Here is a 56,481-nt window from a genome sequence, read left to right as displayed (position 1 = left end):
CGCAGGGCCGCCCGGATCCGGGAGACGCAGACCTGCACCTGGGTCCGGGCGCTGGCCGGTGGCCCGTCGGCCCAGAGCGCCGCCACGACCTGCCCGAACGGCACCAGCCGGTCGGCGTTGAGGAGCAGCAGCGCGAGCACCGCGCGGTGCTGGGGGCGGTCGATGGGAAGGACCCGCCCTCCGGCGGTCACCTGGACGGGGCCGAGGAGGGACCACCGCATGGCTTTCCTCGTGGGTAGTGGTCGGACGACGTCAGTCTATGGACGGCGCGGCCGGCACGACCGGCGCCAAGCCGTCGGATAGCGGACGACAAGCGGCCCGGCTCAGGCTCTTCCCAGGTCGCCGGCCCAGTGGTTCGGCGGGAGGCGGGCCGGCACGTCGCCGGCCGAGGTGGACAGGGAGAGCGACATGCGAGTAACCAAGGGGCGCGGCGCGCTGGCGACCGTCGTGTCGACGGTCGCCGTGGTGGCCGGCGTGGGCTGGGCGGCGCCGGCCTCGGCGACGCCGGCGGGACTGGAGACGGTCACCCAGTCGGCGGCCGAGAGCAGCGCGGACAAGTCGGCGCTCGCGTCCTGCCCGGCGGGCAAGGTGGTCACCGGGGGCGGCGGGTTCCTCCCCGCCGGCTCGTCGGCCGCCGGGCGGGTCGCGCTGGACCGGTTGGAGCCGCTGGCGAACGGCACCGGGTTCGTCGCGACGATGCGGGAGGTGGGCCCGGTCAACTTCGCCGGCGACTGGGGGTTGCAGGCCCTCGCCCAGTGCGCCACCTCGCCGGCCGGCTACCAGGTGGTGGCGACGACCGGGGCGGTGGGGACGGAGTTCGTGACGGCGAGCTGCGGGACCAAGAAGGTCATCGGGATGGGCGGGCGGATCAACAGCGGCCTGGGCGACGTCGTGCTCGACCAGGTGGTGCCGTCGTTCGACCTGACGTCGGTGACCGTCCGGGCGGTCGCCGTGCAGGGCACCTCGCCGGCCGGTTGGAGCGCCACCTCGATCGCGGTCTGCGCCACCGCGCCCGCCGGGCTGGAGCGGGTCGCCACCATCGGGACGAGCGCGAGCAACCCGTCCGACAGCGGCCTCCGGGCGTGCCCGGCCGGCAAGGGCCTCTACAGCGCGGGCGCGGACATCAACGCCGGTAACGGTCAGGTGCTGCTGACCGGGGTCAACATCACCGGGGGGAACACCGCGCGGGTGCGCGCGGACGAGGACGCCGACGGGTTCGCCGGCTCGTGGAGCCTCAACGGATACGGCATCTGCGGGAGCTGATCCGCGGCCGGGGGTGGTCGGAGGGGCCGGTGCCTCCGACCACCTCGACGGCTGTCGGCGGTTCCGGCCGCGTCAGCCGCGTCCGCGCACCAGGGGGAGGAACACCTCGTCCACGATGTCGACCAGCACCTCGTCCGGGACCGAGGGGATGCCGCGCATGGCGTACTCGGCGCGGAGCAGCATCATCGGCGTCGTCGCCACCCGGTGGTGGACGGCCGCCCCCGGCGCCTCGCCCCGGGTCGCGGCCCGTTCGAGCATCGTGATCCAGGCCCGGTCCATGGTGTCGGCGCCGGAGCGTTCGCGCATGAGGGTGAGCAGGTCCGGGTCGTCGGCAGCGGCGGCGAGCAGGCCGCGCAGGATCGCCCCGTGCGGCGACGACCACGTCTCGTTGGCCTGCCGGAGCATCTCGAGCGCGTCGCCGCGCAGGGTGCCGGTGTCCGGGTCGGGCATGGCGGCGTCGGAGAGGTGGCGGTACGCCGCGATGCCCAGCGCCGCGCGGTGCGGCCACCGCCGGTAGATGGCGTTCTTGTTGGTGCCGGCGCGGGCGGCGACCCGATCCATCGTCATCCCGGCGTATCCGGACTCGCGCAGTTCCGCCGCGGCGGCGTGCAGGATCGCCCGTTCCAGTTCCTCGCCCCGCCGCCTCGTGCCCATGTCTTGCAGGGTACGCCACGTACCTTATAAGGTACGTGGCGTACCTTACGATGAGCGGGAGTTCCTGATGCGTGTCTTCGGCATGAACTACGACACCGGCTTCGTCAGCGCCGGGTCCACCACCCACGAGCCGTTCGACCCCGACGTCGTCCGGGCCGACCTGCGGGTCATCCGCGACGAGCTGCACTGCGACGCGGTGCGGATCACCGGCGGCGTGCAGGATCGGCTGGAGCTGACCGCGCGGCTCGCCGCCGAGGTGGGGCTGGAGGTGTGGTACTGCCCGTTCACCAACGGCCTGGATCGCGCCGGGCTGATGGCGTTCCTGCTCGACGGCGCCGAGCGGGCCGAGCGGCTGCGACGCGACGGCGCCTCGGTCGTCTACCTCACCGGGTCCGAGATCTCCATGTTCACCGACGGCTTCCTGCCCGGCCGCGACCTGACCGAGCGCATGGCGTTGTTCACCGACCCGATGCGGATGCGGGAGGCGGTCCCGGCCGCCCGGGCCGCGGTGCGTGACTTCCTCGCCGAGGCGGTGCCCGCCGTGCGCGAGCGCTTCGGCGGACCCGTCGGCTACGCGTCGATCCCGCTGGAGGACGTCGAATGGGCGCTGTTCGACATCATCGCCAGCGACGCCGGCTACCGCGACGCGACGAACGCGGCGGCGTTCCCGCAGAGCCTGGCGGCGGCGGTGGGGCAGGGCAAGCCGTACGCCGCGACCGAGTTCGGCTGCTGCACCTACCGCGGCGCGGCCGACGTGGCCGGCGCGACCGAGCCGGTGACCTACGACGAGCACGGCCGGGCGGCGAAGCTCACCGCGGAGCTGGAGCGCGACGAGCAGGGGCAGGCCCGCTACCTGCTCGACCTGCTGCGCGACTACGAGGCCGGCGGGGTCGAGGCGGCGTTCGTCTACACGTTCGCCAACCGGCACCTGCCCACCACCGGCGACCCGGAGCACGACTACGACCTGGCCGCCCGCGGGATCGTGCGGGTGCTGCCGGACGGCACCTGGACACCGAAGGTCGCCTTCCACGCCCTCGCCGAGTACGGCCGCGCCCGGATGTCGAACCGGTCCGCCGGCCCTCACCGCTCGGTGGTCCGTGCGCACGTCATCGACGGGTAGGCACGCGACGGGCCCCAGGGGCGACCCCGCCACCCGGAGCGCCGGGGCGTCACGCCCGGCTCAGGCCGAGTGCCTCGTCCACCCGGTCCAGCACCGTCACGTCGTCGTGGCCGACCCCGCGCAGCAGGTCGATCGCGGTCGCCCGGATCTGCCCGACGATCATGGTGACCGGCAACGGCGGATCGGTCCGCAGCAGGCCCGCGGCGACCCGGACGGCCTCCAGGGCCGCCGCGTCGGCCTCCTGCGCGTGCCGGTCGGCGTCGGCGCCGCTGAGGTCGTGGACAAGCGCCTCACCGGCCGACCGTACGGCGGCGGTCAGCGCGCCGATCGCGGCGGCCAGCTCCGGTGGCGTGGCGGTGTGCCGGCGGGTCAGGGTCACGCCGGCGCGGGCCAGCACCCGGATGTTGCGGGCGGCGTAGTCGAGCTGGCGCAGTGTCGCCTCCACCTCGACCAGCTTGCCCAGGTGCCGGCGACGCAGCCCCAGCCGCAGCGTCTCACCGGTGGCGAGCACGGCGGCCTGCATCTGGGCGACGCAGTCGTCCACCTGGCGGGCCTGGTCCAGCGCCGCGCGGGCGGCATCCTCGTCGCAGCCCCGCAGCGCCGCGTTCACCTCGTCGAGCAGGTCGGCCAGGTCGGCGTAGCTGCGCCGGGCCTGCGCCACCAGCGGCGCCAGCGGGTCGCGGGCGGCCATCAACTGGGTGGCGGCCAGCGCCACCGCGCCGCCGATGAGCGCGTCGACGAAGCGGAACGGCATCAGCGTCCCGTGTGGCGCGGCGACCACGACCAGGTACATCGCCGAGACGGTGGCCTGCACGACCAGGGCGCGGCGGGCCCCGATCACCACGAGCGTCGTGGTGGTCAGCACCAGCACCAGCAGGACCGTGCCGGTGCCCGGGCCCAGCGCGTACACCAGCAGTTCCGCGACGAGCACGGCGGCGGCCACGGCGAGCAGGATCTCGACGGTCTGCCGCAGCCGTCGCCCGCGGGACTCGCCGAGCACGACGAGCGCGGCGGTCGGGGCGTAGAACGGGTCCGGGTGACCGATCACCACCGCCGCCAGGATCCAGGCGACCGCCGCGGCGGCGGTCAGCTCGACCACGGTCATCCCGTCGCCGCGTAACCGCGCGACGGCGTCGCGTCCCCAGCTCCGCACCGTGGCACCCCTCCTGCCGGGCGGACCGGGACCGGCCGCCGATCGATCTCTGCGAGGAGGGCCACTACCCCGCCCGTGACCTGCCCAATCGCTCGGGGTCGTTGACACGCCACTCGTGCTCCCATACGTTTAACGAGTTGGTTAAGTGAGAGGGGTGAGCATCCGATGACCGGCACCGATCAACTCAGCGCGGTGTTCTCGGCGCTCGCCGACCCGACCCGACGGGCGATCATCGCCGAGCTGGCCACCCGCGACGCCACGGTCACCGAGCTGACCGCCCCGCTCGCCATCTCGATGCCGGCGGTGTCACGGCACCTGAAGGTGCTCGAACGGGCCGCGCTCATCTCGCGGTCGCAGTCGGGCAAGTGGCGCGCGAGCCACCTCGAAGCCGCCCCGCTGCGCGAGGCGGCCGACTGGATCGAGCGCTACCGGCGGTTCTGGGACACCTCCCTCACCCGCCTCGACGCCCACCTCGCCGCGCTGCAGGCCGCCGAACCGGCAACGGAGCGACCGGCCGACGACCCCAGGGAGCGCGCATGACCACCGGAACTCCGCAGCTCGTCATCTCCCGGGTGTTCGACGCGCCGCGCGAGCTCGTCTACCGGGCCTTCACCGACCCCGACCACCTCGCGTCGTGGTGGGGCCCGATCGGCAACACCCTGCCGCGCGACGAGATCGAGTTCGACGTACGCCCCGGCGGTTACCAGCGGTGGACGGAGGTCAACCCGGCCGAGCCCGACCTCCGGGTGCGGGTCCACGTCGACCTCACCGACGTCACCGACGGTGAACTGCTCGACGGCGTCATGCACGTCGGCGGCCGGCTCCAGAAGGGCGTCGAGCCGTTCGCGACGAGACTGCGGGTCGAGTTCCACGACGAGGCCGGCGGACGGACGCGGCTGGAGATCCGCCAGTGGCTTCCGGAGCGACTGGCGCCGCACAGCGCGGAGGGCTGGCGCCAGGCGTTCACCAAGCTGACCGCCGCATTGACGAATGTCCAGGTTCCTTACCGAAAGGCGTGAGCATGGCCAAGCTGATCTACGTGAACAACGTGTCGCTCGACGGCTACATGGAGGACGAGAGCGGCGTGTACGGCTGGCTCCCCATGGACGACGAGGTCTTCGTGGCCTACACCGACCTGCTGCGGTCCGTGGGCACGTTCCTCTACGGACGGCGCCTCTACGAGGCGATGGCCCTCTGGGAGACCGAACCCGCGCTGGCCGAGCAGTCGAACCTGACGGCCGAGTTCGCGAGCACCTGGCAGGCGGCGAGCAAGGTCGTCTACTCCACCACCCTGACCACGGCGTCGACCGCCGACACCCGGATCGAGCAGAAGTTCGACCCCGACGCGGTCCGCCACCTGAAGGACACGGCCGACAGCGACCTCACCATCGGGGGCGCCGAGCTCGCGGCGCAGGCCTTCCGGGCCGGGCTGATCGACGAGTGCCATCTGTTCGTCTGGCCGATCGTCGTCGGCGGGGGCAAGCCGGGGCTGCCGACCGGCATGCGCGCCGAACTCGAACTGCTCGACGAGCGCCGGTTCGGCAACGGCGTCGTGTGCCTGCGCTACCGCCCGCTCGGGCCGTGACCGACGTCCGGCACGCCACCAGCGGCGACGTCGCGGCGGTGGCCGAGATGGCCGGTCAGCTCGCGCAGTCGTTCCCGTTCTCCCGAACGCGATTCGACGCCAGTTGTGCCGCGCTGCTGGACTCGGACGCCGCCTGCCTGCTGCTCGCCGTCGACGGTGACGCCGCGCTCGGCTACCTCCTCGGCGTCGACCACCTCACCTTCTACGCGAACGGGCCGGTGGCCGTCGTCGAGGAGATCCTGGTCCGCCCCGAGGTCCGTGGGCGGGGCATCGGCCGCGCCCTGATGGCGGCCTTCGAGCGGTGGGCGGTGAGCCGGAACTGCGGCCTCGTCACGCTCGCCACCCGACGGGCCGCGCCGTTCTACGCCGCGCTCGGATACGAGGAGTCGGCGGTCCACCTGAGGAAGGTGCTGCGGGAGCCCGCCGCGCCGTGACGGCTCGGCGGTGGTGCGCGTCGCCGCGGCACGCGGAGGGGAGCGGTGGTGACGATCGCGCAGGTGCTGGCGTTCGCCGGCGTCGTCGCCCTCGGCGCCATGTCACCCGGACCGGACTTCGCCGTCGTGACGCGGCGCGCGGCCCTCGCCGGCCGCGCGCACGGCATGGCGACGGCGACGGGCGTCACCGCCGGGGTCCTCGCCTGGGCGGTCGCCGCCACCACCGGGGTCGCGGCGCTGGTCGCCGCGGCCGGCGTCGCCTTCACCGTCGTCAAGCTGGTGGGCGCGGGCTACCTGGTGCTCCTGGGCGTCGGCGCGCTGCGCTCGTCCTGGCGCCCGCGCCACCGGAGACCCGAACCGGATGCCGTGCCCGCCGCCGGGCCGGGCCTGTGGGGGGCGTTCCGCGACGGGCTGCTGTGCAACGCGCTCAACCCCAAGGCGGCGATCTTCTTCGTCGCGCTCCTGCCGCAGTTCCTCCCGGCCGACGCCGGCCTCGTCCCCCTGCTGACGTTGTCGCTGATCGCCGTGGTCGTCACAGCCGTCTGGTTCCTCACCGTGGCGAACCTGGTCGCCGCCGCGCACGGGCTGCTCTCCCGACCGGCCGTGCGTCGTGCGGTCGACGGGGTCAGCGGCACGGTCCTGCTCGGCCTCGGCGTCCGGCTCGTGTTCACGACCGCCGGATAGATCCGTCCCCGCCACCCGCGCCCGGTTCCACCCGACGGCCGACCTCCGGCGAGTTCCGGGGGTCCGCCGCCTCCCCGGGGCCGGGGGCGAGGGCGGAGCGGACCCGCTGCCGCAGGAGTTCGTACTGCTGCCGGCACCGGCCGGGCGGGCCCGGCGGACGCTGCTGCACCCGGGCGTCGACGACGACCTCCCGCGGGAAGAACTGGTCCGCGGTGAGGTCCACGTCGGTGCCGTCGGGCAGCCGGTTCCAGTAGTGGTGCCCGACCCTGGCCTCGCCGACGAAGACCTCGCCGAGGACGAGTTCCCCACCCAGGAGGTCCTGGACGATCAGCGCGGTGACGCCGCACTGACCGCGGGCCGGGTTGCCGGGGTGCCAGTGCGGCAGGTCGTGCGGGTCGCAGGTGTCCGCCCCCCAGCTCGCCCGCAGGACCGGCGCCAGCCGCGCCAGGTCGATCGTCGGACGGTCCGGTCGCGGGTCGCTCGCTGTCGAGGTCACCGGTGGAGCGTGCGCCCTGAACCCGGTCGAGGGTCAACCGGCACGGGCCGGCGGGTCGAGGCCGGGGCCGGCCTGCAACTGGACGAGCGAGGTGGGCGTGACGACCTCCCACGGATCGCCCACGGCCACCTCCTCACCCGGCCGGTCGAGAGCGTCGGCGATCAGCTCCTCGATCGGCGGGTACGGGTTGCCGCCGTCCCGCCACGGCCGTGGCGACAGGGTGGGCACCTGGGAGGAGGCGAGGTATCCGCCGACGGCGTACTCGTAGCCGGGGCGTACCGGCACGATGACCCGGGCCGCGCCGGCCTGCAGGAACGCCTGGTGCAGCGGATCGCCGCTGGTGCGGCTGCGCACGGTGACCCAGCGGTCCCGGCCGGCCCACTGGTAGGGGTAGCACAGGTAGGTCAGGTTCTCCCACTCGAAGACCTCCTCGAAGAACTGGATGTGGTCGGCCTCGGCGACGATCTGCATCCGGTCGATGCGGGGGGCCTCGTCGTCCGGGGTGTCCAGCGCGCCGTACAGGTCGAACTCCTGCCCGGTGAGCACCGTCTGGCAGGCCCGCTTGAGTTCCAGCATCTCCACCTGCCGGAGGCTGGCCGCCGACCCGTCCGCCCGGTAGGCGGTGCGCGCCTGCCGGCGCGCCTGGTCGTTGTCGTAGGCGGAGCGCCGGGCCAGGTATCCGGCGCGCATCGTCTCCCAGGCCCGCGACCGCCACGCCTCGAACGCGGCGTCGGTCCGGGCGCACCGGACCCGCACCACGACCGTGAGCCCGCCCCGCTGGTCGGTGCTGACGCCGATCGGGACCGGCCCGGGGACCGGCGAGTCGAAATCGACCTTCGCGTAGCCGTCGCTCTCGTTGAGGGTCACCCGGTGCTCGCCGACCGCGATCTGTACGGCCTGCGGCGGGCTGCCGACGTCGGCGGGATACTCCCCCTCGGACAGGCCCCAGGTGGTCCAGACGTACGCCCTGCTCGCCTCGTAACCGGCCGGCACCGCGACCTCGCCGGTGTAGGAGGCGTACCCCCACTCGGGCTGGGACTTGTCGGTGGAGTTCTTGGGGTAGTCGAACGGCCGGGCGGCCGGGTCGACGAAGGTGGCGGTGGCGAAGACCTCCGGATCCGGGGGCGGCTCGACGCCGAAGATGTCCCACCGTGCGGCCTTGGCGGCCCAGTTCTCGTCGTCCAGGTCGTCGACGTCGAGGAACCAGGCGGCCGGTTTGGGGACGGCGCCCGCGCTGGTGTCCTCGGCCGTCCGGGTGTTCAGCCAGACCAGCGTGGCGGCGGGCTCGGGGACGACGAACTCCAGCATGAGCCGCTCGCCGTAGTTGTAGACCTGCGCCTGGTCGACCTTGTCCAGCCAGCGGTAGACACCACTGATGTCGGCCGTGCCGGCGGAGTTGTCGAAGGAGTGGGTGTTGGTCTCGGTCACGCGGACCGTGCTCGTGGTGGTGCGGCGTTGGCCGGTCTCGGTCCGCAGGAGCCGCGAGGCGGTCTCGGTGAGCGTCTTCGCGTACGACACCGCGGAACTGCTGCTCGTCTCGGTCGAGGTGGACTGGTCGACGTTGACCTCGATCCCGGCCCGCACCGGCCCCAGTCCGCCGGACACGCTGACGCCCAGCGAGGCGGAGTTCTGCTGCGACGCCGCCGTCGTCAGCGCCCGGTCCAGGCTGTTCTGCTCGGTCGACGCGAGTTCCTCGGTGGACGCGTCGATCGTCTTGCTGATCGTGGTCACGGTCTCGCTGGTGCTGGTGTCGGCCACGTGGGACCGCCCGCGGGTCTCGCTGGCCAGCACGTTCTCGATGTACGAGATCTCGGCGGGCTGGTAGCGCAGCAGCGCGGTGCGGATGACCATCAGGTCGCCCCGGCCGGCGACGCGGGCATAGGCGTCCAGCACCGGCACCTTCGGCTCCCCCGGGTACGGCAGCGGGTCGGCCGGGCCGGGGTGCGACGGGATCGGTTCGAACCCGCCCGGGTCCAGCTTCGCGCTCGCCCGGCGGCGGGCGTCGTCCCGTTCGGCGGAGAACACCCGGGCGAGGCGGCTCAGCGTCGTGGTGGCCGGGACACCGAGGTCGGTGGCGGCCTGCGCGACGGCCGAGACGGCCGGACCCAGGTCGGGAAAGCCGCTGTCCCGCAGGCTCTCCACGGTCGCGTCGGCCGGGCCGACGGCGTCGGCTCGGGCGCGCAGCCGCCGCAGCGTCCGGCCGAGGTCGGCGAACCTCTCGGCCCGGTCGGCGTCGGGGTCGGTCCGCGGCGGCGCCGGCGGGTCCGGCAGCAGCACGTCACGCCCGCCGAGCAGGGCCCGGACGAGACACGCCGCGTCGGCGTCGGACCGGGCCAGGCGCAGCAGCGTCATCCCGCGCAGCACGCGGACCAGCACGACGGCTGCCGGTGACCGGGGGATCCGCAGGAACCGGCCCAGGACCAGCACGTCCACCACCCAACCGGTCAGCTCCGCCGCGGCCGAGGCGAGCTGCCCGGCGCCCACGTCGTGCGCGCCGGCCCACCCGGCGATGCCGTCGCGCAGCTCACCGACGGTCAGCCGGGCGTCCATAGCGACCCGGAGCAGCAGCCACAGGGTCTGCCGGCCCAGTGCGTCGAGGCGGTCGTCCCTCGCCGCCAGCCGCTCGGCCAGCAGCCGCCGCGCCCGGTCGTCGTCCCCGGCGGTGACGACCTCCCGGACCGGGTCCGACCAGGCGTCCCGGAAGTCCACGACCGCATCGATCAGTCTCGGGCCGGTCGTGCAGGCGGCCGGGGCGGCGTCGCCCTCCCGGCGCAACTGGACGAACCGCAGGCCCACCTGGGTGGTGACGGGGGTTGTCATGATTCCCCTCCGGTTTCCCTCAGATCTTCGGCAGGTGCAGGGCCGCGGGCATGCCGTACGCGGCGAGGTGGGTGTTGAGGCGGTCCACGAGCTGGTTCCACTCGGCCTGGACCCGGCCGGCCTCCGTCCGCAGGGCCTTCTGCCACTCGTCCTCGTGCAGCGCGCCGACCAGCTCGCCGAGGGTGAACTGGTCGAACGCCACGATCGGCTCGTCGGCGCGCGGCGCGTCGGTGAGCGGGAACGCCCGCAGCGTCCCGCCGCCCGACAGCGGGGAGTCGGCCACCCGGGCGGCGTCGTCGTACGCCTCGACCTCCTGGAGGGTCGGAACGGCCCGGTTGCCGTACCTGTCGAGGCGCGTGGCGCCTTTGAACATCCGCCCGGCGTGCAGGTCGACCCGGGCGTGCTCCCAGGGCGAGAGGAGCTGGAGGCTGGCCGGTTCGGCGGCGCCGGTGAGCATCGACAGCCGGCTGGCCCAGAAGGTTTCGTCCAGGTGGTTGCTCAGCCGATGGGCCCAGTCGTTCATGCGAGTGGTGAACCGCTGGACCAGGCCGTGCTCCCACTCCCGGGAGCGGGTCCTCACGTTCCAGGAGCCCGGCAGGCGTAGGGCCATCTCGAACAGCTCGTCCTGGGACCTCCGGTAGTACGGATCCCGGGCGTACCGCGTCTCGAGGGCCGTGGGATCTCCGGTCTTACCGGCGGTGTCGCTGCCGTAGTGGCTCCACAGCCGTTGCAGCGTGGCGTCGTCGGCCTCGATGAAGGCCTCGTCCTCCAGCCGGGCCGCCAACTCCCACCGCGCCTGCTCGGCGGTCCGGTCGTTGACCTTTTCCCGCACGAGCTTGAAGTGGTACACCGGTGCGGCGCCGGTCGTGATCATGTGGGCGATCTGCGGTTCGGACAGCAGCAGATCGGGGTCGTAGTCCCAGGCGTGCAGCACGTCCTCGCTCTTCAGGCCCAACGTCCGGAACAGGGTGACACCGCGCGCGTCCAGCGGGATGTCCCGTCCCCACGCCCGCGAGGCCATCACCATCCCGATGGCGCGATTCCCGCGGGCGGTGACGAGCGGCCCGTACGGCGGATAGTGCAGGTCCGGGCCGGTCGGCGCGTTCATCGGGAGGACGTTCAGCTCCTCCGGCAACGCGACGTGCTGCCGGGTCTGGTAGCGGTACCTGCTGTAGGCGACGCCACCGTCGTACGGCGTCGGACCGAACCGGAAGTCGTGGAACGCCTGGCCGAGCGCCTGGCGGTAGAGGTGGGGGTCGGTGGTGCGCAGCATGGTCGCCGCGGCGGGGCCGAGGAGCGAGTCGACGATGCCGTGGAACAGCGAGTCGGCGGCGCCGCCGGCGAGGAACTCGCCGGTCGTCAGCCGCGGGTCGTCCCGCCGGGCCGCCAGGTAGAGATTCTGCAGGTACGCGGACTCCAGCGCGACACCGGAGCGGTCCACGAGCTGCGCCGGGTCGCGCAGGAACGCGGTCGGCACCGGCGCACTCGTCGCCGCCTTCCGGGCCGCCTGGGCGGTCAGCCTCTGCTGGGCCAGCAGCATCGCCTGCTGCGGCAGCAGTCCCACCGGCCGGGTCACGGCGACACCTGCGGCAGTTCCGCGAGCAGGGTGGCGGCCAGGTCGGCGTCCACCGGCGTGGCCTCCGCCGCCGCCCGGGCCAGCCGGGGCAGCGGTACGTCGCCACGGGTCAGCACCCGCCGGCCGGCGGCCAGCAGTGAACCACCGACCCGTTCCGCGACCGGCGGCACCAGCACGCCGCCCAGGGTCAGCGCCGCCGCCAGCCCGCTCATCGGCTTGCCCTGGAGATCCTCGCCGGTCAACACCCAGGCGGCGACGGAACCGAGGTCACGCAGGTCGTACATGGCCTGGACGGTGGGGACGGGAACGAACTCGCCAACCGTCACCACCACGTGGGCGATCTCGTCCAGCGTCGCCGGCCGGGCCGGCAGGTCCCGCACCGGCACCACCTCGTCGGTGATCTCCAGGGGTACGTCGTCGAAGTGTGTGACCACCTGCTCCCGGTAACGGACGACGCCCCGCAGGGTGCTCACCCCGACGGCGCCGACCGAGTCGTCGAGGAACACCCGCACCCCCGGGGTACGGATCACGGTGAGCTGCCACACCGGGCCGTCGAGCACCGGGTCGGCCGGCCCGGCGGCCGGCTCGCCGTCGTCGTCCAGCAGGTCCAGCCGGTAGGCGAAGCGGTCCTCGGCGCTGGTCGGGTCGACCCGGACGTGGATCGGCAGCGGCGCGCTGTCGGGTATCCCGCCCAGCCAGTCGATGTAGGTGTCGTACAGATCCTTGGCGAGCGAGAACGCGACGTCGTCGAGCGCCGAGGCGGCGGCGACGAACCAGTCGGGCTGCCAGGACCAGGGCTGGCCGACGGGCGGGCGGCGCGGGTCGGGGCGGATCAGCACCAGGTCGAGCCCGTCCGCCCGGACCTGCTGGACGCTCGTCGGCAGCAGCGCGCCGCCGACTGCCGCGTCCAGCGCGACGGTCCCGGCCACCAGGTCGGGTTCGGCGAGCGGGACCGGCTCCAGCGGACCGCCGAGCGGCGGCAGGGTGTCCGGACGCCGGTGGCGCCGGACCTCGAAGGCCAGGCTCTGGTCGCAGCGGGTGGGCCCGTCGCCGGGCAGGTACGCGGCGCGCAGCGCCCGCAACCCGTCCGCGTCGAGCAGCGGCCGCGCCGAGTACGACACCCCCGGCGCCATCGCCAGCAGCAGCCGCATCGCGCTCCAGTGGACGAGCGGGGTCGCCGGCGCGTCCGCCTCCTCGATCTCGAAAGCGCGCGCGGGCGTGAACGTGTAACCCATCGGCAGCGGCGCGTACGGGATCGCCTCCCCGCCGACCACCACGCTGCGCTCGGCGCCGGTGATCCGATGCTCGACCCTGATGTCGAAGACCAGTGGCTGAGCGGTGTCGACATCGGTCACCAGGACCGCGGACGCCTCCGGTCGCCGGTCCGCGTGGGCCGCGGTGGCGGCCTCGTAGCACCAGCCGGGCAGATAGCTGACGGTCAGCGAGTCGGGCCCGTCGAAGCGGACGTGCAGCACGTTGCTCATCGCGTCGAGGCACACGAAGACCGGGTCGGCCGGCGTGCCGCGGTAGAGCTCCAGCCAACGGCCCTCGCCCTCGACCGCGGTGTCGAGCGTCAGCCAGACGTCCTCCAGCACGGCGCGCAGCGGCCGGGCGGCCTCGTCGGCGGCCGTCAGGAGGGTCGGCGGACCCGGTGCCATGAGGAGCAGCGTAGGCACGGTGGGTCACGCCGCAGTCAGCTATCGGTCGCCGCCGGATCGGAAGCCGGACACCGGCGGATCCGGCCGTGGACGAGGTCGCGTCGGTGATGTTTCGGCCCCCCGGAGAGGGGCATCTTCCGGCCACGACCCACGTCGGTCGCCACTTCGCCGGATGGGGGTTCGCGATGACTGTCGGCCGTCCGGACCCGTCGCCCGCCGCTGACGACGAGGTGGGACCGGGCGCGCGTACCCCGGCGGTCACGGACGGCCGGCACCCGGCGGCGGCGTTCCGGTCGGCGGTGCGCGACGGGCGTCTCGACCTGCCGGCGCCCGGCGGCGGACGAACGGCCGAACGCTTCCGGCGCCTCGCCGCACTCGGTCGCGCCGACCTGACGCTGGCGCGGCTGGGGGAGGGGCACGCCGACGCGCTGGCCATCCTCGCCGAGCTGGGCGCGTCGCCCGACCCGGCCCGGCGCCGCGAGCCGTGGGGCGTGTGGGCCGCCGTGCCGGCCTCGCTCACCGCGACCTGGGACGGCGAGCGGTGGCGGCTGACCGGCGACCGGCCCTGGTGCTCGGGGGCGGGGCTGCTGTCCCGGGCCCTGGTGACCGCGACCGCCGCCGACGGGGTACGGCTGTTCTCCGTGGAGGTCGGCGGGGCCGGAGTGACCCCGCTGGCCGGCACCTGGCCCGCGGTCGGCATGGCCGCCAGCGACAGCCGGACGGTCCGCTTCGACGACGTGCCCGGGACACCGGTGGGCGGACCCGGTTCCTACACGGCGCGGCCGGGCTTCTGGCACGGCGGGACGGGCGTGGCCGCCTGCTGGTACGGCGGCGCCGTCGGGGTCGCCGACACGCTGCACGCCGCGGCGCGACGCCGGCCCCTGGGCCCGCACGCCCTGGCGCACCTCGGCGCGGTCGACGCGGCCCTGGCCGCCGCCCGGGCCGTGCTGTTCGCCGCCGCCGACGAGATCGACGCGGACCCCACCGGCGACGCCGACCGGTTGGCCCACCAGGTGCGGGCCGCCGTCGAGGCCACCGCCACCACCGTCGCCGACCGGGTCGGCCGGGCGTTGGGGGCGGGGCCGCTGTGCCAGGACGCCGACCACGCCAGGCGGGTCGCCGACCTGACGGTCTATCTGCGCCAGAGCCACGCGGAGGCGGACCTGGCGCACCTGGGTGAGCTGGTGACGGCGAGCGGGGACCCCGGATGGTGAGACCGATCGTCGACACCGGCACCGGCGAGGAGACGTGGCGCGCGTGGCCGGCGCCGGCCGCCTGGCCGGTACTCGATCTCACCGGTTCGGCGCGGACCGCGCCGCCGCTGGTGGTCGCCCCCCATCCCGACGACGAGGTGCTCGGCGTCGGCGGCCTGGTCGCCATGCTCGCCGACGGTGCCGGCGCCGAGATCACGGTGGTCACCGACGGCGAGGCCTCGCACCCCGGCTCGACGGTGTACGCGCCGGCGGAACTGGCCGCGATCCGGCGGGCCGAGACCGTCACGGCGTGCGGCCGGCTCGGCGTGCCCGCCTCGGCCGTCGAACACCTCGGGCATCCCGACGGCGGGATCGACGAGCCGGCGCTCGCCGACGCGCTGGCCGCCCGGCTGGCCCCCGGCAGGTGGTGCGTCACCACCTGGCGCGGCGACGGCCACCCGGACCACGAGGCGGTCGGGCGGGCCGCCGCCGACGCCTGCCGGCGCACCGGTGCGACGCTGCTGGAGTTCCCGGTCTGGACGTGGCACTGGGCCGAGCCGGACGAACCCGACGTGCCGTGGCACCGCGCGCGCCGGATCGACCTGACCGGGGCCGCCCGGGCGGCCAAGCGGGCGGCGATCGACGCCTTCGGAAGCCAGATCCGGCCGATCGGGCCGGCGCCCGCCGACGCCGCGATCCTTCCGCCGCACGTCCTCGCACGCTTCGCGCGTCCCTACGAAACGGTGTTCGTGCCATGACCACACGCGGCACCCCCGCCGAGTACTTCGACGACATGTACGCCCGGGCCGACGACCCGTGGAGCTTCGCGACCCGCTGGTACGAGCAACGCAAACACGATCTGACCGTCGCCTGCCTGCCGCGCCGGCGCTACCGGTCGGCGTTCGAGCCGGGCTGCTCGACCGGCATGCTCACCCACCGCCTGGCGGGTCGGTGCGACCGTCTGCTGGCGGTCGACATCGCCGCCGCGGCCGTGGCGAGCGCCCGGCAGCGCCTCGCCGACCAGGCCCACGTGCGGGTGCAGCGGATGCGCGTCCCCGACGAGTGGCCGGCCGGGGCGGACGCGCGCTTCGACCTGGTCGTGCTCTCCGAACTCGGCTACTACCTCGACGACGCCGGACTGGACCGGCTGGTCGCCCGGGCGGTGGCGTCGCTGGAACCGGGCGGCACGCTCGTCGCCGTGCACTGGCGGCCGGTGGTGGCCGAACACGCGCGGGGCGGCGACGAGGTGCACCGGCTGCTCGGCGACGTGGCCGGGCTGGAGCGTACGGCCCGCCACGAGGAGGCCGACTTCCTCCTCGACGTCCTCCTCCGGGTGCCGCCGGCGGCCCGCTCCGTGGCGCAGGCCGAGGGCCTGTGGTGAACCGGCTGGCGGTCGTGGTGCCCGCCCACGACGAGCAGGCGTCGTTGCCCGCCTGCCTGGCCTCGGTCCTCGACTCGCTCCGCCGCCTGCCGGTGCGCGCCGAGGTGATCGTCGTGGCCGACGACTGCCGGGACGCCACGGCCGCCGTCGCCCGTCGCCTCGGCGCGGTCGTGGTGACCGTGCGGGCCCGCAACGTCGGCCGGGCGCGCGCCGCCGGCATGGCGCACGCGTTGCGCCACGGCCCGCAGGACCTGTGGCTCGCCACCACCGACGCGGACAGCCGGGTGCCCCGGCGCTGGGGCGGATGGCACCTGCGCCACGGCCGGGCGGGCACCGACCTGCTGGTCGGCACCGTGCGCGTGCACGACTGGGCGCCCCGCTCCGAGCAGGTCCGCACGCGGTTCGAGACCCGCTACCGGCAGGGCCTGACCGACACCGGTCACCGGCACGTGCACGGTGCGAACCTGGGCTGCGCCGCCACCGCGTACGAGCGACTCGGCGGATTCGCCGACCTGCGCCACGGCGAGGACCACGACCTCGTGGACCGTGGTCGCCGACGCGCCCTGCGGGTCGTCGCCGACGCCACCTGCCCGGTCCGCACCAGCGCCCGCCGACGTAGTCGCGCCCCGCACGGCTTCGCCCGCTATCTCGACGCCCTCGACGACCGGCCCCCGGTCGTCGGCGGCCGGGCCTGAGCGGGAGCCGCCCCGCGACCACGACCCGGTCGCCCGTCCGGGCGTCGAGCACGCGCCGGCCGCCGGAACCCGTCAGGATGTCCGCATGACGACCCTGGTGAACGACGTGCTGACCGACCTGGGGTTGACGGGTTCCGCCGGGCCGCGGCTCGACGGGGATCCCCGGCCCGTGGCGCTGGCGTCACCGCTCGCCGTCGCCGACTGCGCCGTCGCGTCCGTGGCCGCCTGCCTCGCGGCGGCCGCCGACTGGCGCTCGCCCGCACCGGCCGGCGCCGACGCCTACCGCACCGCGCTGGGCGACGGGTGGAGCGGAATCAGCCCGCCGGGTCGCCTGGACGGCCGTCCCCTGAGCTGGCCCCACCTGCCACCCGCGTACGGGCAGGCGCCGCCGCGCTGGAGCTGACCCGCCCGTTTGTGCGGCGCCCGACCCGGGCATCAGGCGTGCACACGACGAGAGGGGATGCGATGGCACCGGACCCGTCGGTCCGCGTCGGGGAGGGTCGCGCCGCCCCGGCGGAGACCCTGTCGACATCGGACCTGATCAGCCGCGCGACCGAGCAACTGTCGACACTCGTACGCGACGAGCTGGCCCTGGCCCGGGCCGAGCTGGTCGCCAAGGGCCGGCACGCCGGCCTCGGCGGGGGCCTGTTCGGCGGCGCCGCCGTCCTCGGCCTGTACGGGCTCGCGTTGCTGCTGGTCCTGGCGGTGGTGCTGCTGGACCTGGTCTGGCCGCTGTGGCTGGCCGTCCTGACCGTCATGGTCGTCGTGCTCGCCGCCGCCGGGGTGCTGGCCCTGCTCGGCCGCCGGCAGTTGCGCGCGACGACCCCGCTGGCGCCGCAGGAGGCGGTGTCCGGTGTCACCGCGGACGTGGACGCGGTGAGGACCGCGTTCCGGGAGGGGAGAAGCCATGAGTGAGAGCACGCCTTCGGACCCGCAGCAGTTGCGGGCCGAGATCGCGCAGACCCGCGCCGCGCTCGGCGACACCGTCGAGGCGCTCGCCGCCAAGACCGACGTGAAGGCCCGCGCCAAGGTCGCCGCCGAGGAGGCCGGCGCGCAGGCCAGGGCCAAGGTGGACGCCGCGGTGGGGCGCGCCGGAGAGGTCGCCGGCGCGGTCACCGGCCGGCTCGCGTCGACGTCGGAGTCGATCGAGGCGTCCCTGCGCGAGCACGACCTGCCGCAGAAGGTACGCCGGCCGCTGCCGGTCGCCGCGATCGGCGCGGTCGCGGCGCTGGCCGTGGTGCTCGTCGTGCTGGCCCGACGACGGCGGGCGTGACCGGCCGGGCGCGGATGTGACGCGGTCGCAGGGTTGAACCGACCACCCCGGGGCACCACGAGATGACGACAAGTCGTTTGAGGAGGCCCCGTGAGCACCGTGACCGAGTCCGTCGATGTTCAGGTTCCGATCCGCGCCGTGTACGACCAGTGGACGCAGTTCGAGTCGTTCCCGCAGTTCATGGAGGGCGTGGAGTCGATCACCCAGCTCGACCCGACGCACACCCGCTGGGTGACCAAGGTGGCCGGGGTGACCCGGGAGTTCGACGCGGAGATCACCGAGCAGCACCCGGACGAGCGGGTGGCGTGGAAGAGCACCGGTGGTGACACGAAGCACGCCGGGGTGGTCACGTTCCACCGGCTCTCCGACGACGAGACCCGGGTGACGATCCAGCTCGACTGGGAGCCGGAGGGGCTGGTGGAGAAGGCCGGCAGCGCCGTCGGCGTGGACAGCCACCAGGTGAAGGCCGACGCGAAGCGTTTCAAGGAGTTCATCGAGAACCGGGGGAGTGCGACCGGCGCGTGGCGCGGGGACGTCGACCGCCCGGACGCGGTGTCCTGATCGGAGGGTCGTGGGCGTGCCGGTCCGGCCGCCCACGACCCGTCGACCGGAAAATCGCCTTGCGTCGGCGGCGAGGGTGGGTCATGGTGGGCTCATGATCTCGTATCGGAAGGGCGGCGACGCCCTGGCGCGTTGAGCGCGCCCACGCGGCACCACGAGGCCGCGATCTCCTCACCGACCGAGTTGTGGCGCCAGACCGTCGAGATTCGACGCGAATGGCTCGGCCACGCCCTGTCCACGCAGCCGGCGGAGAGATCGACCGCCGAGCGTTGCCTGACCGCCGTCTACGCCCGGGCGTCCCGGCCGCGGCCCCGGTTCGAGTGGGTCGACTCGCCCCACGAGGCACGTCCCCTGGTCGCCGGCTGGCCCACCCTCGACCGGCTCCACGAGTGGATCCGGGACCCCCGCCCGCGCGGGACGCCGCCGGTGGCCGGCGATGTCGCCATGGTGGTATCCCGACTGCGCGGCGCCCTGAGCGCGGGCGTCACCCACGCCGACCCCGAGCTGACGCCGCTGCGCGCCGGCAGGACCAGGGAGCCCTGGCCGGAGCTGCCGCCGCTTGCGGCGCTCGACCGCGGCGTCCCGCTCGCCGTCGTGCTGCACCAGGGCGTCCGTCAGGCACTGCACCGAAGCCTCGCCCACGGGTTCTACCTTCCGGTGCGCGCGGCGCTCACGGTCGACGGCCCGGTCCCGGTGTGCTGGTACGGGCAGCAGGACGCGTTCTGGATCGCCTACTACGACGTGCTGCGGCGGCTCGGTCTCGCCCGGTACCGACCGGACGAGGCCGACCAGCTCGACACCTGGGCCGACCTCGCCCGCTCCTGCGGATGGTGGTGGCCTGGTGAGGACGTCTGCGTCGTGGTGGACCGTCCCGCGGCGGTGCGCACCGAGGGAGTCCGCGACGCGGTGCACGAGCAGATCCGGCTGCGCGGGGTGCGCTACCGCGACGGCTGGCAGCCGCCGCTGAGCGGGTGAGGTGATCGGGCCCCGGCCGGGACGGCGCGCCGCCGTCCCGGCCGGTCCGGTGCGCCTGCGGTGGGCGGGCGGCTACAGGCTGCCCGACTCCGACCAGTGGGACCAGTGCGTGTTGGCTGGCAGGGCGGGCGCGTACCGGCGGAGGTCGCCGGTCGCCAGCACGTCGGCGAGCTGGCGGAACGTCTCGGACTCGCTGGGGGGCCGCCCGTCCGTCAGGTCGGGATGGTTCCACTGGTCGAGCCGCAGCACCTCGGGGATGTCCGACCGGATCCGCCGTCGCAGCTCCGCCTCGTCGGCCAGGAGCAGCGCGCGGTGAGCGCCGTGGTCACATTGGAGGCGGCGCCACGAGTGCGATCGCGCATCACGAAGCGGGCCACGTCGGCTGCGAACGGTAAAGGGCTCCGCGCCCATCCCCGCCGGCCCGGATCGCCCCGGCGGGCGACCGAGCCTGTCGTGCGCCTTGTTGCTTTATGGACCGACGTCTATGCTTTTATTGATCTGGTCGTTCGTGAAAGCGTAATCGACCATCATCGTCGAATAAATTCGACAACTCAGCGTGATGGCTGAATTAGACGGGAGTTACCTGTGAGATCAACCCTGCGGAAGGTGCACCTCGCCTTCCTCGCCGGCATATTGGCACTGGCCGGATCCGCGACCCTGATGACGAATTCCGCGTCGGCCGACAGCATCAGGCAGTTGAACTCCACGCAGCTCGTCGCCGACATGGGGGCGGGCTGGAACCTGGGGAACGCGCTGGAGGCCAACGCCAACGGGATCCCCAGCGAGACGGCATGGGGCAACCCGGTCGTCACGCAGGCCCTCATCGACCGGGTGAAGGCGGCGGGATTCAAGACGATCCGCATCCCGGTCTCCTACCTGGGCAACATCGGATCGGCGCCGAGCTACACGGTCAACACCGCCTGGCTGAACCGGATCCAGGAAATCGTCGACTACGCCTACGGCCGTGGCCTGTACGTCCTGATCAACATGCACGGTGACGGCTACAAGACCATCAACGGCTCCTGGCTGATCTGCGACTCGTCGAACCAGACGACGATCAGGGACAAGTACCAGAAGGTGTGGCAGCAGATCGCCACCAGGTTCCAGAGCTACAGCGAGCGCCTGATCCTCGAGTCCATGAACGAGGAGTTCGACGGCCAGTACGGCAATCCCACCCAGCCGTGCTACTCGAACATCAACGCCTACAACCAGATCTTCGTGGACACCGTCCGCCGGACCGGCGGGAACAACACCTCGCGCTGGCTGCTCGTCCCCGGCTGGAACACCAACATCGACTACACCGTGGGCAACTACGGCTTCGTGCTGCCGACGGACCAGTACCGGTCGTCGTCCGTGCCCGCCAACGAGCAGCGGCTGATGATCTCCGTGCACTACTACGACCCCTGGGACTTCGCCGGGGAGGAGAACGGCACCATCACGCAGTGGGGGCCGGCCGCCACCAACCCGGCCCGGAAGTCGACCTGGGGCCAGCAGGACTTCATGGACGGGCAGTTGAAGAAGATGCGCGACACCTTCGTCTCGCGCGGATATCCGGTGTTCGTCGGTGAATACGGATCGGTCGACAAGACGTCGGCCGACTCCATCAACAACAGGTATCGCGCCGACTACGCGCGCACCCTGGTGTCCACCGCCAAGAAGTACGGGGCGGCCACCGCCTACTGGGACAACGGATACAACGGCGCGTACGGGTTCGGGCTGTTCAACCGCAGCACCGTCACCGTCACCCAGCAGGGCATCATCGACGCCATCATGAGCGCCGTCGGCGGCGGCAACCCGACGACGCCGCCGCCGACCACCACCCCGCCGACGAGCACTCCGCCGACCACCACCCCGCCGACCACCCCGCCGCCGTCGGGCGGGCGCTCCTGCACGGCCACCTACACCGTGACCGGCCAGTGGCAGGGCGGTTTCCAGGCCGAGGTGCGGGTCACCGCCGGCGGCTCGGCGATCAGCGGATGGACGGTGACCTGGACGTTCGCCAACGGGCAGCAGGTGACGCAGTCGTGGAGCGCGACGGTGACCAGCAGCGGCGCCACGGTGACCGCCCGCAACGTCAGCTACAACGGCGCGCTCGGCGCCGGCGGCAGCACGACCTTCGGCTTCCTGGGGTCGTCCGGCGCCACGAACGGCGTACCGTCGTTGTCCTGCGCGGCCGGTTGAGCCGCACCTGAGTCGACGGGCCGGGCGTCGCCGACGCCCGGCCCGCGTGCTCACGGCGCCCGCAGCAGCCGCGCGCGTACCCCCTCGGCGTCCGGGTGGCCGAGTCCGTCCAGGATGGCCAGGGCCCGCCGCCAGGTCCGCAGCGCGCCGGCGGTGTCCCCGCCGGCCGCCCGGCTGTCGCCGAGCCGGGTCAGCGTGTCCGCCTCGTCGTAGCGGTCACCGATCCGCTGGTAGAGCGTCAGCGCCCGGCCGTAGCACCGGATCGCCCGGCGGTGGTGGCCCAGCCCGTCGTGGATGAAGCCGAGACTGTCCCAGGTGTTCGCCTCACCGTGCCGGTCGTCGGTGCGGCGCAGCAACGCCAACGCCTGCTCGCAGTGCCCGCGCGCCGGGCCGTAGCGGCCCAGCCGGGCGTGCGCCCAGCCCATCGCGTTGCGGGCGCTGGCCTGCCCGGCCGGATGACCGATGCGTTCGTAGAGCGCCAGCGCCCGCGCCGCCTGCTGCAGCGACTCCTCGTAGCGGCCCCGCGCGTCAAGCATCGCGCCGAACGCCCGGTGGGTACGCGCCTGTCCGCTGTGGTCGCCCAGCTCGGCGAAGATCGCCAGCGCGTCGCGGTAGTGGCCGGCGGCCTCCTCCTCGTGGCCCAGCCGGACCAGGGCACGCGCCAGGTCGCGGTGGGCGTGGGCCTGCCCGGCCCGCTCGCCCGCCCGCCGGGCGGCGGCCAACGCGGCCCGCTGGGCGTCGGCCAGATCCGACCAGCGGCCCTGCCGTTGCAGGAAGTCCACCAGGGTCCGGGCCAGCCGCCAGGCGTGGCCGTCGCACCGGGCGCGCTCCGCGTGCGCCACCGCCGCCAGGAGTACGCGGTGCTCGGCGACGAACCAGGCCAGCGCCCCCTCCTGGTCGGCGATCTCCTCGGGCAGCACCCCGGGCAGCGCGTCGGGCAGGGCGGCCGAATCCCAGCCCGGTTGCAGCAGCACCGCGGCGGCGTGCGCGGAGTGCAGGTGATGGTCCAGGCCGCGGCGGATCGCCGCCTGCCGCTGCCCGTCCGGGTCGAGCCGCTCGGTCAGCTCGGCCGCGTACGCGCGCAGCAGGTCGTGTGCGCCGTAGCGGCCCGGCGCGTGCTCGGTGACCAGGTGCGCGTGGGCCAGCTCGGCGAGCAGCCGGGGCACCTGGTTGCGGGGCAGGCTGGCCAGGCTGGCCGCCGCCGGGATGCCGATCTCGGGCCCCGGGTGGCAGCCGAGCAGCCGGAACAGCCGCGCGGCGGCCGGCGTCAGGCTCCGGTACGACCAGGAGAAGACCGCCTGCACGCCGGTGCCCGCGTCCCCGGTGTCGAACGCGTCCAGCAGCCGGGCCGCGTCGCGCAGCTCGGCGGCGAGGGTGGCCAGCGGGAACGCCGGGTGCGCGGCGCCCCGCGCGGCGAGCACCGCCAGCGCCAGCGGCAGCCGCGCGCACCGCTCGACCATCTCGTCCACCACCTGCGGCTCGTCCGCCAGCCGGTGCGCGCCGAGACGGCGGGCCAGCAACTGCCAGGACTCGGCGGTGCTGAGCAGCCCGACGGTGATCGACCGGGCGCCCTCGGCGGCGATCAGGCCGGCGAGCCGGTTGCGGCTGGTGACGAGGACCTGGCAGCCGGGGCTGCCCGGCAGCAGGGGCCGGAGCTGCTCGACGTCGCGGGCGTTGTCCAGCAGCACCAGGATCCGGCGGTCGGCGAGCAGGCTGCGGTAGAGGCCCACCTGCGCGGACAGGTGCACCGGCATCCGTTCCGGCGGCACCCCCAGCGCCTCCAGCAGGCCGTGCACCGCCTCGGCCGGTGTCACCGCCGCGCCGGTGGAGTCGAAGCCACGCAGGTCCACGTAGAGCTGGCCGTCCGGGAACCGGTCGGCGACCCGGTGCGCCCAGTGCACCGCAAGCGTCGTCTTGCCCACCCCGGCGGTGCCGGTCAGGACCAGGATCGTCGGAGCGGGGTCGCCGGCCGCCGGGCCGCCCCCGGCGTCCAACTGGGCCAACTGCTCCGCCCGGCCGACGAAGCCGGGCAGCGCCGGGGGCAGTTGGCGCGGCACGGGCAGCCGGGCCGCCCGGGCGCGGTCCCGCCCGCCGCCGGGGCGTACCCCCCGGGTGTCGCCCGGGTCGGGCTGCCGCCGCGCCTCCTCGACCCGGTCGCGCGCGGTGGCCAGCGCGCCCTGTTCGCCGGCGGTGGCGCCGAGCAGCCGGATCAGCACGTCGAACCGTTCCGTCGGCGGCAGGATGTGGCCGGCGAAGTACTCGCCGATCACGCCCCGCGACCAGCCGGTCTTGGCGGCCAACTGCCGGTAGGTCAACGGCGTCTCGCCCTGCTGCCGGGCCTCCCGACGCCGGAGCTGGCGCAGCAGGCCGGCCAGCTCCGGCACGGTCCGCGCGGCGTCGGCGGCGCGGATCATCGGGTACGCGGAGCGGTCGACCCCGGTCGCGCCCCGCGGCGTCCTCGCCACCCCGCGACGCTCCGACTGGTCGGACATGCGGCCTCCCCCGCCGACCTCTCCCCGGCTGCCGAGGGAGCCGACACCGGGAGGGTAGGGCCGGAACCGGCGGAATCCATAGATCGATGCTGATCTCCGACAGATCCGTTCCGGCGGGCCGCGCGGGCGGCCGGCCGTGTCCGGCGGTGTCCAGCCCAGTCCAGGATGCGCCCCGGCACCCCGGCGGCCCGTGCCACCGTCCCGGGGCGGGCTCGACCCGTGCCATGCCACCTGGGGAAAGGGAAACCCTGATGAGTCACCGACACCTGACCGACCGACTGCTGCGGCGCGCCGCCGTCGCGGCGGTCGGCCTGACGCTGCTCGCCACCGGCGTGTCCACCGCGCCGGCCGCCGCGGCCGCGCCGGCCGGCAAGGCGACCACCACCGGGTCGTTCGTCGACAGCACCCCGGCACCGGCCGGCTTCGCGTCCTGGGCGGAGCTGTTCACGGTGCAGCAGCGGATGAACGTCGCCGCCGAGCGGATCGAGCGGGCGGCGCGACGCGGACCCGACTCCGGGTTCGCCGGCGTCGTCGCCGACCCCACCACCCGCCAGTTGCAGGTCTACTGGAAGGGCACGGCGCCGGCCGGCCTGATGGCCGCCGCCCGCGGCGTCGTACCGACCCGGGTGCTGCCCGCCGCGTACTCGCAGCGGGAGCTGGCGGTGGCCGCGGCCCGGCTGCGCGCCGCGGCCGGTGACGAGATCACCACGGTCGGGCCGCGCGCCGACGGCGCCGGCCTGCTCGTCGGTACGCAGCACGGGCTGCTCGGCGCGGCGAGCCTCGCCGGCGTCCCGGTGACCGTGCAGACCGGCGTCGCCGCCGCGCCCGCCACCCGGTGGGACGACACCGCGCCGTGGTGGGGCGGCGGCGCGTGGCGCAACGCCACCACCGGCGGCGGCTGCTCGACCGGCTTCGGGGCGTTCCAGGGCGGGGTGGCCCGGATGCTGTCCGCCGCGCACTGCGGCGCGCTCAACAACGTCGCCACCGACCCGACCGGCCAGACGATCGGCATCGTCGGCACCCGCAACACCGGCACCGACACGATGTTGCTCTCGGGCAGCTCCGGCGGCCGGGTCTTCAACAACACCACCGACGCGGCCGGCGCGGTGACCAGCGAGTTCAGCAACCAGGTGATCGGCGCGCTGGCCAGCCAGGTCGGCAACTTCGTGTGCACCACGGGCGCCTACTCCGGCACCCGCTGCTCGATCCAGGTCAAGGCCCGCAACCTGTGCATCAACATGCGTAACTTCGGCACGGTCTGCGGCCAGGTGCAGGCGGAGAGCACCACCCGCACCAACGCGGTCGGCCAGGGCGACAGCGGCGGCGCGGTGGAGATCGTGAACGGGGCGAACACCGCCCAGGTGTACGCCACCGGCACCAACTCCGCCATCGACGACACCAACACCACGACGGCCTGCACCGGGTACGTCCCCACCGGCCGGGTCTGCGCCTGGCGGATGTACTACGAGGACATCTTCTCCGGCCTCTCCGGCGTCGGCGCCTCGGGGGTGGTCCTGGGCTGAGCACCCGTCCCCGATCCGGTCACCGGGCCGGTACGCCGAGCGCGTACCGGCCCGGTCCGGCCGCGCTCCAGCCACCACTCGGCCACGAGCAGGTTGACCACCCAGCTCATCCAGACGCTCGCGCCGGCCGCCGCCCGGATCATGGCGTCCTGGTCGCCGCCGAAGGTGGTGTCGACCCGGGGGAGCAGCAGGACGACGAAGAGGACCAACCAGAGCCGGTTCAGCACGATCGACAGGGTCAACGCGTAGTTGCGCACCATCCACCGGCGATGCTCGGCGAACCGGCGTCGCCGCGCCGTCCGGTAGCCGGCGACCGCGGTGGCCAACCACAGCACCGCCAGCACGGTGTTGCCGACCTGGGAGACGAAGCCGGTGCTGCTCAGCGGCGCCACACCCAGCACGGCGACGCCCGCGGGAAAGACCCCGCCGAAGAGGTAGACCCGGCCCAGCCGCCGGTGGGCGACCGGATGGCGGCGGCGGAACCACGGCCACACCTGGAGACAACCGGCGAGCAACGCCACCGAGCCGAACACGATGTGCGTCACCAGCAGCGGGTAGTACTGCGGGTGCGCGTCCTGCGCCGGCAGTCGGGACCGGCTCGGGTCCAGCGTCAGGTAGGGCGGCAGCGCGTATCCGACGAAGGCCACCGCGACCAGCAGCAGCGGCACCATCCCGCGCAACTGCCGCCGCGGCCGGCGCCCGCCGACCGGGGTGGACGGTGCGATGTCGACGTCGGTGCGCATGTCGCCTCCCGCGTTCCGAGTGGAACTGATGCGGAAACGATGCGCCGTGGGATCCGCCAGGTCAGCGGTGCTGACGCCCGCGTACCCGTGGTGCTGGCACCACCGCGCGCCCGGCGGTGCTCAGCGCTCGTCGCCGGCCTCGGTGACCAGGCGCTCGGTCTCCCGCACCAGATAGTGCGGCCGGCGCTTGGTCTCGTAGTAGATCCGGCCGATGTACTCGCCGATCACGCCCAGGAGCATCATCTGGATGCCGCCGAGCCCGATCACGCTGACGATGATCGTGGTGTAGCCGGGCACGTCGATGCCCTTCTCCACCGCGTCCGCGACCACCCAGGCCATGTAGGCCACCGCGATCAGGGTGAGGAACAGGCCGCCGTAGATCGCCAGCCGCAGCGGCCGGTTGTTGAACGACAGCAGGCCGTCGAACGCGTAGTTGAACAGCTTGCCGAACGTCCAGCGGCTCCGCCCCGCCTGCCGGGCCTCGTTGTGGTGGGCCACCACCACGGTCCGGAAGCCGATCCAGGAGAACAGGCCCTTGGAGAACCGGTTGTACTCCGGCATGGCGAGGATCGCGTCCACCGCGAGCCGCGACAGCAGGCGGAAGTCACCCTCCCCGTCCAGCAGGCGCACGTCGATCCACCAGTTGATGGCCCGGTAGAACGACCGCGAGGCCAGCGTGCGGACGAACCGGTCGCCGCGCCGGTCGCGCCGGGCGATCACCTGGTCGAAGCCCTGCCGGTAGAGCGCCAGCATCTCCGGCAGCAGCCGCGGCGGGTGTTGCAGGTCGGCGTCCATGATGACCACCGCGTCGCCGGTCGCCCGGCGCAGGCCGGCGAGCATCGCCGCCTCCTTGCCGAAGTTCCGGCTCAACGACAGGTAGCAGACGCTCGGGTCGGCGGCGGCGAGCCGGCGCAGCGCGGGGAGCGTGTCGTCCTCGCTGCCGTCGTCGACGTACACCACCTCGACGTCGACGTCGGGGAGCGCGTCCAGCGCGTCGCGCACCCGCCGGTGCAACCGCTCGACCGACGCTTCCTCGTTGAAGCAGGGCACCACCACGGACAGCCGCACGTTCGTCACCTCGCGCCGCCCCGCTCAGAGGCGGTAGACCAGCGTGCCATCGCGATCCTCCCGGGTGATGCCCAGCCCGTCGACGGGCCGTGACTCGATGCCCTCCCACGGCGTCCCGGCGGTGCGGCTCGGCACGGCGACGACCGACCGCACCCCGATGCCGCGCAGGTAGGCCACGCTGCCCGGGTCGGGGAAGGACGCGACCGCGGCCCGGGTCCGGGCCTGACTGACCGGCTCGAAGCCGCCCAGGCCGTTGGTCACCCGGGGGAATCCGTCGGTCGTCCACAGCATGTAGTTCAGGTCGCCGATGCCGCCGGCGGGCAGCACCAGGATCGGGTCCGGCGCGGCCCGCAGCGCCGCCGGCGGCCGGGGCACGGCCGGGTGCGGTGTCCGGTTGACGCCCTCCACGGTGACCAGGGCCAGCGGCACCAGCAGGACCAGCGTGGTGAGGACCCGCGCCCGGCGGCGGTTGGTGGCCCGCCCCGACGACTCGGCCAGCGCCGTCACCAGCCCGGCGGCAAGCATCGCGAGCAGCAGGCTGGTCCAGTGCATCATCCGGCCCGGCGTACGCAGCGCGTCCCAGCCCGGCAGGAGCCGGGACAACGTGAGGTAGCCCGGGTCCCCGTCGCCGCCGAGCGTGGCGCCCAGGCCCAGCAGCACCGTGCCGAGCACGCCGACGCCGAGCGCGATCCGGCGCCGGAGCGGGTACGCCGAGACGAACAGCCCGGCCGCGGCCAGCCCGATCAGCGTCATCCCCGGCAACAGCGCCATCTCCGGGGGCCAGCTCAACTGCTCGCGGGCGGCGGCGTGCCGCTCGCCCCACACCCAGGAGTCACCCGGCGCGACGAGGAACCCCATCAGCGGCGGGGAGAACATCTTCGTCCAGTCGAGCGTCCGTTGCGCCTGCGGGTTGAGGTCGACCACGCGCAGGTAGACCAGGCCGAGCAGCACCGTCACCGCGCCGAACGCGGCCCCGCCGGCCAGGTCGGCGAGCAGCAGCCGCCGGCCGAACGGCGGTCGCTCCCGCCGCCGCCACCAGGACCAGCCGTAGCAGCCGGCCGCCACCAGCACCGCGGCCAGCAGGAAGTAGACCAGGGGCAGCCCGATGCCGAAGCCGAGGCTGATCTGCCAGGCGGCGACGAGCCACCCGGCCAGCGCCCAGCCGGGCCGGCGCCGCTCCGGCCGGTAGCCGTGACGCAGCGACCAGCCGTGGCCGCGCGCCAGCATCGCCAGCGCCAGCGCGATGCCGCCGCTGGACAGGATGTTCAGGTGGCCGGAGTGCGCCAGCCGCCACGGCGCGTACGCCCAGGCGACCCCGGCGACCGCGCCGCCCCACCGGTTCGCCCCGAGCTGCCGGGCCAGCGCGTACGCCCCGAGGAACGCGAGCGCGTGCAGCAGCACGTAGAGCACGTTGTAGCGGACCACGGCCGCCTCGAAGCCGGAGCCGAGCATCCCGGCCGGCGCGTAGCCGAGCAGGGTGTCGCTGTAGGCGTACGTGTACTTCTCGGGATAGAACGTGTTCGAGTCCCAGAGGCCGAGCGGGTTGCTGAGGAGGGCGTGCCCCGACCAGGCGACCTGCCACGCCTGCAGGGTCGGGTCGCCGAGGTCGCCGGGGATCGTGGTCGCCGGGTGCCGCAGCGTGGGCCAGGTCAGCGCCACCGCCAGCAGCAGGCTGCCGACGATCGCGAGGACCCACTCGCGCGGGATTCGTCTCCCCCGTCCGCCCGGTGGGCGCTCGTCGGAGATCTGATCGGGGCTCGCGCTCCCGGCGGGAGGGCGGGCGCCGGCGGACCGGACATTCATGGGATAGATGGTGTCCGATACCGATCGGCTTGTCGATCAGTTGCCCGAGATATGGATCGAACGTCCCCGTAACAAGGGAGGGTCGGGTGGCCGACAGAACCGGCGCACCGGTGATCGCCACCCGGCCGGGGTCCGTTAGGGAGTGTGGAGGCGCGCACGCGCCTGCCCGAACGGAGGAACCGCATGCCCAGCACGTCCCGCTCCCGGATCCGGGCCCTCGCCGCCGTCGGCACGGCCGGCGTCCTCGCGGCGCTCGGTGGAACGACCGCTCCGGCGTCCGCCGCCGTCGGCCCCGACGCCCACCGGGTCGCCGCCGGTGGCATCGCCCCGGCGATCCGTCCGCCGGCCGGATCCCGTCCGGTCGGCGCGTACGTCGTCACCAGCGGAACACAGACCTACACGTGCGCCGGTGGCGTGTTCACCGGCGCGTCCGTGCCGGAGGCCCAACTGTTCGGCACCGGCGGCCGGGTCCACCACTTCAGGGGCCCGAGCTGGCAGTCCGAGCGCGACGGCTCGCTGATCACGGCGAAGAAGACCGCGGAGAACCCCCGCCCGGGGACGATCCCGGAGCTGCTGTTGACGGTGGACACCCACACCGGCTCGGGCATCCTCGCCGACGTCGCGTACGTCAACCGGCTGCTGACCTCCGGCGGCGTCGCGCCCGCCGGTCCCTGCGCCGACGGCGCGACGGCGGCCGTGCCGTACGGCGCGGTCTACGTCTTCTGGGCCGCGCGGCGCTGACCACCCGGTCCCGGTGCCCGTCGACACACCGGCGGGCACCGGGCGCCCGAGGTCAGTCGCCGGCCGGGGGCGCGGTCAGCTCGGCGTGCCGGATCCGGTAGTCCCCTCGCGTCACCGTGGCGAACGCGGCCGGGGCGAGGCAGGTGCCGATCCGCGACGGGCCCCACTGACCCGTCTCGTCCTGGTCGGCGCTCGCCGACCAGGTGAAGCCGACCCGGTCGCGCCCGCGCCCGCCGTCCTGCACGCTGAAGCCGACCCGCTTGCCGACGAAGTCCGCGGCCAGTTCGTCGGCGCGGGTGACGATCGCGGTCAGCGTCGCGTGACCCGGGCTGGTGATCATGCAGTCGACCGCCGCCTCGAACCGGACGGTGAGGTTCTGCTCGGCAAGCCAGTGCGAGACCCGCACCGTGCCGGTGGCGTCGGCCGGTGAGCCCTGCTCCCCGCCCGGGGCCGGGATCGGCCGGCTGTACGGCGCGGACCGGACGTCGAAGGCGAACGAGCGCACGTCGTCGTCCTGCCCGAACGGCAGCGCGAACTCCGCCGATCCGGTCACCCGCGCCGGCCCGCGCTGCACCGCCCCGGCCGGCGTCGCCGCCGCCACCACGACCGCCGCCGCGGCCAGCGCGTACCCGATTGTCTTTCGCATGGTCGTCCTCCCGATCCGGCCGCGGTTCCGCGGCGATGTCTCCACCGTCGGCCACGCGGGTCGGGGATCGATCCCCTGCGCGGGGGAATGTGCTCACCCGCCCCCGGGAGAGCGAGCGTCCGGGTCGGCCGCGCACAGCCGGGCGGACAGCGGCGACGGCTCCCCTGGTCTCGCAGGGGGGAGCGGGGCTCAGCCGACCTGGCTGTTGTCCTTGAGCGCGCCCCAGCCGTGCCAGCGCTCGACCTCGATCAGCGCGCTGACCCGGGCGCGTTCCCGTCGCGGGTACGGCTTCCCCGTGTAGTGCCGGGAGAGCCGGTCGATGTCGGCCAGGTCGGTGTCGTCGCGCAGCTCGACGACGCGCCCGACGATGCTCAGGTGCGTGTACCAGCCCTGCTCGTCCAGGGCGGTGAGGGTGACCCGGGGGTCGTTGCGCAGGTGGTCGAGGCGGCGGCGGCCCTCGTCCATGTTCACCAGGATCCGGCCGTCCTCCCACAGGTACCAGGTGGCGGCGGACACCGGCTGGCCGTCGGGCCGCAGCGTGGCGATGACGGCCGGGTTGGGCTTGCGCAGCATGGCGACGGCCGGCTCGGGCAGCGGCGGCTTCGACATGGCTCTCCTCCTCGCGACGGCACTGTCTGAGCACTGTACGGACCGGCGGTGCCGCGCGCAGGGGAACAGCCCGGGCCCGGAGCCGGCCGGCTCCGGGCCCGGGTCGCTCAGGAGGCGGTGCAGGTGACGTTGCCGGGTGCGGTGGCGCCGTTGCCGGTGGCGGTGAATCCGAACGTGGTCGAGGCGTTCGGGGCCAACGCGCCGTTGTACGGGGCGTTCTGCACCGCGACGGTGCCGGTGGTGCCGGTGTTGACGCCGCTCCAGAGGCTGCTGATGGCCTGCCCGGAGGCCAGCGTCAGCCGTACCGTCCAGCCGGTGACGGCGGCGGTGGTGTTGTTGGCCACGGTGACCTCGCCCTGGAAGCCGCCCGGCCAGGTGTTGACGGTGCGGTAGGCGGCGGCGCAGCCGGTCGCCGGGGGAGTCGTCGGCGGCGTGGTGGTGGGCGGGGTCGAGGTGGGCGGCGTGCTCGTCGGCGGGGCGGTGGTCGGCGGCGTGGTCGACTCGAACTGGCTGAAGAACCGCCAGATCTCGCCCGAGGTCCAGGTCCGGGAGTCGTTCGGGCTGCCGGAGCCGTCGACCGGGCTGGGGGTGTGGTCGCCGTCGAACGCGGCCCACTGCACCGGGTAGCCGGCGCGGCAGCCGGAGTAGACGGTGGTGATGTGGCTGAAGCTGTTCAACGCCGGCTCGCGCGGGGTCTGCGCGGTGCAGCCGTTGTTGCGGACGAACGTGTCGCGCAGCGAGCGGCCCATGGAGATGTTCAGCACGCTGTCGTGCGTGCCGTGGATGCCGAAGTAGGGCACGGGCTGGGTGCCGCCGTTGCAGCCGCTGAGGTTGGCGCCGGAGAGCACGGCGACCGCGCGGATGACGCCGGCCCGGGCGCAGGCCACCGCGTAGCTCATCGCCCCGCCGTAGCTCCAGCCGAGCGCGAACCGCTGGGTGGTGTCGACGCAGAGGTCGTTCTCGACCTGCCGGGAGATGTCGTCGAAGAGGGTCAGGTCCCGGCCGTTGGTGTTGGCCCAGCCGTTGTCGATGCCCTGCGGCGCGACGAAGATCGTGCTGTTGTTCGACAGCGGCAGCAGCCCGTAGTAGCCGGCCGAGGCGACGTTGTTCGCCGAGCCGTTCAGCCAGTGGAAGCCGAAGACCAGCCGGTAGGGGCGGTTCCGGTCGTACCCGTCCGGGATCCGCAGGATGTAGCTGCGGTTCTGCCCGCCGCTGGAGATGGTGCGGGTGCCGTTGGTGAGCGTGGGGGCCTTGCCGCAGCCGGCGGCGGCGGCGAGCGTGCCGTTCGTCGCGGCCTCGGCCGCGCCGCCGAGGCCGCCGCTCAGCACGCCGCCGGCGGCCGTCGTGACGATCAGGGCCGCGGCGGCGAGGGTGGAGAGGAGATGGGTACGTTTCACTGTTGCGTGCCTCCTTGCCAGTGGTGGGGTGCGAAAGGACATGGCGGACGGGGCCGGCGAGGAGCGTGGTCCTCCGGCGGTGGTCTGCGGTCGGTGGGCATCGGCACGGCGGCCCGGACTGGTCGCCGGGCGACGGAGGGGCGTGCCCTCATCGGCGCGTTGCCGGTGACCGGGAGCGTGCCCTTCGCCCCCGTGCCGAAAGATAGCAGTTTATCGATAACAGGTTCAACCGCGCGTGTTGCGGAAGAAGCGAACGTCGTTGATCTTGTGGTGCGGCACGCTGCCTCGCCCGACCGGTTTTGAGCTGGACTTTCGTCGGACGATGCCGGCCGAAATTCCCGGTAGGAACGCCGAAATTTCCGGGGCTCGCCGTCGCGGGCTGACGGTGAGCGTTAACAGCGCTGGGCCGGCGCTATGGTTCGGGCGTGCACATCCGTTTCGACGTCCCGGCCGATCCCACCTATCCGGGCCGCGTGGCCGCCGCACTCAGCCGGGTCCGGCTGCGCCGGTTCGGATACGTCGGCGCGGCGCTGGCCGGCCTCGGGGTGCTCGGGCTGGCCGTCTCGTGGGCGCTCGGCTCCGACGGCCGGTTCACGTCGCTGTGGACCGCGCTGCTCGTGGGCGGCCTGCTCTCCATGCTCTACGCGCCGTGGGTGCGGTGGCGCGCCCGCCGCCGCTCCGGTGGCTACGCCGTCGAGGGCGGCTACGACATCACCGACGACAACATCATGATGCGCAGCGGCTCCGAGTCCGGCGGCATCGCCTGGGACGGGGTCGCCAAGGTGACGGACGACCCGGAGTTCTGGATCGTGCACGTCGGCCGGATGCCGGCGACCGTGATCCCCCGCCGGCTGATGTCCGACGCGGACGCCGAGACGCTGCGGGCCTTCATGACCGGGCGCGGGCTGCTGCGGCAGCGGTGAACCCGCCCCGCCGATCCTGGGATCGGTGGGGCCTGGTTGCGCCGGCCGACGAGGGGCACCGTGAGGGATGCCCTCCGGACACTCCGGCGGGCGGAAGGGAACCATGACCGGCGACAAGCTTCCCGGTGGCACCTGTCAGGTCGGCGACCTCACCCTCACCCGGATGGGCTACGGCGCCATGCAACTGGCCGGCCCCGGCGTGTTCGGGCCGCCCCGCGACCGCGACGCCGCCGTCGCCGTGCTGCGGACGGCGGTCGAGCTGGGCATCCGGCACATCGACACGGCCGACTTCTACGGCCCGCACGTCACCAACGAGATCATCCGCGATGCGCTCGCGCCCTACCCGGACGACCTGCACATCGTGACCAAGGTCGGCAACCGCCGCGACGAGCAGGGCGGATGGCCGCCCGCCCGCACGCCGGCCGAGCTGACCCGGCAGGTGCACGACAACCTGCGCCGTCTCGGCCTCGAGGCGCTCGACGTGGTGAACCTGCGCGTCGGCGGCTTCGACACCCCGGAGCCGGGTTCGATCGCCGAGCCGTTCGGCGCGCTCGCCGCGCTGCGGGAGCAGGGGCTGATCCGGCACCTGGGGCTGAGCACGGTCACCCCGGACCAGCTCGCCGAGGCTCAGTCGATCGCCCCGGTGGTCTGCGTGCAGAACCTCTACAACCTGGCCAACCGCGCCGACGACGCGCTGGTCGACGCAACCGCCCGGCAGGGCGTCGCGTTCGTGCCGTACTTCCCGCTGGGCGGCTTCTCGCCGTTGCAGTCGGAGGTCCTGGACCGGGTGGCGAAGCGGCTGGCGGCCACCCCGATGGCCGTCGCGCTGGCCTGGCTGCTGCACCGCTCGCCGAACATCCTGCTCATCCCCGGCACGTCCTCGATCGCCCACCTGCGCGAGAACGTCGCCGGGGCGGCCCTGGACCTGCCCGCCGACGCGCTCGCCGAACTGGACGCGATCGGCGCGTGACCCGGTCGCGGGCCGGGAGGGCCTAGGGTGTGGCCATGACCGCGCGCGTGGACCGGCTCGCCCTTCCGCCCCGCCGCCCGGCGGAGCGGTTGGGCGTCGCGGTCGTCCGCGAGCTGGTCGAGCTCATCGTCACCGGCCAGCTCGGCGAGGGGCAACTGCTGCCCCCGGAGGGGCCGCTCAGCGAGCACTTCGGGGTGAGCCGCACGGTCGTCCGCGAGTCGGTGAAACGGCTGGAGGAGAAGGGCCTGGTGGTGGTCTCGCAGGGGCGCGGGACCCAGGTGGCCCGGGCCGGCTCGTGGAACATGCTGGACCCGGTCGTGCTGTCCGCGCTGATCGACAACGACGAGTCGCTGGGCGTCCTGGACGAGCTGACGATCGTCCGGGGCAGCCTGGAGGCGGCCATGGCGGGCGCCCTGGCGACCCGGCGCACGCCGGAGGAGCTGACCCGGGTGGAGCACGCGCTCGCGGCGATGCGCGAGATCCGGCACGAGACCGACTCCTCCCGCCAGGCGGACGTGGTCTTCCACTTCACGATCATGGAACTGTCCGGCAACCGCCTGGCCGAGAACATCTGCAAGCGCCTCTACCGCCGGGCGATGGAGAGCGACCGGTTCCACGGGCTGGCGTACGAGAGCGCCTTCGAGTCGACGCTCGACGAGCACGCGCTGGTGGTCGACGCCATCGCCCGCCGGGACGCGGCCGGCGCCGAACGCGCCATGCGCGACCACATCGTCACCTCGTGGCAGCGGCGCCGGCTCGAAGGGCCGCCCGGCTAGCGGTCCGGGACGAGCCGCAGCCCGGCCCGCTCCGGCCCCCTCCAGGCCGACGTCGGTCTCCACGATCAGCACCGGCAAGTCGGTACGCGGACCGGGCATCACGCCGTTGGCGTCGCCGATCACCCGTTCCCAGTCGTGCGTGGTGGTCAGGCTGCGCCAGCCGGTGACCCTCACCGTCACCGCCCCGTCGCCGGTCGCCCGCTCATCCCCGCAGGCTCCACCGCTGGTTGGCGCCGCCGTTGCAGGCCCAGAGGATGAGCCTGGTGCCGTTGGCGGTGCCGGCGGCGTTGGCGTCCAGGCACAGCCCGGACTGCTGGCCGGTGACGGTGCCGTCGGCGTTGACGTTCCACTGCTGGTTGGTCTGGCCGTTGCAGTCCCAGATGATCACGGCGGTGCCGTTGGTGGTGCCCTGGCCGTTGGCGTCCAGGCACTTGGTGCCGTACACCTGGAGTTGCCGGCCGGAGGTGACGGTCCAGCGCTGGCCGGTGGCGGTGCCGCAGTCCCAGAGCTGGACCTGGGTGCCGTTGGTGGTCGACGAGTTGGGCACGTCCACGCACCGGCCGGACTGCGCGCCGACGATCTGCCGGGCGGTGCCGGTGGGCGGCGGGGTGGTCGGGCCGCCGGTGCCCTGCGGGCCGGCGTTGTTCATCACGGTCTGCGCGCCGCCCGGCCAGGCGCCGTTGGTCACCACCGTGTTGCCGGAGACGACGTTCCCCCGGTCGCCGTTGGTGACGTTGGTGCTGCCGTTGGTCGACCAGTTGTTGGTGAGCGTCCAGTTGCCCATGTTCTCGCCGCCCCAGTAGTTGGCGGTCGCCCAGGTGCCGGTGTTGGCGAAGACGTTGTTGGTGACGGTGTAGTACTTGGAGCCCTCGTCGAAGTAGACGCCGAAGTAGCCGTTGGTGCGCAGGCAGTGGTTCTCGCTGATCAGCGCGTTCGGGTTCCAGCCGAGCGTGTAGATGCAGCCGCCGTCGTTCATCTGCTGCATCACGTCGTGGACGTGGTTGCCGACCACCCGGGTGTTGGACGCGGTCGTGGGCGTGCTGTAGCGGGGCTGGTAGTTGTAGAGGCCGCGGTTGGCGTACTCGGTGTTGCCGCCGGCGTCGTTGGCCCCCCAGCCGTAGCCGATGGTGATGCCGGAGTACGGCATGTTGTAGATCTCGTTGTGGCTGATCGTGGCGTTGGTGACGTAGGTGGGCAGCACCGAGCTGACGCCCCGGTAGTCGATGCCGAGGTCGTGGATGCGGTTGTTGCTGACGGTGATGTCCCGGTTGGTCATCCGGCTGTCGCTCGGGTGGTGCGCGTCGGCCCGGACGCCGCCGATGACGAAGCCGCCGGCGGCGTTGCGGGCGATCTCGGAGCGGGTGACCGTGATGCCGCTGGCGCCCAGCCCCACGCCGGTGGCGTGCGCGTTGGCGTCGTTGCCGATCCCGATGGCGGTCTGGCCCAGGTTGACGAACTGCGAGTCGCTGAACGTGATGGTGTTGGCGGCCGAGACCTGCACCGCGGCGGGCATCTGCGACCAGCTCGGCCGGGCCGCCTCGAACTGCTGGCAGCCGGAGGTGCAGGAGCCGAACGCGGGCGTCGACCAGGTGCCGGCGATGTACGAGCCGGTCTGCTGGTCGACCCAGCCCTGGTTGCCGCTGGGGCCCAGCCAACTGGTGCCGGTGAAGGTGATGCCGGAGAACGCGATGTGGTGCGCCGGGCTCGCGTAGCTGCCGCCGACGGTCACCAGGGACTGCACCACCGGGAACTCGACGTCGACGCTGCTCATGGTCTGCCCGGAGCGGGGGATGTAGTAGAGCGTGCCGGTGCCGGGGTCGACATACCACTCGCCGGGGGAGTCGAGGAACTCGTACGCGTTCGCCAGGTAGAACGGGCCGGCCCGGAACGGGTTCATCAGGGTGTCGTAGCCGAAGTTGTTGTTGTTCCAGGCCGGCTGCCGCATGGTCAGCAGGCCGCCGCTGATGCTCTGCACCGGCGAGTAGCGGTCGGTGAAGGAGTTGACCCCCTCCACCTCCACCCGGCCCGGGTCGGCCAGGTTGTTCAGGTAGGTGAGGTTGCCGTTGGTGATCCGCAACCCGGTGGCCGAGGCGCTGAAGTCCGACCGGTTGACCTGGGTGCGCGCCCGGGTGGCGAGCTGGCCGTCGACGTAGAGCTGCCGGGTGTCCTGCCCGGCGCCGACGGCCGCCTTCCAGATGTTGCGGCCGGCGTCCGCGACCGTCCAGCCGGTCACCTGCTTCGCCCCGCTGATCACCGGGCGCGCGCCGGTGGCGGCCTGCCAGCGCACGGTGTGGCCGTTGGCGCCGGAGTCGGCCGCACCGAAGGCCAGCGGCGAGGTCACCCGGTAGACGCCGTCGGCGAGTTCCACCACGACGTCGTCCGACATGCCCGGCGCGGTGGCCCGGACGGTGGACTGCGCGGTGGCCAGCGCGCAGGGCTGGGACGCCGAGCAGGCGGTGCCGCTGCCGCCGGGCGACGCGTGGAGGGTGGTGACGGCGGCCGACGCGGACGGGGCGAAGACCGCCACGGCGACGCCGGCCAGCACCGTCGCCAGCGCGAGACCGGTCGCGGCCGGCCGGCGCAGGGCGGATGTGTTCACGGGAACCCTCCCACAACGTATCGACGAGCATAGGTATGACGTCTCATGTTAAGAACGGGTGTCGGCTCGGTCAATATCGAGCTACGTCTATTCCATGCGTTGACAGCCGCGATCGACCCGCCCTAGGGTCGTCCCACCAGGTGAACCGATTCGACGACCGTTGCCGGGAGCGGGATGAACATCGGTGAGATCGCCCGGCGCGCCGGGGTGTCCCGCAGCACCGTGTCGTACGTGCTCAGCGGCAAACGGCCGGTCTCGGCGGCCACCCGGCAGCGGATCCAGGCCGTCATCGACGAGCTGGACTACCGCCCCAACGCCAGCGCACGCGCCCTCAAGGAGGGCCGGACCCGCACCCTCGGCCTGGTCATCCCGCCGGCCAGCCGGCGCCTCACCGACATGCAGCTCGGCTTCGTGGCCAGCGTGGTCGAGGCCGCCGCGCGGGCCGACCTGGACGTGCTGCTGTCGCCGTCCGGCGGCGACCACGACCGGTCCTTCGAGCGGATCGTCACCGGCCGCCGGGTCGACGGCGTGGTGCTGATGGAGATCCGCCTCACCGACGAGCGGGTCACCCGGCTGCAACAGACCGGCCTGCCGTTCGTGACCATCGGCCGCACCGCCCAGCCGCAGGGGATGAGCTGGGTCGACGTGGACTACGGCGGCCTCATCGCCAGGTGCGTGCACCACCTGGCCGACCTCGGGCACCGGCACGTGGCCCTGGTCAACCGGTCGGCCGAGCTGGTCGCCGCCGGCTACGGCCCGGGCAGCCGCGCGTCGGCCGGCTTCGCCGGGGCGACCGCGGAACGCGGCCTGGTCGGCGTCGACGTCTGCTGCGGCGACGACGTGGCCGCCGGCGAGGCGTGCGTCGAGGAACTGCTGGCCACCCACCCCGAGGTCACCGCCGTGGCCACCGTCAACGAGGCGGCCCTGCCCGGCATGCAGCGGGCGCTGGAGAGCGCCGGGCTCGTGGTGCCGCGCGACTTCTCGCTCACCGGGGTCGCCGCGCGGCACTGGGCGGAGAACGCCCGGCCGCCGCTGACCGCGGCCGACGTGCCGATCGTCGACATGGGCGCGGAGGCGGTGTCGCTCCTGCTGGAACGGATCGCCGCCCCGGACACCGCGCCCCGGCACCGGCTCTACCGCCCGCCGATCTCGCTGCGCGCCAGCACCGGTCCGGTGCCGGCGGCCCGCGGCGCGCGCTGACCGCGTACCGTCGGATCTCCTCATCCCCGCGCGGCCCGTCGCCGGCGGTCGTCCCCGGCGAGCAGCAGATAGCCGCTCGCGGTCCAGGTGTACGCGCGGTCCCGCAGGCCCGCGCCGGTCTTGGCGTCGAAGTTCTCGGCGAAGCCGGACCGCTCGCACAGCAGCCGGAACCGCCGGCTGATCTCGTCGGCCGGCCCGGTGTGCCCGGCCCGGCGCAACCCGTCCTCGACCAGGACGGTGGCCGGGGCCCAGATCGGGCCGCGCCAGTAGCCGTCGGCCAGGTGGTGCGGCGAGTCCAGCGGCTCGGTGGCCAGGCCGTGCTCGGTCAGGTGCTCCTCCACCCGCCGGGCGAGGACGGCCGCGACGTCCGCCGGAAGCTCCGCGCCGAGCACGACGGGCATGAGGTCCAGCAGGCTGGAGCCCGACCGGGTCCGCCCGGTCCACGGGTCGCGGGCGGTGAACCGCTCCCCGGTCCACAGCTCGTCCAGCAGCGCGCCGCGCACCTCGTCGGCGACGGCGGCCCACCGCGTCGCCTCCCCCGGGCGGCCCAGCTCGGTCGCCAGCTCCGCGAGGTGGCCCAGTTGCAGCACCAGGAACGCGGCCAGGTCGGGCGCCTCCACCACCCGGCCGTCGTCGAAGGTGGTGGCGTTGTCCCAGCCGCTGTCGTTGCCGTGCTGGTAGTGCGGCAGGCGGCGGCCCGGCGCCCGCCGGTGCTCCAGCCAGAACGTGCTCCAACGGGCCAGTCGCCGGTAGACCTCGGCCAGCTCGTCGCGCGGCACCGGGCGGCCCGACCGGCGGCGCAACTGTCGCAACGCCCAGCCGTGCACCGGCGGCTTGACGAAGTTGTGCAGGACCTCCGCGTGCGTCACCGAGTCCGGCAGCGCCCCCGCCGGGTCCTGGTGGTCGAAGGGCAGGTGGAACTGGTCCCAGGCGAGATCCGGCCGCCCCTCGGCGAGGGCCAGCGCGTTGAAGCAGTGGTCCCAGCTCCACACCTTGTTCATCCAGTGCTTCGACATCAGGACGGCCGGTCGGGTGACGAAGCCGTCCGGCGCCACGGTGGCCGACCACAGCACGTACGCGGCCAGCTCGGCGGCCGGCGTCTCCGCGTCCCGCCAGGGCGCGACCGCCTCGACGAACGCCGCGAACTCGGCCCGGCCGGCGTCCACCAGGCCGTCGAAGTCCAGGCGTGACCGGTACGGCGCGCGGGCCGTCGCGTACTCCTCGATCGCGATCTCCCACGGTTGGTCGGCGGGCAGGACCAGGCCGCGCTCGGCGGTGCCGAGGGCCTGCGCGCCGACGGAGCCGGCGGCGCCGGTGAGCACGGTGACCCGGTAACGGCGGCCGGTCTCGTAGGAGGTGAACACGGACGCGGCGGAGACCGGGTCGTCGTAGAGGTAGGTCCCGCTGAACGGGGTGAGCGTGGCGGCGGCGGCGGTGATCCGCAGCCCGGCCCCGCGCCCGCGCAGCCGCAGCGTGTCCGGGCCGGCGCCGGTCAGCTCCACCCGGCCGGCCCGGTCCTGCCAGCTCAGCAACGCCGGCCGGGCCGTCACCGTGGCGTCGCCCGACGGGGTGAACCGGAGCACCGGGTGCATGCCGTGGCGGTGCGAGACCAGGTGCAGGTCGTCGGCGTAGCTGTTCTCGGCGAGCACGGGGGAGACGCTGAGCCAGGAGCCGTGGTGGCTGAACGGGATCTCCCGGACGGAGAACGCCGGACCGGTGGGGGCGACGGTCATCGGGTGGCTGCCTTTCTGGGTGCGGATGGCTCAGTCCTTGACCGCGCCGGCCGTCAAGCCTGCGGTGATCTGGCGAATCGGTTCGATAAACCTAAGCCGGTCTATGTGTGCGGTCAAGGCTGTTGACCTCGAATGCCTGTTCAACGCGTTGACATTCATCGACGTCGACGCCTAGGCTGCCCGGCGAATCGATTCGCCAGGACGTCCTCCGCAGCCCCACCACCCTGCCGAAGGAGTCGCCGTGAACCTCCCCCACCACCGTGCGCCACGCATCCGCGGCCTCACCGCCCGGATCGCCGCCGGCGCCCTCACCGTCGCCTGCTCGCTCGCGGCCGTCGCGTCGCCGGCCCGCGCCGCCGACGAGTCGCTCACCGTCAACCTCTCCGCCTCGCTGGGCACACCCACCTGGCGGGGCTCCGGCTGGATCTACGGGATGACCGAGAACGGCCAGAACCCACCGGACAGCTTCTTCCGGGACGTACGCTTCAAGGCCATGCGGGCCGGCGGCGCGCAACTACCCGGCCAGGGCTGGGTCGGCGGCGGATACGACCGCCGGTGGAACGCCACCGTCGCCCAGGCCCGGCGCACCGCCGCGCTGGGCGGCACGTTCGTCCTGCTCGACCACGACCTGTGGGGCGCCGACGGCGCCTCGATCAGCCGCTATCCCGGCGACAACGGCGACTGGAGCGACTACGACCGCTTCCTGGACCGGCTCTTCTCCGACGTGCGCTCGGCCGGGATCACCGTCCAGTGGGACATCTGGAACGAGCCGAACATCAGCCTGTTCTGGAACCGGCCCCAGTCGCAGTACTTCGAGATGTGGAAGCGCACCTACCAACGGATCCGCGCGGCGTTCCCGGGCATGCTCATCGTCGGGCCGAGCTGTGCCTGCGTACCGTCCACCAGCGGCTGGTGGACCCAGTTCCTGGACTACGTGAAGGCCAACAACGTGGTGCCGGACATCGTCAGCTGGCACTCGCTGCCCGGCGACCCGGTGGCGAACGTGGCCACCGCCAACCAGACGCTCGACTCGCGCGGCATCGCACACCCGCGCCCCCACCAGATCAACGAGTACGGCGCGGCCAACCAGCAGAACCCCGCCGGCGGGGCGTGGTACCTGGCCCGGCTGGAGCGCGCCGGCGCGGACGGGCTGCGGGCCAACTGGGCCGGCGGCCAGAACCTGCACAACGACCTGGCCAGCCTGCTCACCCGCAACTCCGCCGGGCAGTACCAGCCGAAGGGGGAGTGGTGGGCCTACCAGTTCTACGGCTCGATGACCGGCCAGATCGCCTCGGTCACCCCGAGCGCCTCGTACGACGCGTTCGCCACCCGTGACACCGGCTCCGCGAAGATCCTCGTCGGCGGCAACTCGACCACCGGAAACGTCGCCGTCACCGTCCAGCGCCTGGACGCCACCAGCGGGATCGTGGTGAACAACCAGGTTCGGGTGGTGGTGCAGAACATCCCGTACAACAACGGCGCCGCGGTGTCCGGCCCGGTCACGGTGCGCGACAGCGTGGTGAGCCTGTCGAACAACGGCACCACGGTCACCGTGCCGCACGCGAACATCAACGACACGGCCACGATCACGCTGCTGCCGCCCAGTGGCGGGCCGACCAACCAGAACGTCCAGATCGTCGGCGGCCAGTCCGGCCGCTGCGTGGACGTGCCCGGCGCCACCACCACCAACGGCGCCCAGGTCCAGCTCTGGGACTGCCACGGCGGCACCAACCAGCGCTTCAGCTACACCTCCGGCAAGCAGCTCACGGTGTACGGCACCAAGTGCCTGGACGCCTCCGGCCAGGGCACCGCCAACGGCACCGCGGTGGTCGTCTGGGACTGCAACGGCCAGGCCAACCAGCAGTGGAATGTGAACGGCGACGGCTCGATCACCGGCGTGCAGTCCGGGTTGTGCCTGGACGCCAGCGCGTTCGGCACCACCAACGGCACGCGCGTCCAGCTCTGGCAGTGCCTCAACGGCGCGAACCAGCGCTATACCCTCCGCTGACGTAAGGCGGGGCCCCTTCTTAACGCATTCTGCATAGGAGGGGGCCCCTTTTAACACGTCGACAGTGGGTGGCCCTTCGCGCGAGGCGAAGAACCACCGCCTCGACGTCTCGGTGGGTGGGTGGGTGTTAAGCGGGGCCCCCTCCTCTACCGGAGGCGTTAAGCGGGGGCCCCGCCTTTCACCTCAGGGGCGGGTGGTCCACTGCTGGTTGGAGCCGCCGTGGCAGTCCCAGAGGTTGATCTTCGTGCCGTTGGCGGTGCCGTAACCGGCCGCGTCCAGGCAGCGCCCGGACTGCACGCCGCTGATCGTGCCGTTCGCGTTGAGGTTCCACTGCTGGTTGGCCTGGCCGTTGCAGTCCCAGACGATGACCGCGGTGCCGTTGGCGGTCCCTCGGCCGTTGGCGTCCAGGCACTTGTTGCCCAGCACCTGCAACTGCTTCGCGGAGGTGTAGGTCCAGCGCTGCATGGTGCCGCCCCAGCAGTCGTACAACTGCACCTGCGTGCCGTTGGTGGTGCTGCCGTTCGGCACGTCCAGGCACCGGCCCGAGCCGCCGCCCACCAGTTGCACGTTCTGCCAGGTGCCCCCGCCGCTGCCCGGGGCGCCGATGCTGCCGTCCACCGATTGCAGCGCCCGGTACCAGACGGCCGCCATCTTGTCGTAGCCGGTGGCGGTGGGGTGGATGCCGTCGATCAGGTCGCCGGTGGTCAGCGCCGAGTGCTGGTCGACCAGGTGGACCCGTTTGCCGGCGTTCGCCTTGGCCTGCACGATGCCCGGCAGGGCGGCGTTGAAGGTGCGCACCGCCGACTCCTGGCCGGCGTTGGCCAGCGGGATGATCTGCGCGACGAACACGTCGGCGTTGGGCGCGGTGGCGGTGATGCGGTCGATCAGCGTGGAGAGCCGGTTCGGCGCCGTGGAGACGTTGTAGTTCTGCAGGATGTCGTTGGTGCCGATGTGCAGCAGCACGGTGCGCGGTTGGTAGGTGTTCAACCAGCCGGTGATGTTGGCGTCGATCTGGTCGATCCGCCAGCCGGGGTGGCCCTCGTGGTCGTGGTCGCCGAGGTTGCCCGGCCCGTTGAACTGGGAGCCGACCAGGTCGATCCGGTAGCCGCCGGCGGCGAGCCGCTGCCACAGCCCGATCCGGTAGCCGCCCGGGACCTGGGTGCCCTCGGTGATCGAGTCACCGAGCGGCATCACCCGCACCCCGCCGTTGGACTCGGCCGCCGCCGGGCCGGCCGGGGCCAGCATGCCGGCGACCGACAGGGTCAGCGCCGCGACCGCGGCGAGCCATTTCCTGGTACGCATGTCTGCTCCTCTCAGGGGCTCGTGCAGGTGAGGGACGGGCTCGACGGCGAGCCGTTGGCGAGGAAGCCGAACGTGGTCGAGCCGGCGGCGGGCACCGAGCCGTTGTAGGACACGTTGCGCACGGTCGCCGTGGAGCCGCTGGTGCTCAGCGTGCCGCCCCAGATCTGGCTGATGCTCTGGCCGCCGGCCAGGTTCCAGCCCACCGTCCAACCGTTGATCGCCGATGCGCCGGCCGTGACGGTCACCTCGCCCTGGAAGCCGCCGGACCAGGTGCTGGTGGTGCGGTAGGTCGCGCCGCAGGCGCCGCCGGTCGGGGGCGGGGTGGTCGGCGGGGCGGTGGTGGGCGGCGTGGTGGTCGGGGGCGGGGTGGTCGGCGGCGTGGTGGTCGGGGGCGTGGTGCCGGTGCCGGAGCTGAACCGCCAGTGGTCGATGTTGAACAGCGAGCCGCTGCCGCCGGTGAACCGCAGGTAGAGGTCGTGGGTGCCGGTGGCGCCGCTGACCCCGCAGGTGGTGTCGGCCCAGGTCTGCCAGCCGCCGGTGCCGGACACCCGGCAGGTGCCGACAAGCGGGCCGCTGGTGCCGTCGAGGCGCAGCTCGATGGTGCCCCCGCTACCGGCCGAGGCGACCCGGGCGGTGTACGAGGTCGCGCCGGTCCCGAACGCCACGCCCTTGACCTTGATGTAGTCCCCGTTGTCGATGAAGCCGACGTTCATCCCGCCGCCGCTGGCCGCCTCCGTCTCCACGCCCTGCCCCCAGGCGATCGTCTCGGCCTCCTGCCGGACGTACGGGTTCAACGTCCCCACCTGCGGGGCGCCGGAGTTGGTCATGGTGATGGTCGGGATCGAGCCGTCCGAGCCGTAGGTGAACTTCTCCACCGCCACCGACCGGGTGAATCCGCCGCCGCCGGGCAGCGCCCCGTTGTGGTAGAAGAGGTAGGAGCCGCCCTTGTAGTCGATGATCCCGGGGTGGTTGGTGAAGCTGCTGCCCTGGGTGGGCATCACCGTCCCGCGGTAGGTCCACGGCCCGAGCGGGCCGGGCGCGGTCGAGTAGGCGAGGAACTCCGAGCAGCACTTGGCGGCGAACACGTTGTAGTAGAGGTTGTTGCGCTTGTAGACCCAGGGACCCTCCTCGTAGAGGGTGGGCCGGTTCGCGTCCCCGGTCCGGGTGCCGAAGCCCGCGGTGGTCAGCGGGATCTGCGTCGGGCTGCCCGAGTACGAGGTCATGTCCGCGTTCAGCTTCACGTACCACAGCTTCGGGTTGCCCCAGTAGAGGTAGGCCTGCCCGTCGTCGTCGATGAACACGGTGGGGTCGATCTCGCCGTTGCTCACCAGCGGGCGGCCGATGGCGTCCCGGAACGGCCCGGTGGGGCTGTCCGCGACCGCCACGCCGATGCCCATCTGGCCGGTCGCCCGCACGACCATGGGTACGTACCAGTAGAACTTGCCGTTGCGGTAGACCGCCTGGCCGGCCCACGCGTCCTGCTTGGCCCAGCTGAAGGTGGCCAGGTTGAGCGGGGAACCGTGGTCGGTCCAGTTGACCATGTCGTCGGACGAGTAGACCCGCCACTCCTTCATGGTGAACCAGGTCGAGTTGTCCTCGTCGTGGCCGGTGTAGAGGTAGACGCGGCCGTTGTAGACCAGCGGCGCCGGGTCGGCCGTGTAGATCGTCTGCACGATCGGGTTGTCGGCCCGGGCGACCGCCGGGAACAGTCCGATCAGGGCGAGCAGCGTGACGACCAGGGCGAGCCTGCGTCGGGCAGGTCTTCTTGATAGCGCTAACATCACGGTCCCTTCGAGTCTGGTACGGGGGTCTCAGCGGTATCCGGCGGCCACGACGTCGGCCTGCACGGCGTTCTCGGTGGCGTCCGAGGGGTAGCCCGCGACCATCGCGCCCTCGTAGAACGTGCCGGCGCTCAGGTTGGCGCCGCCGCCGGGCTTGCAGCAGTCGCCACCGCTGCCGAGGATGATCGCGCCCTGCTTCCGCATCGGGCTGTAGCCGGGCGGGAGCGATCCGTCGTAGAGCGTGTAGAGGTTGCCGGACTGGGCGTTGCTGCCCTTGATGGCGAAGCGGGAGGTGCCGTTGTTCTTCAGCGTGGCGGTGACGAACTTGCTGGTGAAGGCGCGCTGGTTGGGGTTCCAGGTCTGGCTGCCGCCGGGGTAGAGGCCCCATTCCAGGTCGGCCTGGACCCAGGGCCCGGTGCCGGAGCAGCCGCCGAACCAGCAACTGGTGCTGAAGTTGATCGCGTCCATCGCGCCGGCGGCGTCGGCGCTGCGGGTGGTCTCGCTGTTGCCGTAGTCGAAGCAGCAGCCGCTGTTGACGTGGGTGCCGCTGGTCACCATGTACATGCCTTCCGGCGCGCTGCCGGTCGGGACGCCGGTCAGGTGCCCGTCGCGCCAGTAGCTGTTGCCGGGGTTGATGTAGAGCGAGTAGGCCCGGGCGCCGCCGACGGTCAACGACTCGCTGGTCGCGGTCGCGGGCCGGCTGGAGGTGGAGCCGGGGACCTGCGCCGACCCCTGGTACCACAGGTCGTTGCCGCGGCCCGACTGGTCGTAGACCACGGTGATCACGCACGTCGTGCCGCCGCAGAACGCGTCCTGGGCGGCGGCGTCGGCGGAGCCGCCGGCACCGCGTACGCCGATGGCGCGGGTGGCGTTGTCCGAGGAGCGACGGACCTGGTAGAGGTTGCCGCCGTACGCCGAGAAGAGCGCGCGGGTGGTGCTGTGCGCCGCCACGCAGGGCGTGCCGCCGGCGGCGTAGAGGTCGCACGGCCGGCCGCCGCCCGGCGGCGGCGAGGTGGGCGGCGGGGACGACGGCGTCGTCGACGTGCTCCACCGCTGGTTGGCCTGGCCGTTGCAGGTCCAGAGGATGAGCCGGGTGCCGTTGGCGGTGCCGGCGGCGTTGGCGTCCAGGCACAGCCCGGACTGTTGACCGGTGATCGTGCCGTCGGCGTTGACGTTCCACTGCTGGTTCGGCTGTCCGTTGCAGTCCCAGATGATCACCGCGGTGCCCGGAGCGGTGCCCTGGCCGTTGGCGTCCAGGCACTTGGTGCCGTACACCGTGAACTGCCTGGCCGACGTGTAGGTCCAGGTCTGCGCGGTCGCGCCGGTGCAGTCGTGGAGCTGGACCTGGGTGCCGTTGGTGGTGCTGCCGTTGGGTACGTCGACGCAGCGGCCGGACTGTGCACCGACGACGGCGCCCGGCCCGGGTGCGGCGGTGGCCGTCCGGGCCTGCGTGAGCAGGGCGGCGCCGCCGGCCACCAGGACGAGGGCCAGGGTCGCGACCGTCAGGCGCGCGGGTCTGGACCGGACGGATCGGGGACGGGAAAGGGGCATGACGGCTCCTCGGATGCGCAGGGCTCCGAGACGTTCCGTACCGGCGCGGAGCCTTCCGGTGTGGTGGCCGTCGATGGAACGCCGGTGCGCGCAGGGGGAACCCACCGCCGGCGCCCGGTTCCGGCGCGAGGCCCGCACGCGTCACGATGCCCGGGGTGCCGAGGGTGGTGGCGACCGGCCATCAATGTTAGCGCGAACATCGACGTGAGTAATTAGACCACACGGGTGGGGAGGTGTGCCGGTCGAGGAGCCGGCGGACTTCGGAACGGCAGCGGGGCGGCGGGAACCCCTCGCCGCCCCCGAGCCGCGCGCTCAGCGAGCGCGCTTCGTCGCTCGCTTCCGGGGCGGGGTCAGCAGGTCGGCGATCGCCGCGATCGCGGACGGCACCACCCGGTAGTAGGCCCAGACGCCGCGCTTCTCGCGCTCCAACAGCCCGGCCTCGGTGAGGATGCGCAGGTGATGGCTCACCGTCGGCTGGGACAGCCCGAGCGGTGCGGTCAGGTCGCTCACCGACGCCTCACCCTGCGGGGCGGACTGGATCAGGCTGAGCAGCCGCAGCCGCGCCGGATCGGCGAACGCCTTCAGCACCCCGGCGAGGCGCTCGGCGTCGGCCCGTTTGATCGGCTCGCCGGCCAGCGGCGAGATGGACGGCATGGCGGCAGTTTTCGCAGTTCCCACGCCCTCCATAGTCGCACCCGCGCCATCGATGGGACGGTAAAACCGCCAACCATCACCGGCGGTGAATCTCGGAACCCACCGGGCTTCCTCGTCCTTGGCGCAACCAGGGAGGGGTTTCATGTTCGCCGCCCATGTCACGGTCAGATGCGGCGCAGCACCAGGGTCACGAAGCCCAGCACGTCGCGGTAGCCACGCAACCACCCGTCCCGGTGCTCCCGCGCCACGGCGAGCGCGTCGGCGGCGTCCGGGTGGCCGGGGTTGTCCAGCGCCCACTCGGTGAGCGAGCCGACCCAGGACCACTCGTAGTTGTCCCACTCGGCGGCGTCGCTGACGTGCGCGTGGACCGGGGTCCAGCCGGCCTCCTCGACGACGTCCACCAGGCCGGCGAGGTCGGTGTGGTCCGCCGGGGCGACGTCGAGCGCGGTCAGCGCCGCCGGCGTCGGCGGCGCCTGCCAGAAGCACTCGCCGAGCACCAGGATGCCGTCCGGGTTCACGTGCCGTCCGGCCGCCTTCAGGGTGCCGACGACCCCGTCGAAGATGTGGGTCGACCCGATGCACAGCACCAGGTCGTAGTCGCCGTCCGGCACGTACCTCCGGGCGTCGCGTTCGTGCAGGGTGAGCCGGTCGGCGAGGCCGCGCGCCTCGGCCGCCGCGGCTGCGTGCTCGAGGGCGTGGTGGCTGGTGTCGACGGCGTCGGCGTGCCCGTCCGGGTAGTGGGCGAGGGCCTGCATCGCCCAGGCCGCCTGCCCGCAGCCGAGGTCGAGGATGCGGGCCGCCGGCCGGCGGTCGGCCCGGCGCAGGAGCCGGTTGACGTTGACACCGGAGATCGGCGCCGCGATCGGGTGGTGCGAGTGCGCGATGCTGCTGAGCCGTTGGCGATCCACGCGTGACAGTGAACACCAGCGCGCCGGCGGCCGGCGGTTCCACCCCGGCCGGACGTCAGACGCGATCGGGCCGTGACCGGTGCCCGTGGAGGCGGGCGGCGACCACGACCGTGCCGACGGCCCCGGCGGCGAGGAGCGCGCCGGCCGCGATGTCGCCGGGGTAGTGCACGCCGGTCCAGACCCGCGCGAACCCGATGACCGCCGCCAGGGCGGCGAGCGCCACCCCCCAGCGTCGGGACAGGAAGGCGCCGACGGCGAAGGCCAGGGTGAACGCCGCGGTGGCGTGGTCGCTGGGCAGCGACGGTCCGGTCGCGTGCGGGATCAACTGGTGCACGTGGTGGGTCTGGAACGGGCGTACCTCCGTGCTGAGCGCGGCGGCGGCCCGGCCCAGCGCGAACGCGATCCCCAATGCGGCGAGCATCCGCAGGACGGGGCCGGCCGCCGACCGGCCCCGGCGCAGCACCGGCACCACGGCGAGCGCGCCCAGCACGTAGATCAGCCAGATGGCCGCCCACTCGAAGACGTCGTCGAGGGCGTCGACCCGCCCCGCGCCGGCGTTGATCATCTGGAATAGGTGGTAGTTCACGCGTGCCTCCTCGGTCCCGCCGGCTCTACGGTCGCACGCGGGACCGCGCGGAATCCCCGGAAGGCGTGGATGCGCGATCAGACGGTGACGACCACCTTCGCCCGCGCGTGCTCGCCTTCCAGGTAGCGCATCGCCTCGGGCACCTCGCGCAGCGGATAGGTGCGGTCGACGACCGGGGTGAGGTGGCCGGCCTCGGCGTAGGTGCGCAGCGCGTCGAGGTGGCGCCGGTCGGGCGTGGTGGTGAGCACCACGACGCGCTGCCGGACGAGCGGCGCGAGCAGCCGCCCGCGTGCCAGCAGCCAGACCGGTCCGACGACGCTGCCGCCGCGCCAGACGCCGCCGCCGGAGAGCACCAGCGTGCCGGTCGGGGTCAGGGCCCGCCGCAGCGCGGTGAGCGAGCGGTTGCCGACCAGGTCGAGCACGACGTCGTGGCGGCGCGGGTCGCGGGTGAAGTCCGCCCGGGTGTAGTCGACGACGTGGTCGGCGCCGAGCGAGCGGACCAGGTCGACGTTGCGCGTGCGGCACACGCCGGTCACGGTCGCGCCGAGCGCCTTGGCCAGTTGGACCGCGAGCGTGCCGACGCCGCCGGAGGCGCCGTTGACCAGCACCCGCTGGCCGGGCCCGACCCGCCCGGCGTCGCGCAGCCCGACGAGCGCGGTGACGCCGGCCAGCGGCAGCGCCGCCGCCTGCTGCGGTGTCAGGTTCGCCGGCCGCGGCGCGACCAGCGACTCGGGTACGCACGCGTACTCGGCGAACGCGCCGTTGGCGTCGCCGAGGTCGGCGAAGACGGCGTCGCCCGGTCGTATCCGTCGGACGTCCGCGCCGACCGCCTCGACCCGACCGGCGACGTCGCGGCCGCGGATGCGCGCCCGTGGCCGCGTCGGCCCCATCGCCAGCCGCGCCATCAGCGGGTCGCCCCGCATGGCGTGCCAGTCGTACGCGTTCAGCGCGGCCGCCTCGACGCGCACCAGCACCTGGTCCGGGCCGGGCGCCGGCACGGGGACGTCGGCGAGCGTGAGCGTCTCCGGCGGGCCGTAGCGGTCCTGCACGATCGCCTTCATCGTCCCTCCCTGGGTGTACGGCGTACACCAATGGTGGGTGTACGGCGTACACCTGTCAAGGGGGCTAGGGTGCAACCACCGCCACCGGGAAGACGAGGACGCGATGGCCGAGCAGGCAGACGTGCTGCGCCGCACGCCCCTGAGCAGGGATCGGATCCTGCGCGCCGCCGTCGCGCTCGCCGACGCGACCGGGATCGAGTCGCTCAGCATGCGCAACCTCGCCCAGGACCTGGGCGTCGTGCCGATGGCCCTCTACAAGCACGTGGCCAACAAGGACGAACTGCTCGACGGCATGATCGACGTGGTCGTCGGCGAGATCGACCCACCGGTGCCCGACGCCGACTGGAAGCGGACGGTCCGGCTGCGCGTCCTCGCCGCGCGGCGGGCGCTGAGCCGCCACCCGTGGGCGGCGCTGGCGATCGAGTCGCGCAACACGGCGACGCCGGGCGTCCTCGCCTACCTCGACTCGACGGTCGGCGTGTTCCGGGCCGGCGGGTTCTCCACCGACCTGACCCACCACGTCATGCACGCGATGGGCAGCCGGATCCTCGGCTTCAGCCAGGAGCTGTTCGACGCCGCCCGCCGCGCCGGCCGCTCCGGCGCGACCGGACCCGAACCGGCGGCGGCCTTTCCACCCGAGGCCGCCGCCCGGTTCCCGCACCTCGCCGCGATCGCCGGGGCGGCCTCCCACGACGAGGCGTCGGTGGTGACGCCGGGCTGCGACGACCAGTTCGAGTTCGAGTTCGCCCTCGACCTGCTGCTGGACGGCATCGAACGCCTGCACCGGCAGGACTGGACGTCGACGGGCCGCGCGAGCTGAGCGGCGGCGGTCAGCTCATGTCCACCGCGTAGGCCTCCTCACGGACGTCGGCGTCCGGGTGCCGGCGCAGCCCGACGAGCAGGTCCCGCCACGGTTCCGTCCACCCGAACGTCGACCCGTGTCGCACCAGCGCCACCGCGAACAGCCCTCCGGCCAGGTCGCCGCGCCCGGCCAGCCGGGCCACCGTGCCGGTGAGCGCCACCGGGTCGGGCCACTCGCGGAGACCGCGCAGCCGGGCGCCGACGCGTTCGGCGGCCCGCGTCGCGAGCACCGGCCGGCCCGCGCAGAGCCCGGCAACCTCGTCCAGGTTGTCCAGTCGGCCCAGGTCGACCAGCAGCCCGGTGGCCGCGCCGGCGAAGCCCGGCCGGTCGGCGAGCCGGCGCGCCGCGTCGACGAGCGCGCCCCGGTCGTCGCCGGCCGGCCGCGACGCCGACCAGGCGGCCACCCGGCGGGCGAGAAAATCGATCCGTCGCCGGGCCGGCCGGTCGGCGGCCGGTCCGCCCGGGCGGTCGTCGTCGGCGTCCCGGGCGACCAGCCGGGCCAGCGCGACGCCGAACGCCGCGTCGCCGCCGGCGCGCAGCAGGTGGGGTACGGCGATGTCGGCCAGCGTCTGGTCGAGGTCGGTGAGCCGCTCCACGACCAGGTCGGAGACGTCGTCCAGCCACGGCGCCCAGTCCCCGAGCCGACCGAGCGCGGTGCGTCGGATCTCCGGGTCGTCGGCGCGGCAGGCCCGCACGACGAGCGCGCCGTAGCGCCGACGGTGCCGCTCCGGGATCCAGTACGGGTGGGCGCCCAGGACCGCGCGCCGCTCCTCCCGGCTGCCGTCGAGCGCCGCGTGCACGATCGTCCAGCTCTCCTCCGCCCACAACCGTTGCCGCGCGGCCGAGACGATCGCCGCGCGCAGGTCCCGGTGCGCGCCCGGATCCGCGTACGCCCGGCGCAGCGTCGCCATCGCCGACGGCGGCCCGTAGCGGGCCAGTAGCCGGGCGGCCTCCTTGCGGCTGGTGACCTTCGCGGTGTCGCGGCGCAGCACCGCGCCGAGCGCGTCGGCAAGCGTGGACGGCGGTACGTGCCGGGCGGCGCGTCCCGCCGCGTAGAGGGCAACCCGCGCCCGGTCGCCGTCGGCGTGGCTCAGCAGCACCGGCAGCGCCTCGTCCGGCCGGTCGGTCCGGGCCAGGGCGGCCAGCGCGGTCTCGACGATCGGCACCTCGGACGCGTCGAGTTGCCGCCGCACCATCTCGCGCCCCGCGACGCCCAGGCCGGCGACGGCCCGGATCGCCGCCGCCTGCCGCCACACCTCGTGGCCGGCGTCGGCGACGGCCGACTCCTGCAACGCCACGAACCGGGCCTGCTGGCGGGGCAGCCAGTGGTCGCCGCCGGGCGCCCAGGGCGGCACCCACCGCGTCCCGGCCTCGACGAACCGGCCGCGTGGCGCGCGGTCCAGCGCCCGGTCGAGCAGGTCGGTGCGGGAGGTGCCGAGGACGTGCCACACCTGGTGCAGCGTCACCGCCGACGCGTCGACGTCGAGCACCTCGACCACCCGCTCGCCCCGGGTACGCGGATCGTCCAGCCACAACGCGACCGCCGTGCGGGCCACCGAGGGCAGCGTGTCCGGGCCGATCGCCCGCCGCAGCAGCTCCTGGAGCACGGGCACCCGACGGGCCCGCGGGCCGAGCGCGACCGTCAGCGCGAACAGCGGGCCGTACCGGCCGCGGGCCATGCCGGCCTCGACCCAGCCGCGCAGCCGCTCGACCACCACGGTCTCCTGCCCGCGGCGCAGCACCCGGTCGAAGCGGCGCAGCACCGGCACGGTCGTGCCGCTGCTCACCAGGTCGATCGTCAACAGGGCCCACTCCCGCAGCGGCGCCACGCCGACGTGGTGCGCCAGGACGTCGGCGGCGAGCCCGCTCAACGCCGTGGTGGTGGCGGCGGACGCGTCCCGCGCGTCGACCGCGTCGGTGGTCAGCCGGGTCAGCCCGGCCGCCGTGTCGGCGGTGAGCAGCGGCGTCACCCGGGCCAGCGCGGTGAGCGCGGACGCGCGTACCGGATCCTGCTCGTTGCGCAGCCGGCCGAGCCGGACCACCACCTCGGCCACCACCCGGGGGTCGCGGGAGCGGCGCGCGGCGGCCACCAGCAGCGACCACGCCTGTGCCCGTTCGTCCGCGTCGCCGGAGCGCACCCCGACCTCCAGCGCCGCGGACGCGTCCGGCCAGGCCAGGTACGCGCTCCACGCGCGCACCGCGGCCTCCCGCTCGCGGACGCGCGGCAGGGCCAGCACCCGGGTCGCCTCCCGGATCCGCACCGGCGCGGGCAGCACCGCCATCACCTCGACGGCCGGCGTCGTCAGCGTCGCGTCGACGTCGGCCAGGGCCACGTCGTACAGCTCCCCACGGCGGGCCGGCGCGACGGCGTCGAGCAGCGCCGCCAGGTGCCGGCCGTGGTCCCGGAGCCGGGCGGCGAGCGGCGCCAGCTCGCCGGTGGGCAGCGCGGCGAGGCGGCGCAGCAGCGCCGGCGCCAGCCCGGTCCGGGCCAGCCAGGCCGCCCGTCCCGGCGCGGTGAGCAGTCGTACGACCCGACGCGCGTCGTGGACCGCGAGCCGCCCGTACGCGACCGGCCGACCGGGGAGCGTCTCCTCGGGCGCGTACCGTTCGAGCAGGTCCAGCGCCTGCGCCGGGTCGCAGCGCAGCACCGCGTCGGCGACCTCGCCCCAGATCCGGGCGCGCCGCTCGGGCGGGGCCGCGGCCAGCCGCTCGCGGGTGCTGGCCAGCACCGTCTCCGGGTGCCACCGGACCAGCCGTTCCGGGTCGAGCGCGTGCTCCAGGTCGGGCAGCGACGCGCGTACCGTGTCGGCGCCGCAGGCGGGCAGCAGCGCGGCGGCCTCGTCGTCGCCGAACCGGTCGCGTACCTCGGTGATCAGCGCGTCGGCGACGGCCGGCGTGTGCCGGCGGCGCAGGACGCGGTAGATCCGCCGCCGGTCGGCCGCCGGCCGGTCGGCGAGGTCGCCGGGCGGCCGGCCGAGCCGGAGCGCGGCGGCGAGCGCGGTGGTGCGCAGCGCCGGGTGCGGGTCGCGGGTCGCGGCGGCCACCGCGTCGTCGTCCCGGACCACCATGGCGGCCACCAGCGCGAGGTGGCGCTCGTAGGCGCCCTGGTCGCGCAGGTCGGCGCAGACCCGGGCGCGGTCGGGCGCGGTGCGCGCCCAGTCGGCGAGGCGGCGCATCCGGGCCGGGTGGGGAGGGGATCGAGCGACGCCAGCAGGGCGTGGGTGGGGGCGAGCACGGCGCCCATTGTGCCGGCCGGCCCGCCCGGCCAGGACGGATTATCCGCCGCGCATTACTGGGAATTCCTATGGAAATTGTGGATTTTCAGCGAGTTGCCAGGTTCGCGGGATTGACATCATTTTGGTGGTCAGGGATATTCCTAGCGCGCGTCGGGGCGCGGGCGGAGCAGGCGGAGTTCGCGGATTCCTCCTGCCCGACGTGCGCGAAACTGTCGGCGTTGCCCCTGCTCAGCAGGGTGCGGTTAGGGCTTCCACGATGATTGATCGCGCGGTCGAATTTGCCAAGCACCACTCGCCGAATTCCCTCCGCGTGGCGGCCCGGCGGGCGCAGATGGAAGCGCGCAACGCCCGAATGCGGCTGACCGTGCCGGTGGTCGCCAAGAACGAATTCGACAATGTCTTCCACTGCACCGTCCGCAAGACGGGCAGCCAGTGGATCAAGGCGTTGTTCAGCGACCCGGCCGTCTACCGGCACTCCGGTCTGCTGCCCTACGACCCGCGCTTCTACGCCGGCGGCGTGACCGCGCCCGTCCCGGCCGGCCGCACCGGCCTGGCGATCTTCCTGTCCCACAAGCGCTTCGAGGCCGTGCCCAAGGCGGGCACCTACCGCGCGTTCTTCGTGATCCGCGACCCGCGTGACGTGGTGGTGTCGAGCTACTTCTCGCTGCGGAACTCGCACGCCCCGATGGGTGACATCCCGCAGGCGCGCAAGGTGCTGCAGGAGCGGCCGAAGAAGGAGGGCATGCTCCACGTCATCGAGCGCCTGCGCGACAAGAAGCAGTTCGGGCAGATGCGGTCGTGGGCGGTCGCCCCGCCCGCGGAGACGTTCCGCCTGTTCCGCTACGAGGACCTCACCGGCGAGGGGCAGGCCGAGGAGATCGACCGGCTGCTGCGGCACTGCGGGATCACGCTGCCGCCGGCCGAGCTGGCGGCCCTGCTCGCCCGCTACAGCTTCACCAACATGAAGAAGGGCAAGGAGGCGCCGGGCCGGGTCTCGCACTACCGCAAGGGCGCGGCCGGCGACTGGCGCAACCACTTCGACGACGAGATCTACGCCGCCTACACCCGGGCGGCCGGCGACCTGGCCGAGGTGCTGGGCTACCCGTCCCGCGACGACGCGGTCGGGGCGCACGACGGACAGGAACCCGCCGCCCGGTAGGGCGGCCGTATCCTCTCGGCGTGGAACTGCGGTTCAGCACGCGCGCGTCCGACTCGCCCTGGGTCGACACGGTGTGGACCTGCGCGAGCGACCGGGTCACCGAGATGACCTCGGTGGCGACGCCCTGCTGGGGCCTGGTGTTCTGGCAGCGCGACGGGCGGCCCTACGCGAGCGTCTCCGGACCCGAGACCGGCGCGGCCGTCGCGCCGGTGCCCGAGGGCGCGACCTTCGTCGGCATCGAGTTCGCGGTGGGCACGTCGCTGCGGATGCTGCCCACGCCGGCCCTGGTCGACCGTGGCGCCGACCTGCCCGACGCCACCACGCGGACGTTCCGGCTCGCCGGCGACCGGTGGGAGACACCCGGCCCGGACGACGCCGAGGCCCTCGTCGACCGACTCGTCCGGGCCGGGACCGTGGTCCGCGACCCGCTGGTCACCGACCTCCGCCGG

At 73.7% G+C, this 56,481-nt stretch carries 52 protein-coding genes (2 of these 52 running past the window's edge); 27 read left to right on the top strand and 25 right to left on the bottom strand.

Features of this window, described 5'->3' with window-relative positions; translation table 11 throughout:
• Positions 1-221: the 5' end (the start) of an AfsR/SARP family transcriptional regulator gene (locus H1D33_RS15165; RefSeq protein ID WP_181572505.1), read on the bottom strand. It extends 2,653 nt beyond the left edge of the window; the window shows 221 of its 2,874 coding nt (coding positions 1-221); its start codon is at positions 219-221; the stop codon falls past the left edge of the window.
• Positions 222-408: 187 nt separating this feature from the next.
• Here H1D33_RS15165 and H1D33_RS15160 point away from each other — a divergent pair, with 187 nt between their 5' ends.
• Positions 409-1,263 carry a hypothetical protein gene (locus tag H1D33_RS15160; protein WP_181572506.1) on the top strand — a complete coding sequence of 285 codons (855 nt, stop codon included), beginning with the start codon at positions 409-411 and terminating at the stop codon, positions 1,261-1,263.
• Between the two features lie 72 nt (positions 1,264-1,335).
• Here the strand turns inward: H1D33_RS15160 and H1D33_RS15155 are convergent, their stop codons facing one another.
• Entirely contained in the window at positions 1,336-1,917 is a 582-nt protein-coding gene (locus H1D33_RS15155; RefSeq protein ID WP_181572507.1) for a TetR/AcrR family transcriptional regulator, read from the bottom strand.
• Positions 1,918-1,984: 67 nt separating this feature from the next.
• Here H1D33_RS15155 and H1D33_RS15150 point away from each other — a divergent pair, with 67 nt between their 5' ends.
• Entirely contained in the window at positions 1,985-3,037 is a 1,053-nt protein-coding gene (locus H1D33_RS15150; protein WP_181572508.1) for a hypothetical protein, read from the top strand.
• A gap of 49 nt (positions 3,038-3,086) precedes the next feature.
• On the opposite strand, the gene H1D33_RS15145 is transcribed toward H1D33_RS15150, so the two are convergent.
• Positions 3,087-4,190: an FUSC family protein gene (locus tag H1D33_RS15145; RefSeq protein WP_181572509.1), complete on the bottom strand. Its 1,104-nt coding sequence runs from the start codon at positions 4,188-4,190 to the stop codon at positions 3,087-3,089.
• Between the two features lie 165 nt (positions 4,191-4,355).
• On the opposite strand from H1D33_RS15145, the gene H1D33_RS15140 reads away from it, so the two are divergent.
• The 5 genes from H1D33_RS15140 to H1D33_RS15120 are packed head-to-tail and all read left to right on the top strand — an operon-like array spanning position 4,356 to position 6,893.
• Positions 4,356-4,730, top strand: a complete 375-nt coding sequence (locus tag H1D33_RS15140) for an ArsR/SmtB family transcription factor (protein WP_181572510.1) — start codon at positions 4,356-4,358, stop codon at positions 4,728-4,730.
• Positions 4,727-5,209, top strand: coding sequence for an SRPBCC family protein (locus tag H1D33_RS15135; RefSeq protein WP_181572511.1), 483 nt, complete (start codon positions 4,727-4,729; stop codon positions 5,207-5,209). The genes H1D33_RS15140 and H1D33_RS15135 overlap by 4 nt, the downstream gene beginning before the upstream one ends.
• A gap of 2 nt (positions 5,210-5,211) precedes the next feature.
• Positions 5,212-5,775, top strand: a complete 564-nt coding sequence (locus tag H1D33_RS15130; protein ID WP_181572512.1) for a dihydrofolate reductase family protein — start codon at positions 5,212-5,214, stop codon at positions 5,773-5,775.
• The gene (locus H1D33_RS15125; protein ID WP_220138758.1) at positions 5,772-6,209 is read left to right on the top strand and encodes a GNAT family N-acetyltransferase; all 438 of its coding nucleotides are present in this window, start codon (positions 5,772-5,774) and stop codon (positions 6,207-6,209) included. The genes H1D33_RS15130 and H1D33_RS15125 overlap by 4 nt, the downstream gene beginning before the upstream one ends.
• A 48-nt stretch (positions 6,210-6,257) precedes the next feature.
• Positions 6,258-6,893: a LysE family translocator gene (locus H1D33_RS15120; RefSeq protein ID WP_246412105.1), complete on the top strand. Its 636-nt coding sequence runs from the start codon at positions 6,258-6,260 to the stop codon at positions 6,891-6,893.
• Here the strand turns inward: H1D33_RS15120 and H1D33_RS15115 are convergent.
• The 4 genes from H1D33_RS15115 to H1D33_RS15100 are packed head-to-tail and all read right to left on the bottom strand — an operon-like array spanning position 6,877 to position 13,443.
• Entirely contained in the window at positions 6,877-7,389 is a 513-nt protein-coding gene (locus H1D33_RS15115; protein ID WP_246412107.1) for a YunG family protein, read from the bottom strand. The two genes, H1D33_RS15120 and H1D33_RS15115, sit on opposite strands and share 17 nt — an antisense overlap.
• 33 nt (positions 7,390-7,422) lie before the next feature.
• Positions 7,423-10,209, bottom strand: a complete 2,787-nt coding sequence (locus H1D33_RS15110; RefSeq protein WP_181572513.1) for a hypothetical protein — start codon at positions 10,207-10,209, stop codon at positions 7,423-7,425.
• Positions 10,210-10,228: 19 nt separating this feature from the next.
• Entirely contained in the window at positions 10,229-11,785 is a 1,557-nt protein-coding gene (locus H1D33_RS15105) for a hypothetical protein (RefSeq protein WP_181567460.1), read from the bottom strand.
• Positions 11,782-13,443 (bottom strand): hypothetical protein, encoded by a 1,662-nt coding sequence (locus tag H1D33_RS15100; RefSeq protein ID WP_181567461.1) that lies wholly within the window; start codon positions 13,441-13,443, stop codon positions 11,782-11,784. The genes H1D33_RS15105 and H1D33_RS15100 overlap by 4 nt, the downstream gene beginning before the upstream one ends.
• A gap of 185 nt (positions 13,444-13,628) precedes the next feature.
• Between H1D33_RS15100 and H1D33_RS15095 the strand changes: the two genes are divergently transcribed.
• The 9 genes from H1D33_RS15095 to H1D33_RS15055 all read left to right on the top strand — a co-directional run bounded on the left by H1D33_RS15095 (position 13,629) and on the right by H1D33_RS15055 (position 19,521).
• Positions 13,629-14,657 carry an acyl-CoA dehydrogenase family protein gene (locus H1D33_RS15095; protein ID WP_246411328.1) on the top strand — a complete coding sequence of 343 codons (1,029 nt, stop codon included), beginning with the start codon at positions 13,629-13,631 and terminating at the stop codon, positions 14,655-14,657.
• Positions 14,651-15,394: a PIG-L deacetylase family protein gene (locus tag H1D33_RS15090; RefSeq protein WP_181567462.1), complete on the top strand. Its 744-nt coding sequence runs from the start codon at positions 14,651-14,653 to the stop codon at positions 15,392-15,394. The genes H1D33_RS15095 and H1D33_RS15090 overlap by 7 nt, the downstream gene beginning before the upstream one ends.
• The gene (locus tag H1D33_RS15085; protein WP_181567463.1) at positions 15,391-16,017 is read left to right on the top strand and encodes an SAM-dependent methyltransferase; all 627 of its coding nucleotides are present in this window, start codon (positions 15,391-15,393) and stop codon (positions 16,015-16,017) included. Before H1D33_RS15090 ends, H1D33_RS15085 begins: the two co-directional genes overlap by 4 nt.
• Positions 16,014-16,712, top strand: a complete 699-nt coding sequence (locus tag H1D33_RS15080; RefSeq protein ID WP_220138657.1) for a glycosyltransferase family 2 protein — start codon at positions 16,014-16,016, stop codon at positions 16,710-16,712. The genes H1D33_RS15085 and H1D33_RS15080 overlap by 4 nt, the downstream gene beginning before the upstream one ends.
• An 85-nt stretch (positions 16,713-16,797) precedes the next feature.
• Positions 16,798-17,115 (top strand): hypothetical protein, encoded by a 318-nt coding sequence (locus H1D33_RS15075; RefSeq protein WP_181567465.1) that lies wholly within the window; start codon positions 16,798-16,800, stop codon positions 17,113-17,115.
• Positions 17,116-17,177: 62 nt separating this feature from the next.
• Entirely contained in the window at positions 17,178-17,627 is a 450-nt protein-coding gene (locus H1D33_RS15070) for a phage holin family protein (protein WP_181567466.1), read from the top strand.
• Entirely contained in the window at positions 17,620-17,985 is a 366-nt protein-coding gene (locus tag H1D33_RS15065; RefSeq protein WP_181567467.1) for a DUF3618 domain-containing protein, read from the top strand. Before H1D33_RS15070 ends, H1D33_RS15065 begins: the two co-directional genes overlap by 8 nt.
• Before the next feature lie 90 nt (positions 17,986-18,075).
• Positions 18,076-18,546, top strand: coding sequence for an SRPBCC family protein (locus tag H1D33_RS15060; RefSeq protein ID WP_181567468.1), 471 nt, complete (start codon positions 18,076-18,078; stop codon positions 18,544-18,546).
• 132 nt (positions 18,547-18,678) lie between these two features.
• Positions 18,679-19,521, top strand: coding sequence for a DUF6745 domain-containing protein (locus H1D33_RS15055; protein ID WP_181567469.1), 843 nt, complete (start codon positions 18,679-18,681; stop codon positions 19,519-19,521).
• Positions 19,522-19,593: 72 nt separating this feature from the next.
• On the opposite strand, the gene H1D33_RS30305 is transcribed toward H1D33_RS15055, so the two are convergent.
• Entirely contained in the window at positions 19,594-19,932 is a 339-nt protein-coding gene (locus H1D33_RS30305) for a DUF7003 family protein (protein ID WP_414685417.1), read from the bottom strand.
• 285 nt (positions 19,933-20,217) lie between these two features.
• On the opposite strand from H1D33_RS30305, the gene H1D33_RS15045 reads away from it, so the two are divergent.
• Positions 20,218-21,702 (top strand): cellulase family glycosylhydrolase, encoded by a 1,485-nt coding sequence (locus tag H1D33_RS15045; RefSeq protein ID WP_281370351.1) that lies wholly within the window; start codon positions 20,218-20,220, stop codon positions 21,700-21,702.
• 50 nt (positions 21,703-21,752) lie between these two features.
• Here the strand turns inward: H1D33_RS15045 and H1D33_RS15040 are convergent, their stop codons facing one another.
• Positions 21,753-24,194, bottom strand: a complete 2,442-nt coding sequence (locus H1D33_RS15040) for an ATP-binding protein (RefSeq protein WP_246411334.1) — start codon at positions 24,192-24,194, stop codon at positions 21,753-21,755.
• 251 nt (positions 24,195-24,445) lie between these two features.
• Here H1D33_RS15040 and H1D33_RS15035 point away from each other — a divergent pair, with 251 nt between their 5' ends.
• Positions 24,446-25,717 carry a chymotrypsin family serine protease gene (locus H1D33_RS15035; protein WP_181567471.1) on the top strand — a complete coding sequence of 424 codons (1,272 nt, stop codon included), beginning with the start codon at positions 24,446-24,448 and terminating at the stop codon, positions 25,715-25,717.
• Here the strand turns inward: H1D33_RS15035 and H1D33_RS15030 are convergent.
• The 3 genes from H1D33_RS15030 to H1D33_RS15020 form a co-directional block, all read right to left on the bottom strand.
• On the bottom strand, positions 25,657-26,460 hold the full coding sequence (locus H1D33_RS15030; protein ID WP_220138658.1) for a DUF2306 domain-containing protein: 804 nt from the start codon (positions 26,458-26,460) through the stop codon (positions 25,657-25,659). The two genes, H1D33_RS15035 and H1D33_RS15030, sit on opposite strands and share 61 nt — an antisense overlap.
• 120 nt (positions 26,461-26,580) lie before the next feature.
• The gene (locus H1D33_RS15025; RefSeq protein WP_181567472.1) at positions 26,581-27,537 is read right to left on the bottom strand and encodes a glycosyltransferase family 2 protein; all 957 of its coding nucleotides are present in this window, start codon (positions 27,535-27,537) and stop codon (positions 26,581-26,583) included.
• A 15-nt stretch (positions 27,538-27,552) separates the two neighbouring features.
• Positions 27,553-29,331 (bottom strand): hypothetical protein, encoded by a 1,779-nt coding sequence (locus H1D33_RS15020; protein ID WP_181567473.1) that lies wholly within the window; start codon positions 29,329-29,331, stop codon positions 27,553-27,555.
• A 183-nt stretch (positions 29,332-29,514) separates the two neighbouring features.
• On the opposite strand from H1D33_RS15020, the gene H1D33_RS15015 reads away from it, so the two are divergent.
• Positions 29,515-30,072 carry a DUF3455 domain-containing protein gene (locus H1D33_RS15015; RefSeq protein ID WP_181567474.1) on the top strand — a complete coding sequence of 186 codons (558 nt, stop codon included), beginning with the start codon at positions 29,515-29,517 and terminating at the stop codon, positions 30,070-30,072.
• Positions 30,073-30,124: 52 nt separating this feature from the next.
• Here H1D33_RS15015 and H1D33_RS15010 read toward each other — a convergent pair whose 3' ends face one another.
• From H1D33_RS15010 to H1D33_RS15000, 3 genes are all read right to left on the bottom strand, one after another.
• The gene (locus tag H1D33_RS15010; protein WP_181567475.1) at positions 30,125-30,718 is read right to left on the bottom strand and encodes a hypothetical protein; all 594 of its coding nucleotides are present in this window, start codon (positions 30,716-30,718) and stop codon (positions 30,125-30,127) included.
• A gap of 189 nt (positions 30,719-30,907) precedes the next feature.
• The gene (locus H1D33_RS15005; protein WP_181567476.1) at positions 30,908-31,327 is read right to left on the bottom strand and encodes a PPOX class F420-dependent oxidoreductase; all 420 of its coding nucleotides are present in this window, start codon (positions 31,325-31,327) and stop codon (positions 30,908-30,910) included.
• A 107-nt stretch (positions 31,328-31,434) separates the two neighbouring features.
• A complete protein-coding gene (locus H1D33_RS15000; RefSeq protein WP_181567477.1) occupies positions 31,435-32,766 on the bottom strand; it encodes a CE1 family esterase in 1,332 nt (443 codons plus the stop codon).
• Positions 32,767-33,149: 383 nt separating this feature from the next.
• Between H1D33_RS15000 and H1D33_RS14995 the strand changes: the two genes are divergently transcribed.
• The 3 genes from H1D33_RS14995 (at position 33,150) to H1D33_RS14985 (ending at position 35,393) form a co-directional block, all read left to right on the top strand.
• Positions 33,150-33,647, top strand: coding sequence for a YcxB family protein (locus H1D33_RS14995; RefSeq protein ID WP_181567478.1), 498 nt, complete (start codon positions 33,150-33,152; stop codon positions 33,645-33,647).
• A 103-nt stretch (positions 33,648-33,750) separates the two neighbouring features.
• A complete protein-coding gene (locus H1D33_RS14990) occupies positions 33,751-34,617 on the top strand; it encodes an aldo/keto reductase family oxidoreductase (RefSeq protein WP_181567479.1) in 867 nt (288 codons plus the stop codon).
• Positions 34,618-34,652: 35 nt separating this feature from the next.
• Positions 34,653-35,393, top strand: a complete 741-nt coding sequence (locus tag H1D33_RS14985) for a FadR/GntR family transcriptional regulator (RefSeq protein ID WP_181567480.1) — start codon at positions 34,653-34,655, stop codon at positions 35,391-35,393.
• A gap of 202 nt (positions 35,394-35,595) precedes the next feature.
• Here the strand turns inward: H1D33_RS14985 and H1D33_RS14980 are convergent, their stop codons facing one another.
• Positions 35,596-37,992 carry a ricin-type beta-trefoil lectin domain protein gene (locus H1D33_RS14980; RefSeq protein WP_220138659.1) on the bottom strand — a complete coding sequence of 799 codons (2,397 nt, stop codon included), beginning with the start codon at positions 37,990-37,992 and terminating at the stop codon, positions 35,596-35,598.
• A 174-nt stretch (positions 37,993-38,166) separates the two neighbouring features.
• Here H1D33_RS14980 and H1D33_RS14975 point away from each other — a divergent pair, with 174 nt between their 5' ends.
• Positions 38,167-39,192 (top strand): LacI family DNA-binding transcriptional regulator, encoded by a 1,026-nt coding sequence (locus tag H1D33_RS14975; RefSeq protein ID WP_181567481.1) that lies wholly within the window; start codon positions 38,167-38,169, stop codon positions 39,190-39,192.
• A 20-nt stretch (positions 39,193-39,212) separates the two neighbouring features.
• Here the strand turns inward: H1D33_RS14975 and H1D33_RS14970 are convergent, their stop codons facing one another.
• Positions 39,213-40,925 carry an amylo-alpha-1,6-glucosidase gene (locus tag H1D33_RS14970; RefSeq protein ID WP_181567482.1) on the bottom strand — a complete coding sequence of 571 codons (1,713 nt, stop codon included), beginning with the start codon at positions 40,923-40,925 and terminating at the stop codon, positions 39,213-39,215.
• Between the two features lie 241 nt (positions 40,926-41,166).
• On the opposite strand from H1D33_RS14970, the gene H1D33_RS14965 reads away from it, so the two are divergent.
• Complete coding sequence (locus H1D33_RS14965) at positions 41,167-42,933, top strand: RICIN domain-containing protein (protein WP_181567483.1); 1,767 nt, start codon at positions 41,167-41,169, stop codon at positions 42,931-42,933.
• A 183-nt stretch (positions 42,934-43,116) separates the two neighbouring features.
• Here the strand turns inward: H1D33_RS14965 and H1D33_RS14960 are convergent, their stop codons facing one another.
• From H1D33_RS14960 to H1D33_RS14930, 7 genes are all read right to left on the bottom strand, one after another.
• Positions 43,117-44,235: an RICIN domain-containing protein gene (locus tag H1D33_RS14960; RefSeq protein ID WP_181567484.1), complete on the bottom strand. Its 1,119-nt coding sequence runs from the start codon at positions 44,233-44,235 to the stop codon at positions 43,117-43,119.
• Positions 44,236-44,246: 11 nt separating this feature from the next.
• Positions 44,247-46,016: a family 43 glycosylhydrolase gene (locus tag H1D33_RS14955; protein WP_307755193.1), complete on the bottom strand. Its 1,770-nt coding sequence runs from the start codon at positions 46,014-46,016 to the stop codon at positions 44,247-44,249.
• Positions 46,017-46,046: 30 nt separating this feature from the next.
• Entirely contained in the window at positions 46,047-47,567 is a 1,521-nt protein-coding gene (locus H1D33_RS14950) for an arabinofuranosidase catalytic domain-containing protein (RefSeq protein ID WP_181567486.1), read from the bottom strand.
• Between the two features lie 312 nt (positions 47,568-47,879).
• Positions 47,880-48,254: an ArsR/SmtB family transcription factor gene (locus H1D33_RS14945; RefSeq protein WP_181567487.1), complete on the bottom strand. Its 375-nt coding sequence runs from the start codon at positions 48,252-48,254 to the stop codon at positions 47,880-47,882.
• A gap of 131 nt (positions 48,255-48,385) precedes the next feature.
• Positions 48,386-49,129, bottom strand: coding sequence for an SAM-dependent methyltransferase (locus H1D33_RS14940; RefSeq protein WP_181567488.1), 744 nt, complete (start codon positions 49,127-49,129; stop codon positions 48,386-48,388).
• 55 nt (positions 49,130-49,184) lie between these two features.
• The gene (locus H1D33_RS14935) at positions 49,185-49,715 is read right to left on the bottom strand and encodes a phosphatase PAP2 family protein (protein WP_181567489.1); all 531 of its coding nucleotides are present in this window, start codon (positions 49,713-49,715) and stop codon (positions 49,185-49,187) included.
• A gap of 77 nt (positions 49,716-49,792) precedes the next feature.
• A complete protein-coding gene (locus H1D33_RS14930; protein WP_181567490.1) occupies positions 49,793-50,776 on the bottom strand; it encodes an NAD(P)-dependent alcohol dehydrogenase in 984 nt (327 codons plus the stop codon).
• Positions 50,777-50,879: 103 nt separating this feature from the next.
• On the opposite strand from H1D33_RS14930, the gene H1D33_RS14925 reads away from it, so the two are divergent.
• Positions 50,880-51,596 carry a TetR/AcrR family transcriptional regulator gene (locus tag H1D33_RS14925; protein WP_181567491.1) on the top strand — a complete coding sequence of 239 codons (717 nt, stop codon included), beginning with the start codon at positions 50,880-50,882 and terminating at the stop codon, positions 51,594-51,596.
• Positions 51,597-51,606: 10 nt separating this feature from the next.
• On the opposite strand, the gene H1D33_RS14920 is transcribed toward H1D33_RS14925, so the two are convergent.
• On the bottom strand, positions 51,607-54,813 hold the full coding sequence (locus H1D33_RS14920; protein ID WP_307755192.1) for a hypothetical protein: 3,207 nt from the start codon (positions 54,811-54,813) through the stop codon (positions 51,607-51,609).
• Positions 54,814-55,129: 316 nt separating this feature from the next.
• On the opposite strand from H1D33_RS14920, the gene H1D33_RS14915 reads away from it, so the two are divergent.
• On the top strand, positions 55,130-56,032 hold the full coding sequence (locus tag H1D33_RS14915) for a sulfotransferase domain-containing protein (protein ID WP_181567493.1): 903 nt from the start codon (positions 55,130-55,132) through the stop codon (positions 56,030-56,032).
• 20 nt (positions 56,033-56,052) lie between these two features.
• On the top strand, positions 56,053-56,481 hold the 5' portion of the coding sequence (locus H1D33_RS14910; RefSeq protein ID WP_181567494.1) for a helix-turn-helix domain-containing protein. It continues 282 nt past the right edge of the window; only the first 429 of its 711 coding nucleotides appear in the window; its start codon is at positions 56,053-56,055; its stop codon lies off the right edge, out of view.

This window comes from Micromonospora ferruginea (assembly GCF_013694245.2).
GTDB lineage: Bacteria > Actinomycetota > Actinomycetes > Mycobacteriales > Micromonosporaceae > Micromonospora > Micromonospora robiginosa.
This window is presented reverse-complemented; position numbering and strand designations above follow the sequence as displayed.

Coding starts and splice junctions, on each gene's coding strand:
- H1D33_RS15160 (WP_181572506.1), top strand. CDS start 409: ATGCGAGTAACCAAGGGGCGCGGCGCGCTGGCGACCGTCGTGTCGACG.
- H1D33_RS15155 (WP_181572507.1), bottom strand. CDS start 1,917: ATGGGCACGAGGCGGCGGGGCGAGGAACTGGAACGGGCGATCCTGCAC.
- H1D33_RS15150 (WP_181572508.1), top strand. CDS start 1,985: ATGCGTGTCTTCGGCATGAACTACGACACCGGCTTCGTCAGCGCCGGG.
- H1D33_RS15140 (WP_181572510.1), top strand. CDS start 4,356: ATGACCGGCACCGATCAACTCAGCGCGGTGTTCTCGGCGCTCGCCGAC.
- H1D33_RS15135 (WP_181572511.1), top strand. CDS start 4,727: ATGACCACCGGAACTCCGCAGCTCGTCATCTCCCGGGTGTTCGACGCG.
- H1D33_RS15130 (WP_181572512.1), top strand. CDS start 5,212: ATGGCCAAGCTGATCTACGTGAACAACGTGTCGCTCGACGGCTACATG.
- H1D33_RS15110 (WP_181572513.1), bottom strand. CDS start 10,209: ATGACAACCCCCGTCACCACCCAGGTGGGCCTGCGGTTCGTCCAGTTG.
- H1D33_RS15100 (WP_181567461.1), bottom strand. CDS start 13,443: ATGGCACCGGGTCCGCCGACCCTCCTGACGGCCGCCGACGAGGCCGCC.
- H1D33_RS15095 (WP_246411328.1), top strand. CDS start 13,629: ATGACTGTCGGCCGTCCGGACCCGTCGCCCGCCGCTGACGACGAGGTG.
- H1D33_RS15090 (WP_181567462.1), top strand. CDS start 14,651: ATGGTGAGACCGATCGTCGACACCGGCACCGGCGAGGAGACGTGGCGC.
- H1D33_RS15085 (WP_181567463.1), top strand. CDS start 15,391: ATGACCACACGCGGCACCCCCGCCGAGTACTTCGACGACATGTACGCC.
- H1D33_RS15075 (WP_181567465.1), top strand. CDS start 16,798: ATGACGACCCTGGTGAACGACGTGCTGACCGACCTGGGGTTGACGGGT.
- H1D33_RS15070 (WP_181567466.1), top strand. CDS start 17,178: ATGGCACCGGACCCGTCGGTCCGCGTCGGGGAGGGTCGCGCCGCCCCG.
- H1D33_RS15065 (WP_181567467.1), top strand. CDS start 17,620: ATGAGTGAGAGCACGCCTTCGGACCCGCAGCAGTTGCGGGCCGAGATC.
- H1D33_RS30305 (WP_414685417.1), bottom strand. CDS start 19,932: ATGGGCGCGGAGCCCTTTACCGTTCGCAGCCGACGTGGCCCGCTTCGT.
- H1D33_RS15040 (WP_246411334.1), bottom strand. CDS start 24,194: ATGTCCGACCAGTCGGAGCGTCGCGGGGTGGCGAGGACGCCGCGGGGC.
- H1D33_RS15035 (WP_181567471.1), top strand. CDS start 24,446: ATGAGTCACCGACACCTGACCGACCGACTGCTGCGGCGCGCCGCCGTC.
- H1D33_RS15030 (WP_220138658.1), bottom strand. CDS start 26,460: ATGCGCACCGACGTCGACATCGCACCGTCCACCCCGGTCGGCGGGCGC.
- H1D33_RS15020 (WP_181567473.1), bottom strand. CDS start 29,331: ATGAATGTCCGGTCCGCCGGCGCCCGCCCTCCCGCCGGGAGCGCGAGC.
- H1D33_RS15015 (WP_181567474.1), top strand. CDS start 29,515: ATGCCCAGCACGTCCCGCTCCCGGATCCGGGCCCTCGCCGCCGTCGGC.
- H1D33_RS15010 (WP_181567475.1), bottom strand. CDS start 30,718: ATGCGAAAGACAATCGGGTACGCGCTGGCCGCGGCGGCGGTCGTGGTG.
- H1D33_RS15005 (WP_181567476.1), bottom strand. CDS start 31,327: ATGTCGAAGCCGCCGCTGCCCGAGCCGGCCGTCGCCATGCTGCGCAAG.
- H1D33_RS15000 (WP_181567477.1), bottom strand. CDS start 32,766: ATGTCCTTTCGCACCCCACCACTGGCAAGGAGGCACGCAACAGTGAAA.
- H1D33_RS14990 (WP_181567479.1), top strand. CDS start 33,751: ATGACCGGCGACAAGCTTCCCGGTGGCACCTGTCAGGTCGGCGACCTC.
- H1D33_RS14985 (WP_181567480.1), top strand. CDS start 34,653: ATGACCGCGCGCGTGGACCGGCTCGCCCTTCCGCCCCGCCGCCCGGCG.
- H1D33_RS14975 (WP_181567481.1), top strand. CDS start 38,167: ATGAACATCGGTGAGATCGCCCGGCGCGCCGGGGTGTCCCGCAGCACC.
- H1D33_RS14970 (WP_181567482.1), bottom strand. CDS start 40,925: ATGACCGTCGCCCCCACCGGTCCGGCGTTCTCCGTCCGGGAGATCCCG.
- H1D33_RS14960 (WP_181567484.1), bottom strand. CDS start 44,235: ATGCGTACCAGGAAATGGCTCGCCGCGGTCGCGGCGCTGACCCTGTCG.
- H1D33_RS14955 (WP_307755193.1), bottom strand. CDS start 46,016: ATGTTAGCGCTATCAAGAAGACCTGCCCGACGCAGGCTCGCCCTGGTC.
- H1D33_RS14950 (WP_181567486.1), bottom strand. CDS start 47,567: ATGCCCCTTTCCCGTCCCCGATCCGTCCGGTCCAGACCCGCGCGCCTG.
- H1D33_RS14945 (WP_181567487.1), bottom strand. CDS start 48,254: ATGGAGGGCGTGGGAACTGCGAAAACTGCCGCCATGCCGTCCATCTCG.
- H1D33_RS14930 (WP_181567490.1), bottom strand. CDS start 50,776: ATGAAGGCGATCGTGCAGGACCGCTACGGCCCGCCGGAGACGCTCACG.
- H1D33_RS14925 (WP_181567491.1), top strand. CDS start 50,880: ATGGCCGAGCAGGCAGACGTGCTGCGCCGCACGCCCCTGAGCAGGGAT.
- H1D33_RS14920 (WP_307755192.1), bottom strand. CDS start 54,813: ATGCGCCGCCTCGCCGACTGGGCGCGCACCGCGCCCGACCGCGCCCGG.
- H1D33_RS14915 (WP_181567493.1), top strand. CDS start 55,130: ATGATTGATCGCGCGGTCGAATTTGCCAAGCACCACTCGCCGAATTCC.